At 73.3% G+C, this 57,671-nt stretch carries 43 protein-coding genes and 1 other RNA gene (2 of these 44 only partly in view); 10 read left to right on the plus strand and 34 right to left on the minus strand.

Annotated elements, in window-relative coordinates:
• The 5 genes from AC0B61_RS17135 to AC0B61_RS17155 form a co-directional block, all read right to left on the minus strand.
• A protein-coding gene (locus AC0B61_RS17135; protein WP_471741481.1) for a (2Fe-2S)-binding protein crosses the window boundary here: on the minus strand, positions 1 to 967 show its 5' portion. It extends 257 nt beyond the left edge of the window; 967 of the gene's 1,224 nt are visible here — the first part of the coding sequence; its start codon is at positions 965 to 967; its stop codon lies beyond the left edge, outside the window.
• Positions 964 to 1,830: an FAD binding domain-containing protein gene (locus tag AC0B61_RS17140; RefSeq protein ID WP_471741526.1), complete on the minus strand. Its 867-nt coding sequence runs from the start codon at positions 1,828 to 1,830 to the stop codon at positions 964 to 966. The genes AC0B61_RS17135 and AC0B61_RS17140 overlap by 4 nt, the downstream gene beginning before the upstream one ends.
• A gap of 301 nt (positions 1,831 to 2,131) precedes the next feature.
• Positions 2,132 to 3,742, minus strand: coding sequence for a beta-N-acetylhexosaminidase (locus AC0B61_RS17145; RefSeq protein WP_471741482.1), 1,611 nt, complete (start codon positions 3,740 to 3,742; stop codon positions 2,132 to 2,134).
• 96 nt (positions 3,743 to 3,838) lie between these two features.
• Positions 3,839 to 4,114 carry a DUF3039 domain-containing protein gene (locus AC0B61_RS17150; RefSeq protein ID WP_030242972.1) on the minus strand — a complete coding sequence of 92 codons (276 nt, stop codon included), beginning with the start codon at positions 4,112 to 4,114 and terminating at the stop codon, positions 3,839 to 3,841.
• 62 nt (positions 4,115 to 4,176) lie between these two features.
• Positions 4,177 to 4,761, minus strand: a complete 585-nt coding sequence (locus AC0B61_RS17155; protein WP_471741483.1) for a YqgE/AlgH family protein — start codon at positions 4,759 to 4,761, stop codon at positions 4,177 to 4,179.
• Positions 4,762 to 5,059: 298 nt separating this feature from the next.
• Here AC0B61_RS17155 and murA point away from each other — a divergent pair, with 298 nt between their 5' ends.
• Positions 5,060 to 6,400 carry a UDP-N-acetylglucosamine 1-carboxyvinyltransferase gene (gene murA / locus AC0B61_RS17160; RefSeq protein WP_471741484.1) on the plus strand — a complete coding sequence of 447 codons (1,341 nt, stop codon included), beginning with the start codon at positions 5,060 to 5,062 and terminating at the stop codon, positions 6,398 to 6,400.
• Between the two features lie 74 nt (positions 6,401 to 6,474).
• Here murA and AC0B61_RS17165 read toward each other — a convergent pair whose 3' ends face one another.
• The 8 genes from AC0B61_RS17165 to ftsE form a co-directional block, all read right to left on the minus strand.
• Positions 6,475 to 6,759, minus strand: coding sequence for an HU family DNA-binding protein (locus AC0B61_RS17165; protein ID WP_030242980.1), 285 nt, complete (start codon positions 6,757 to 6,759; stop codon positions 6,475 to 6,477).
• A 508-nt stretch (positions 6,760 to 7,267) separates the two neighbouring features.
• Complete coding sequence (locus tag AC0B61_RS17170; RefSeq protein WP_471741485.1) at positions 7,268 to 8,740, minus strand: NAD-dependent malic enzyme; 1,473 nt, start codon at positions 8,738 to 8,740, stop codon at positions 7,268 to 7,270.
• A 351-nt stretch (positions 8,741 to 9,091) separates the two neighbouring features.
• Positions 9,092 to 11,395: a HelD family protein gene (locus tag AC0B61_RS17175; RefSeq protein WP_471741486.1), complete on the minus strand. Its 2,304-nt coding sequence runs from the start codon at positions 11,393 to 11,395 to the stop codon at positions 9,092 to 9,094.
• Positions 11,396 to 11,547: 152 nt separating this feature from the next.
• Positions 11,548 to 11,929: a transfer-messenger RNA gene (gene ssrA / locus AC0B61_RS17180) on the minus strand.
• 86 nt (positions 11,930 to 12,015) lie between these two features.
• Complete coding sequence (smpB, locus tag AC0B61_RS17185) at positions 12,016 to 12,492, minus strand: SsrA-binding protein SmpB (RefSeq protein ID WP_471741487.1); 477 nt, start codon at positions 12,490 to 12,492, stop codon at positions 12,016 to 12,018.
• Between the two features lie 43 nt (positions 12,493 to 12,535).
• Complete coding sequence (locus AC0B61_RS17190; protein ID WP_471741488.1) at positions 12,536 to 13,675, minus strand: S41 family peptidase; 1,140 nt, start codon at positions 13,673 to 13,675, stop codon at positions 12,536 to 12,538.
• A 111-nt stretch (positions 13,676 to 13,786) separates the two neighbouring features.
• Positions 13,787 to 14,698: a permease-like cell division protein FtsX gene (gene ftsX / locus AC0B61_RS17195; protein WP_471741489.1), complete on the minus strand. Its 912-nt coding sequence runs from the start codon at positions 14,696 to 14,698 to the stop codon at positions 13,787 to 13,789.
• Between the two features lie 79 nt (positions 14,699 to 14,777).
• Complete coding sequence (ftsE, locus tag AC0B61_RS17200; RefSeq protein ID WP_471741490.1) at positions 14,778 to 15,467, minus strand: cell division ATP-binding protein FtsE; 690 nt, start codon at positions 15,465 to 15,467, stop codon at positions 14,778 to 14,780.
• Between the two features lie 348 nt (positions 15,468 to 15,815).
• On the opposite strand from ftsE, the gene AC0B61_RS17205 reads away from it, so the two are divergent.
• Positions 15,816 to 16,010: a hypothetical protein gene (locus AC0B61_RS17205; RefSeq protein WP_471741491.1), complete on the plus strand. Its 195-nt coding sequence runs from the start codon at positions 15,816 to 15,818 to the stop codon at positions 16,008 to 16,010.
• A gap of 87 nt (positions 16,011 to 16,097) precedes the next feature.
• Here AC0B61_RS17205 and prfB read toward each other — a convergent pair whose 3' ends face one another.
• The 3 genes from prfB to AC0B61_RS17220 all read right to left on the minus strand — a co-directional run bounded on the left by prfB (position 16,098) and on the right by AC0B61_RS17220 (position 20,654).
• On the minus strand, positions 16,098 to 17,210 hold the full coding sequence (gene prfB, locus AC0B61_RS17210; RefSeq protein WP_471741492.1) for a peptide chain release factor 2: 1,113 nt from the start codon (positions 17,208 to 17,210) through the stop codon (positions 16,098 to 16,100).
• A gap of 57 nt (positions 17,211 to 17,267) precedes the next feature.
• Positions 17,268 to 18,521 carry a serine/threonine-protein kinase gene (locus tag AC0B61_RS17215; RefSeq protein ID WP_471741493.1) on the minus strand — a complete coding sequence of 418 codons (1,254 nt, stop codon included), beginning with the start codon at positions 18,519 to 18,521 and terminating at the stop codon, positions 17,268 to 17,270.
• Between the two features lie 255 nt (positions 18,522 to 18,776).
• Positions 18,777 to 20,654: a serine/threonine-protein kinase gene (locus AC0B61_RS17220; protein WP_471741494.1), complete on the minus strand. Its 1,878-nt coding sequence runs from the start codon at positions 20,652 to 20,654 to the stop codon at positions 18,777 to 18,779.
• A 452-nt stretch (positions 20,655 to 21,106) separates the two neighbouring features.
• Between AC0B61_RS17220 and AC0B61_RS17225 the strand changes: the two genes are divergently transcribed.
• The gene (locus tag AC0B61_RS17225; protein WP_471741527.1) at positions 21,107 to 23,965 is read left to right on the plus strand and encodes an FtsK/SpoIIIE domain-containing protein; all 2,859 of its coding nucleotides are present in this window, start codon (positions 21,107 to 21,109) and stop codon (positions 23,963 to 23,965) included.
• A gap of 594 nt (positions 23,966 to 24,559) precedes the next feature.
• Here the strand turns inward: AC0B61_RS17225 and AC0B61_RS17230 are convergent.
• The 12 genes from AC0B61_RS17230 to AC0B61_RS17285 form a co-directional block, all read right to left on the minus strand.
• Positions 24,560 to 25,480: an enoyl-CoA hydratase/isomerase family protein gene (locus tag AC0B61_RS17230; RefSeq protein WP_471741495.1), complete on the minus strand. Its 921-nt coding sequence runs from the start codon at positions 25,478 to 25,480 to the stop codon at positions 24,560 to 24,562.
• Positions 25,477 to 26,610: a cytochrome P450 gene (locus AC0B61_RS17235; RefSeq protein ID WP_471741528.1), complete on the minus strand. Its 1,134-nt coding sequence runs from the start codon at positions 26,608 to 26,610 to the stop codon at positions 25,477 to 25,479. Before AC0B61_RS17235 ends, AC0B61_RS17230 begins: the two co-directional genes overlap by 4 nt.
• A 330-nt stretch (positions 26,611 to 26,940) precedes the next feature.
• Positions 26,941 to 28,338, minus strand: coding sequence for a cytochrome P450 (locus tag AC0B61_RS17240; RefSeq protein WP_471741496.1), 1,398 nt, complete (start codon positions 28,336 to 28,338; stop codon positions 26,941 to 26,943).
• A gap of 116 nt (positions 28,339 to 28,454) precedes the next feature.
• Positions 28,455 to 29,045: a GTP-binding protein gene (locus AC0B61_RS17245; RefSeq protein WP_471741497.1), complete on the minus strand. Its 591-nt coding sequence runs from the start codon at positions 29,043 to 29,045 to the stop codon at positions 28,455 to 28,457.
• Positions 29,020 to 29,394, minus strand: a complete 375-nt coding sequence (locus AC0B61_RS17250) for a DUF742 domain-containing protein (protein ID WP_471741498.1) — start codon at positions 29,392 to 29,394, stop codon at positions 29,020 to 29,022. Before AC0B61_RS17250 ends, AC0B61_RS17245 begins: the two co-directional genes overlap by 26 nt.
• Positions 29,391 to 29,792: a roadblock/LC7 domain-containing protein gene (locus AC0B61_RS17255; RefSeq protein ID WP_471741499.1), complete on the minus strand. Its 402-nt coding sequence runs from the start codon at positions 29,790 to 29,792 to the stop codon at positions 29,391 to 29,393. The genes AC0B61_RS17250 and AC0B61_RS17255 overlap by 4 nt, the downstream gene beginning before the upstream one ends.
• On the minus strand, positions 29,789 to 31,132 hold the full coding sequence (locus AC0B61_RS17260; RefSeq protein WP_471741500.1) for an ATP-binding protein: 1,344 nt from the start codon (positions 31,130 to 31,132) through the stop codon (positions 29,789 to 29,791). Before AC0B61_RS17260 ends, AC0B61_RS17255 begins: the two co-directional genes overlap by 4 nt.
• 472 nt (positions 31,133 to 31,604) lie before the next feature.
• A complete protein-coding gene (locus AC0B61_RS17265) occupies positions 31,605 to 36,551 on the minus strand; it encodes an NAD-glutamate dehydrogenase (protein ID WP_471741501.1) in 4,947 nt (1,648 codons plus the stop codon).
• 286 nt (positions 36,552 to 36,837) lie between these two features.
• The gene (gene pruA, locus AC0B61_RS17270; RefSeq protein WP_471741529.1) at positions 36,838 to 38,463 is read right to left on the minus strand and encodes an L-glutamate gamma-semialdehyde dehydrogenase; all 1,626 of its coding nucleotides are present in this window, start codon (positions 38,461 to 38,463) and stop codon (positions 36,838 to 36,840) included.
• A gap of 181 nt (positions 38,464 to 38,644) precedes the next feature.
• Positions 38,645 to 39,301 carry an HAD family hydrolase gene (locus AC0B61_RS17275; RefSeq protein ID WP_471741502.1) on the minus strand — a complete coding sequence of 219 codons (657 nt, stop codon included), beginning with the start codon at positions 39,299 to 39,301 and terminating at the stop codon, positions 38,645 to 38,647.
• 88 nt (positions 39,302 to 39,389) lie between these two features.
• Complete coding sequence (locus AC0B61_RS17280) at positions 39,390 to 39,899, minus strand: DUF6912 family protein (RefSeq protein ID WP_471741503.1); 510 nt, start codon at positions 39,897 to 39,899, stop codon at positions 39,390 to 39,392.
• A 115-nt stretch (positions 39,900 to 40,014) separates the two neighbouring features.
• Complete coding sequence (locus tag AC0B61_RS17285) at positions 40,015 to 41,205, minus strand: patatin-like phospholipase family protein (protein ID WP_471741504.1); 1,191 nt, start codon at positions 41,203 to 41,205, stop codon at positions 40,015 to 40,017.
• 343 nt (positions 41,206 to 41,548) lie between these two features.
• Between AC0B61_RS17285 and AC0B61_RS17290 the strand changes: the two genes are divergently transcribed.
• Positions 41,549 to 42,037: an Rv3235 family protein gene (locus tag AC0B61_RS17290; RefSeq protein ID WP_471741505.1), complete on the plus strand. Its 489-nt coding sequence runs from the start codon at positions 41,549 to 41,551 to the stop codon at positions 42,035 to 42,037.
• Between the two features lie 89 nt (positions 42,038 to 42,126).
• Here AC0B61_RS17290 and secA read toward each other — a convergent pair whose 3' ends face one another.
• The gene (gene secA, locus AC0B61_RS17295) at positions 42,127 to 44,889 is read right to left on the minus strand and encodes a preprotein translocase subunit SecA (RefSeq protein ID WP_471741506.1); all 2,763 of its coding nucleotides are present in this window, start codon (positions 44,887 to 44,889) and stop codon (positions 42,127 to 42,129) included.
• A 242-nt stretch (positions 44,890 to 45,131) separates the two neighbouring features.
• On the opposite strand from secA, the gene AC0B61_RS17300 reads away from it, so the two are divergent.
• Both AC0B61_RS17300 and AC0B61_RS17305 read left to right on the plus strand, forming a co-directional pair.
• A complete protein-coding gene (locus AC0B61_RS17300; RefSeq protein ID WP_471741507.1) occupies positions 45,132 to 45,689 on the plus strand; it encodes a GNAT family N-acetyltransferase in 558 nt (185 codons plus the stop codon).
• A 77-nt stretch (positions 45,690 to 45,766) separates the two neighbouring features.
• A complete protein-coding gene (locus tag AC0B61_RS17305; protein ID WP_471741508.1) occupies positions 45,767 to 46,978 on the plus strand; it encodes a winged helix-turn-helix domain-containing protein in 1,212 nt (403 codons plus the stop codon).
• 11 nt (positions 46,979 to 46,989) lie between these two features.
• Here the strand turns inward: AC0B61_RS17305 and AC0B61_RS17310 are convergent, their stop codons facing one another.
• Both AC0B61_RS17310 and hpf read right to left on the minus strand, forming a co-directional pair.
• The gene (locus AC0B61_RS17310) at positions 46,990 to 47,742 is read right to left on the minus strand and encodes a response regulator (protein ID WP_030247312.1); all 753 of its coding nucleotides are present in this window, start codon (positions 47,740 to 47,742) and stop codon (positions 46,990 to 46,992) included.
• Between the two features lie 205 nt (positions 47,743 to 47,947).
• Positions 47,948 to 48,643, minus strand: coding sequence for a ribosome hibernation-promoting factor, HPF/YfiA family (hpf, locus tag AC0B61_RS17315; protein WP_471741509.1), 696 nt, complete (start codon positions 48,641 to 48,643; stop codon positions 47,948 to 47,950).
• A gap of 368 nt (positions 48,644 to 49,011) precedes the next feature.
• Between hpf and AC0B61_RS17320 the strand changes: the two genes are divergently transcribed.
• Positions 49,012 to 49,752 (plus strand): ComF family protein, encoded by a 741-nt coding sequence (locus AC0B61_RS17320; protein ID WP_471741510.1) that lies wholly within the window; start codon positions 49,012 to 49,014, stop codon positions 49,750 to 49,752.
• Positions 49,753 to 49,816: 64 nt separating this feature from the next.
• Here the strand turns inward: AC0B61_RS17320 and AC0B61_RS17325 are convergent, their stop codons facing one another.
• The 3 genes from AC0B61_RS17325 to mtrA are packed head-to-tail and all read right to left on the minus strand — an operon-like array spanning position 49,817 to position 54,471.
• Positions 49,817 to 51,712 carry an LpqB family beta-propeller domain-containing protein gene (locus AC0B61_RS17325; RefSeq protein WP_471741511.1) on the minus strand — a complete coding sequence of 632 codons (1,896 nt, stop codon included), beginning with the start codon at positions 51,710 to 51,712 and terminating at the stop codon, positions 49,817 to 49,819.
• On the minus strand, positions 51,687 to 53,792 hold the full coding sequence (mtrB, locus tag AC0B61_RS17330; RefSeq protein ID WP_471741512.1) for an MtrAB system histidine kinase MtrB: 2,106 nt from the start codon (positions 53,790 to 53,792) through the stop codon (positions 51,687 to 51,689). Before mtrB ends, AC0B61_RS17325 begins: the two co-directional genes overlap by 26 nt.
• A 1-nt stretch (position 53,793) precedes the next feature.
• Entirely contained in the window at positions 53,794 to 54,471 is a 678-nt protein-coding gene (mtrA, locus tag AC0B61_RS17335; RefSeq protein WP_030247322.1) for an MtrAB system response regulator MtrA, read from the minus strand.
• A gap of 298 nt (positions 54,472 to 54,769) precedes the next feature.
• On the opposite strand from mtrA, the gene AC0B61_RS17340 reads away from it, so the two are divergent.
• The 3 genes in view from AC0B61_RS17340 to AC0B61_RS17350 are tightly spaced (at most 5 nt apart) and all read left to right on the plus strand, a layout consistent with a single transcriptional unit that may run on beyond the window.
• Complete coding sequence (locus AC0B61_RS17340; protein WP_471741513.1) at positions 54,770 to 55,960, plus strand: DUF7847 domain-containing protein; 1,191 nt, start codon at positions 54,770 to 54,772, stop codon at positions 55,958 to 55,960.
• A gap of 5 nt (positions 55,961 to 55,965) precedes the next feature.
• Positions 55,966 to 56,712, plus strand: coding sequence for a DUF4129 domain-containing protein (locus tag AC0B61_RS17345; RefSeq protein WP_471741514.1), 747 nt, complete (start codon positions 55,966 to 55,968; stop codon positions 56,710 to 56,712).
• Positions 56,709 to 57,671 carry the 5' portion of a DUF4350 domain-containing protein gene (locus tag AC0B61_RS17350; RefSeq protein WP_471741515.1) on the plus strand. Its footprint extends 258 nt past the window's final position, so 963 of the gene's 1,221 nt are visible here — the first part of the coding sequence; the start codon lies at positions 56,709 to 56,711; its stop codon lies off the right edge, out of view. The genes AC0B61_RS17345 and AC0B61_RS17350 overlap by 4 nt, the downstream gene beginning before the upstream one ends.

Here is a 57,671-nt window from a genome sequence, read left to right on the forward strand (position 1 = left end):
CCTGCGGCGGGTAGTACACCTGGTCGTCGGTGGCCTGGGCGGGGATCTGGGCGGGGATGCCGCCCTGCACCGGCGCCAGGACGGCGGTGTCGTACACGCCGGTGTCGTAGCCGCCCGACGGGTCGCCGTACGGCGTCCCGGCCGGGGCCTGCGCCTGCTCGACGGGCTGCTGCCCGGCGGGGTGCGAGCCGGCAGGGTGCGGCGCAGCGGGGTGCGGCGCAGCGGGCCGCTGCTGCGGGACGTGCTCGATCCAGGCGTCGGCGTCGGCGTAGACCGGCGGCTCGACGGCGGGTGCGGCTTCGAAGGGCGCCCCGGCGGGCGCCTGGGCCCCCGGCTCGGCGGGCGTGCCGCCCGGCGCCCCGGCGGCCGGCTCGGCGGACTGCGCGGCCTCCGCCGCGGTCTCCTCCGCCTCCTCGGCCTCCACCGCGCGGGCGTCCGCGACGGTCTGGACGGCCGCGAGCACGCCCTTGTAGCCGGTGCAGCGGCAGAGGTTGCCGCAGAGCGCCTGCCGGGCCTCGACCTCGGTGGGCCGGTGGTTGCGCTGCAGCAGGTCGTGCACGGCCATCGCCATGCCGGGGGTGCAGTAGCCGCACTGGACGGCGCCGGAGGCGGCCAGCGCCTGCTGGACGTCGCTCGCGCCGCCGCCGGCCGACAGGCCCTCGACGGTGTTGATCTCGCTGTCGGCGGCCAGCGCGGCGGGCACCAGGCAGCCGGCCACGAGCTGGCCGTCCACCTGCACCGAGCAGGCCCCGCACTCGCCCTGCTCGCAGCCGTCCTTGGCGCCGGCCAGGCCGAGCCGTTCGCGCAGCACGTAGAGCAGGCTCTCGCCGATCCAGGCGTCGGTGACGGGCCGTTCGAAACCGTTGACCCGCAGCGTGTAGGAGGCGCACGGGCGCAGCTCGCGACTGACCTGCGGGGAGAGGCCGAGCGGGTCGGCGTCGAGGGTCTCGTTGGGGTCTGTGGTCACTTCAGCGCCCTTCCCAGTGCCCGTCGGGCCAGCACCGCTACGGTACGCCGCAGCCGAACGGCGGCCGCGGTCGGCCCCTCGGTCACGGCCTCCCAGGCGCCTTCGGCGCCGTAGTTGTCGGGGACGCAGGCGGTGGCCACGTACTCGCCGAAGGCGGCGGTCGCGGCCGGGTCGATCTCCCGGCTGCCGTCCCAGTCGATGCAGCCGGCCACCCAGGCCTCGGCCTCCAGCGGGCGCAGCGGCACCGGGGCGACGGCCCCGACGGCGCAGCGCACCGAGCGCCGGGCCGGGTCGAGGACGAGGGCGACGGAGGCGGTGGCGCGGGCCGGGCCGCTGCGGCCGGTGGCCTTGAGGAAGACCTGTGGCGCGTGCAGCAGCGGGACGCGCACCCAGGTGAGCAGTTCGCCGGGGCGCACCGGGTCGAGGCCGGTGAGCAGGTGACTGACCGGCACCTCGCGGCTGCCGCCGGCCCGGGCGAGGGTGACGCTGGCCTCCAGCGCGGCGAGCACCGGCAGGGTGTCGCCGGCCGGGGCGGCGGTGACGATGTTGCCGCCGAGGGTGCCGACGTTGCGGACCTGCGGCGGGCCGGCGGTGCGGGCGGCGTCGGCGAGGGCGGGGATGAGCGCGGCGAAGTCGGGGCGGTCCATCCGGGCGTGGGTGAGTCCGGCGCCGAGGACGGCGGTGCCGCCGTCCTCGTAGCGCCAGCCGCGCAGTTCGGTGATCCGGCCGAGGCCGACCAGGGCGGCGGGGCGCAGCCGGCCGGCGTTGACGGCTTCCATCAGGTCGGTGGCTCCGGCCACCGGTACCGCGGCCGGGGCGGTGGCCAGCGCGTCGACGGCCTCGTCGAGCGAGGCCGGCAGCATGATCGTCCGGTTCACCTGGGTCCCACCGTGCTCCACTTGCTCATCCGTCGCCTGCCGCCCGCGGCTTTCGGCCGTGTTGTCCTGCGTCAGCAGCCCGGCCTGGCCCGTAGGGTACGGGCGATCGGGCCGGGTTGGGCAACTCTGGCACACAATGCTCGATGATCATTTCGGGGCTGGTGAACGGGACTGCCCGATTGGGACGGATACCGGGCGGTATCTGCCCGGACCCGGTCCGGGCCTGGGCAGATGTTCATCTGTTCTTGACGTCGGATGACCACCCGGAAGTTCCCGACGGGTAGGACTAGCCCACCGGCGGCGGCCCCTCGATCGGCCGGCCGAGCACGCCGGGCCGGCGCTGCCACGGGTGCGGTCCGCCGGCCGGGCGGTACTCGACGCCGAGCGCGTCCAGCACCGCCAGGTGCGCCGTCAGCCGCTGCTCGAACCCGGCGAAGTCACGCGCGGCCGGCTCGGAGGGCAGCTCGGACCAGGCGACCTCGGCGAAGGCGACCAGTCGGGGGAAGGCCCGGTAGTCGATGTCCCGGGCGCTGTCCGCGAACTCGCTCCACAGGTTGGCCTGGGTGCCGATCACGTGCCGCGCGGCGGCCCCGTCCAGTTGCGCGGGCACCGGCTCGAAGCGGTAGACGTCCTCCAGCGTGCGGACGAAGCCGACCGGGATCGGCTCGTCCGGTCCGTCCGCCTGCCGGTGGTCGAAGTAGACGTGCTGCTCGGGGCACATCACCACGTCGTGCCCGGCCTTCGCGGCGGCGATCCCGCCGCCGAAGCCGCGCCAGGAGGAGACGGCGGCGCCCGGGGCGAGCCCGCCCTCCAGGATCTCGTCCCAGCCGATCAGCCGGCGGCCCCGCTCGGCCAGCCAGCGGTCGAAGTGCCGGATGACGTGGCTCTGCAGCTCGTCCTCGTTGGCCAGGCCCAGCTCCCGGATCCGGGCCTGGGCGGCGGCGCTGTCCTTCCACTGCTCCTTGGGGCACTCGTCGCCGCCGAGGTGGATGAACTCGGAGGGGAAGAGCTCCAGGACCTCCTCCAGCACTCCTTCGAAGAAGCGCAGGGTCTCCTCGGAGGCGTTGAGCACGTGGTGGCTCACCCCCCAGTCCGTCCAGACGCCGAGCGCGGCGGTGTCCACCACGTCGGTGTTGCCCAGCTCGGGGTAGGCGGCGACGGCGGCCTGGGTGTGCCCGGGCAGGTCGATCTCCGGGACGACGGTGACCCCGCGCTCGGCCGCGTACGCGACGATCTCGCGCAGGTCGTCCTGGGTGTAGTAGCCGCCGTGCGGGCGGTCGTCGCGGCGCTGCCCGGTCCGGTAGCCGACCATCGAGCGGTCCCGCCAGGCGCCGCGCCCGGTCAGCCTCGGGTAGCGCTTGATCTCCACCCGCCAGCCCTGGTCGTCGGTCAGGTGCAGGTGCAGCACGTTGAGCTTGTGCGCGGCCAGCAGGTCGACGAAGCGCAGCACGTCCGCCTTGGGCAGGAAGTGCCGGGCGACGTCGAGCAGGGCGCCGCGCCAGCCGAAGCGGGGGGCGTCCTCGATGTCGGCGCCCGGCAGCACCCAGCCGTCGCGGCGCAGCGGCGAGCGGCGGTAGGCGTCCGGCCCGAGCAGCTGCCGCAGGGTCTGCGCCCCCCACCGCGCGCCGGCCGGGCCGCCGGCGGCGAGCAGGGCGTGGCCGGGGCGCACCGTGATCCGGTACGCCTCGGCGGCGAGCGCGTCGTCCTGGACCAGTTCGATTCCCGCGCCCGGCCGGCCGGGGCCGAGCGGCAGCCCGGTGGCGGCGGACAGCGTGCCGCGCAGCCAGCGCTCGGCGTCGGCCAGCGCGGGCGGGGCGGTCAGCGTGGTCGCGGCGTCGAGCGGGAAGTCCTCGTCCGGGCGGCGGACGGCACTCGAAGGTGCGGGAATGAGGTCCATTCCGACATCCTGCCCACGCCCGCGATGATTGGCATAGACCACCGTGCGATCGCGGTGCTATGCAAAACGGCGCTGCGGCCGGGAACGGGCGGCGGACTACTTGTCGCCGTCGCCGTCCTGCGGCTTGCCGATGCCGTCGTAGATCTCCTTGCACATCGGGCAGACCGGGTACTTCTTCGGGTCGCGCCCGGGCACCCACACCTTGCCGCAGAGCGCCACCACGGGAGACCCGGAGAGCGCGCTCTCCATGATCTTGTCCTTCTGGACGTAGTGCGCGAAGCGCTCGTGGTCGCCGTCCCCGTGGGACACCTGGGGGACGGGCTCGACCAGGGTGCCGGTGCCGAGGCCGCGCTCGGGCTCAAGAGTGCTCATGGGTGCCAAGTCTATGGGCGCCCCGGGAAACCGGGCCAGTGTCGCGCGTCGGGGCCCGCGGCTCAGTTCATCGTCGGGTCGTCCGGGTAGGTCGTCAGCAGGGCCAGCGGACCGCGCTGGCGGCGCAGCACCGCGCGCCACAGCCGCTCCGGCTCGGGGTTGGAGACGTCCCCGGGCTCGCACTCCACCAGGTACCAGGCGCCGCTCTCCAGCTCCGCCTCCAGCTGGCCCGGCGACCAGCCGGCGTACCCGGCGAAGATCCGCAGGCTGCCCAGCTCGCCGGCCAGTACCTCGGGCGGCGCGCCCAGGTCCACCAGGCCGATCGCGCCGTGCACCCGCCGCCAGCCGAGCGGCCCGCCGGTGCCCGGCTCGCCCGGCGCCACCGCGAGGCCGAGTGCCGAGTCCAGCGCCACCGGGCCGCCCTGGAACACCACGGCCGGCTGCCCGACGAGTCTCCCCCAGCCGTCGAGCACGCTGCCCACCTCGACCGGCGTCGGCCGGTTGAGGACCACGCCGAGCGCCCCCTCGGCGTCGTGGTCGAGGAGGAGCACCACCGCCCGGGCGAAGTTCGGGTCGGTGAGCATGGGCGTCGCGACGAGCAGACGGCCGGTGTGGGACCGGTCTCCGTGCGAATGGGCCGCCGTCATGCCTCACATGATCCCGCAGAACGGCCCCGGTCGGACACCGCAACGCCCGAAACCCGACACGCCGGACGAACACCCGTACGGCGGCACCGGCGGGCGCGAGCGCGCCCGGAGAGAGCACCATCACGGGAGAGGCTCACGGGAACCAACGGCACGCCCACTACCATCTACGTCTGGTGGACGCCCATACGGTGCCGACTCGGATTCACCGGGGGCCCGAACGCGCCCGTATCACCGGTCCACCACCGGCTCTCTCCCGGAGCCCTCCCCGATTCCTCTGGCACCCCGGATTGCGAGAACGATGACCGACGACGTCCTGCTGGTCCACGGCGGAAACCCGCTCGAAGGCGAGATCCGCGTCCGCGGTGCGAAGAACCTGGTCCCCAAGGCCATGGTCGCCGCCCTCCTCGGCCAGGGCCCCAGCAGACTGCGCAACGTCCCGGACATCCGTGACGTCAAGGTGGTCCGCGGACTGCTCCAGCTGCACGGCGTGACCGTGCGCACCGGTGACGAGGACGGCGAGCTGATCCTCGACCCCTCGCACGTCGAGAGCGCCAACGTGGCCGACATCGACGCCCACGCCGGCTCCTCGCGGATCCCGATCCTGTTCTGCGGCCCGCTGCTGCACCGCCTCGGCCACGCCTTCATCCCCGGCCTGGGCGGCTGCGACATCGGCGGCCGCCCGGTCGACTTCCACTTCGAGGTGCTGCGCCAGTTCGGCGCCACCATCGAGAAGCACCCGCAGGGCACCTACCTCGTGGCCCCGCAGCGCCTGCGGGGCACCCGGATCGAGCTGCCCTACCCCTCGGTCGGCGCGACCGAGCAGGTGCTGCTCACCGCGGTCCTGTGCGAGGGCGTCACCGAGCTGCGCAACGCGGCCATCGAGCCGGAGATCGTCGACCTGATCTGCGTCCTGCAGAAGATGGGCGCGATCATCGCCCTGGGCACCGACCGGACCATCCTGATCACCGGTGTGGACGAGCTCGGCGGCTACAACCACCGCGCGCTGCCGGACCGCCTGGAGTCCGCCTCCTGGGCCTGCGCGGCGCTGGCCACCAAGGGCGACATCTACGTCCGCGGCGCCCGCCAGCTGGAGATGATGACCTTCCTGAACACCTTCCGGAAGGTCGGCGGGGCCTTCGAGGTGGACGACGAGGGCATCCGGTTCTGGCACCCCGGCGGCGAGCTCAAGGCGATCGCCCTGGAGACCGACGTGCACCCGGGCTTCCAGACCGACTGGCAGCAGCCGCTGGTGGTCGCGCTGACCCAGGCCACCGGCCTGTCCATCGTGCACGAGACGGTGTACGAGTCGCGGCTCGGCTTCACCGGCGCCCTGAACCAGATGGGCGCGCACATCCAGCTGTACCGCGAGTGCCTGGGCGCGACCCCGTGCCGCTTCGGCGCCCGCAACTTCCTGCACTCCGCGGTCGTCTCCGGCCCGTCCAAGCTGATCGGCTCCGAGCTGGTCATCCCGGACCTGCGCGGCGGCTTCTCGTACCTGATCGCGGCGCTGGCGGCCGAGGGCACCTCGACCGTGCACGGCATCGACCTGATCAACCGCGGCTACGAGAACTTCATGGAGAAGCTGCGGGACCTGGGCGCCCACGTCGAGCTGCCCAGCGAGCAGCTGGTCGACGCCTGACCGTCACCCCGGCCGTACGCCTAGAGGCCGGGCCCCCACACGGGGGCCCGGCCTCTCGGCGTTCAAGGGGTGGCTCAGGCAGCGCCCTTGGCGGCTTCCTTCAGCTTGGAGCCGGCGCTCACCTTGGCGCTGTAGCCCGCGGCGATCTGGATCGGCTCGCCGGTCTGCGGGTTCCGGGCGGTGCGGGCGGCACGGTGGGTGCGCTCGAAGGTCAGGAAACCGGGGATGGTGACCTTCTCGTCGCCCTTGGCGACGACCTCGCCGACGATCTCGGCGAAGGCGGCCAGAACGGCGTCGGCGTCCTTGCGGGTCACCTCGGCGCGCTCGGACAGCGCGGCCACCAGCTCACTGCGGTTCATGTGTACTCCTGTGGTCTGTTCGCTTGCGGTGTGCGGGGGCCCATCGGTGCTCCCACCGGGGGGCACCCGGATAGGCCGCAGGTCCGCACACTGTGCTCATGCAGGCAATGCGTGGTCGCAGGCCGGATCCGTACCCGATGCCGCGCGCCGGAGCCTTCGAAGGCCCACCCGCCTGCCTGGATACGAATCCTGCCCCGACCGGCCCCGAGAAAGCCAATCGGGCCCCGGCCGGGCCACCCGAACACAGCCCGCCCGTTGGAGGTGTGACGCTCCGTCGGCTCCGGCGGACCGGGCGCGGACGGCGGTCGGGAGGACTCGCCGGAAGACCAGGGGGACGTTCCGTACTTGTCGGACACGCCTGCCCCGTGCAGGGCTACCGTACGCCCTAGGACTGACAAGCCCAAACACGCCCCTCGCCCTTGTGTCGCAAGGGTTCGGGGCGGGCCGGGCGGGTATGACCACTATTCGTACATTTGAGCGACCGGCGACACGGCCGCCGATCCGGCCGTCAGAGCTTGACGACGGGGAAGGCGGAGGTGTCCAGGGTGCCGACGATGCCCGGGGTCGGACGGTCCGGCGCGCGGTCCTCCTGGACGCCGGCCAGGGCCGCGTCGCGCACGGCGGCGGCGACGGTCTTGGCGACGTCCTTGTGGAAGACGCTCGGGATGATGTAGTTCGCGTTCAGCTCGTCGTCGGCGACGGTGGTGGCCAGCGCCCGGGCGGCGGCGATCATCATCTCCGTGTTGACCGTACGGCTCTGGGCGTCCAGCAGGCCGCGGAAGACGCCCGGGAAGACCAGCACGTTGTTGATCTGGTTCGGGAAGTCGCTGCGGCCGGTGGCGACGACGGCGGCGGTCTGCCGGGCGATGGCCGGGTCGACCTCCGGGTCCGGGTTGGCCAGCGCGAAGACGACCGCGTTCTCGGCCATGGTGGCCAGGTCGTCGCCGTCCAGGACGTTCGGGGCCGAGACGCCGATGAAGACGTCCGCGCCCGCCACGGCCTCCTTGAGGCTGCCGGTGCGGCCCGAGCGGTTGGTGTGCTCGGCGATCCAGCGGAGGCTGTCGTTGAGGTCCTCGCGGCCCTCGTGGACCACTCCGCGCACGTCCGCCACGGTGGCGTGCTCGACGCCGGCCGCCATCAGCAGCTTGAGGATCGCGGTGCCGGCGGCGCCGGCGCCCGACATCACCAGGCGGATGTCGCCGATCTCCTTGCCGACCACCTTCAGCGCGTTGGTGAGGGCGGCCAGCACCACGATCGCGGTGCCGTGCTGGTCGTCGTGGAAGACCGGGATGTCCAGGGCCTCGCGCAGCCGGGCCTCGATCTCGAAGCAGCGCGGCGCGGAGATGTCCTCCAGGTTGATCCCCGCGAAGCCGGGGGCGATCGCCTTGACGATGGCGACGATCTCGTCGGTGTCCTGGGTGTCCAGGCAGAGCGGCCACGCGTCGATCCCGGCGAAGCGCTTGAAGAGGGCCGCCTTGCCCTCCATGACCGGCAGCGCGGCCGCCGGGCCGATGTTGCCCAGGCCCAGCACCGCGGAGCCGTCGGTGACCACGGCCACGCTGTTGCGCTTGATGGTGAGGCGGCGGGCGTCCTCGGGGTTCTCCGCGATCGCCATGCAGACCCGGGCGACGCCCGGGGTGTAGATCATGCTGAGGTCGTCGCGGTTGCGGATCGGCAGCTTGGACGACATCTCGATCTTGCCGCCGAGGTGCATCAGGAAGGTGCGGTCCGAGACCTTGCCGATCGACACGCCGTCGATCGCGCGCAGCTTCTCGACGATCTCCTCGCCGTGCGCGACCGAGAAGGCCGCCACCGTGACGTCGATTCGCAGCGCCTCCAGGCCGGAGGCGGTGACGTCGAGACCGGTCACCGAACCGCCGGAGGACTCCACGGCCGTGGTGATCGCACTGACGGCGTTGCCCCGCGCCGGGACCTCCAGCCGTACCGTGATCGAGTTGGAGACACTGGGCACCGTCGCCATCGACGCTTCCTTCTTCCGTCTGTCCCGCAGGCTCAACATTTTGTTGAAGGCATCGCCTGCGCATGCTAGACCTCGATCGTCGCACCTTCCAAGGGATAGCCAGAAATAACGTTCATTGAGTGTGCGGATCCGACAATCCGGGCCCGCCACCACCGAGCTCCCGCCGCCCACTCCTTGCCTCTCCGGGCCGATGCGTTACATTGGACGGGACACCGGCTCGATCCAAGCCCCCGGGCCCAACCTTCGTCCCTTCGAGGGACCACTTGCCGCGAGGCGAGCATGGCGGGTCGGTGTCGTCAACGTCTGAGGGCCCCTCACCAAGCGGTGAGGGGCCCTCTTCCGTACGGTCCGTCAGTCGCGCAGCAGCGCGGGCACGCCGGCCGCGTCCGGCAGGTCGTCCGGGCCGGACAGCACGGTCAGCCGCTGGGTCGCCCGGGTCAGCGCGACGTACAGCACCCGCAGGCCGGCCTCCGACTCGCCGGCGATGCCGGTCGGGTCGGCCACCACGGTCGCGTCGTACTCCAGGCCCTTGGCCTCCAGGCTGCCCAGCGCGACCACGCGTTCGCCCAGGCCCTCGGCCCACCCGGCCGCCTCGGCCCGGCGGTCCATCGGCACCACGATCGCCACGGTGCCGTCCACCTCGGCCAGCAGCCGCTCCAGCTCGGCCCGGGCGGCCTTGCCGAAGGCCTCCGGCGCGGGGTCGGCGGTCGCCGCGAAGCGCGGCTCAACACCGACGTGGCGCACCGCGCTCGGCGACGGCGTGCCCGGCGCCGCCAGCGCCAGCACTCTGGCCGCGACCTCGGCGATCTCGGCCGGGTTGCGGTAGTTCACGGTCAGCGTGAAGCGGCGGCGCGGCTTGCCGGCCAGCACCTCGTCCAGCGCGGACTGGGCCTCCTGCGGGAACGGCCAGGAGGACTGCGCCGGGTCTCCGACGATCGTCCAGGTGGCCATCCGGGCCCGGCGGCCGATCAGCCGCCACTGCATCGGGGTGAGGTCCTGCGCCTCGTCCACGATGATGTGCGCGTACTCCTTGCGCTCCACCGGCTGGCGGTCGCGCCGGCGGGAGCTGCGGTCGGCGAAGGTGGTGACCTCCTCCAGCCCGGTCAGCAGGTCCGTCGCGTCCACCTCGCGGACCTTCGGACGGGCCGGCTCGCCGAGCAGCACCTGCAGCTCGTCCACCAGCGCGACGTCGTGCGCGGACAGCGCGCCCTCGCCCGCGGGGGACAGGTGGCGCCAGGAGGCGGCCAGCAGCCTCGCCTCGTCCGGGGTGACGGCGCGGCGGGCGATCCGGTTGGTGTGGCGGTGCTGCTTGAGCGTGCCGAGCACCCGACGCGGGGTCAGGGCCGGCCACCAGGCGTCCAGGAAGTCCAGGAACGACGCCTCGTCGGAGACGTAGTCGTCGAAGGACTCCTTCTCCTCCTGGCGCTGCTCGCGGGTGTAGTGGTCGGTGGGCTTCGGCAGGTCCTTGACGAGCTCGTGCCACAGGGCGTCCAGCAGCAGCCGGCGGGCGCGCGGGCGCAGCAGGTTCAGCGGGGTGCCGCCGGAGCCCACCACGTTGCCGCGCACGGCCCGCAGGCGGCCCGCGTCCAGCTTCAGCACCTCGCCGCGGGCGACCACCTTCAGCACCTGCGGGGCGTTCAGCTCCAGGGCCGCGCGGGCGGCCCGGCGCAGCAGCGGCACCATCCGGGCCGAGCCCTTGACCCGGGCCGCCTCGGGGGTGTCGTAGGTGCCCGCCTCGATGCCGTCCACCAGCGAGCCGACGGCCCGGATGGCGACCTGGCCCTCCTCGCCGAGGGCCGGCAGCACACCCTCCGTGTAGGAGACCAGCAGCGGGGTCGGCGAGACCACCAGGATGCCCCCGGCGTAGCGGCGGCGGTCCTGGTAGAGCAGGTACGCGGCGCGGTGCAGGGCGACGGCGGTCTTGCCGGTGCCCGGGCCGCCGGTGACCAGGGTGGCGCCCGCGGCGGGGGCGCGGATCACCTCGTCCTGCTCCTTCTGGATCGAGGAGACGATGTCGCGCATCGAGTGGCTGCGGGCGCGGCCCAGCGAGGCCATCAGCGCGCCGTCGCCGACCACGGCCAGTTCCTCGCCGTCCAGGGTCGGGGTGAGGTCGGGGCGCAGCAGGTCGTCCTCGACGCCGACCACCCGGCGGCCCTTGGAGCGGATCACCCGGCGGCGGATGACCCGGCCGGGCTCGACCGGGGTGGCGCGGTAGAACGGCGCGGCGGCGGGTGCCCGCCAGTCGATCACCAGCGGGCCGTACTCGGCGTCCAGCACGCCCAGGCGGCCGATGTGGAGGGTCTCGGCCACGACCGGGTCGGCCGGGTCGAGGGGGGTGTTCGAGGGGATGCCGTGCTCCTCCGGGGCGTCCGCCCGCTGGAGGTCGATCCGGCCGAAGAGGAAGTCCTCGAACTCGTTGTTGAGGCGCTGGAGGTGGGCGCCGGCCCGGTACACCTGGGCGTCCCGCTCGGCGAGCGCGCCGGGAGTGCCGACCTGGACCCGTTTGGCGGCGTCCTCCAGGATGTACTCGGCCTCGGCGAGCTTCTCCTCCAGCCGGTGGTAGACGGTGTCGAGGTGCTGCTGCTCACCGGTGATCTCGCGCTCGCGGACGGTCTCGTGGTCGGTGGCGGGGGTGGTATCCGTGTTGCTCTGCATGGCCTCGGTGGTAGCGGCGGAATCCGGCTCCGGAAAACGAGCGGACGGATGATCCTACGCCGCGACCCCGGCGCGGCGCTGCACCGGAACGTACAAAAATCGAAGGCCGCCCTCCGCGCGGAGCGGTGGGCGGCCTTCGATGCAACATGGGGTGGTGGAGATGCCGGGAATCGAACCCGGGTCCAGTGGAGTTAATTCAGGGCTTCTCCGAGCGCAGTCCGCTGTGATTTTCTCGGCCCTGGCGGTCACGCGGACAAGCCGCCAACAGGCCCAGCTGCTGTTTGATTTCCCATCCGCCCTCGCAGCCCGGGCGGACGGTTGAGTTCCCTAGATTATGCCAGGGTCCGGGTCGGGAACTCCCCGGTCTGACACCCAAGCGCTATCGGTGCTTATTAGGCAGCGAGAGCGAACTGCTGGGAATCGCGCTTAGAGTTGGCGATTATTTTTTTGCGACACGTGGTTTACGAGATCATTGCCGCGTTCCTCGGCTCGCTTCCCCTGTTTCAACATCCCCTGTCGAAACCGATCATCCCCATGTTTTTTTGAGAAACAGCTCGGACGTCGACCGTCCGTGGTGCTTGTGCCATAGTACGCGAGGCGACGGGCGAGGGTCCAGCGGATTAACCCTGGCGCCGCCGGGCGGCGGCCACCGCGCGGGCCGTCTCGCGGGTGTCCTGCTTCTCGCGGAGCGTCTGACGCTTGTCGTACAGCTTCTTGCCGACCGCGAGCGCGAGTTCCAGCTTGACCCGGCCGTCCCTGAAGTACAGCGACAGCGGGACCAGGGTGTGGCCCGCGTCGCGGACCTTGGTCTCGATCTTCTGGATCTCCATCCGGTGCAGCAGCAGCTTGCGCTTGCGGCGGGCCGCGTGGTTGGTCCACGTCCCCTGGGTGTACTCGGGGATGAAGACGTTGTCGATCCACGCCTCGCGGTTCTGGATGTAGGCGTAGCCGTCGACCAGGTTGGCCCGCCCCTCACGCAGCGACTTGACCTCGGTGCCGGTGAGTACGAGGCCGCACTCGTAGGTGTCGAGGATGGTGTACTCGTGTCGCGCCTTCTTGTTCTGCGCGATCAGCTTGTGTCCGGTTTCCTTTGCCATAGCGCGGACATTCTCGCACTTCGGCCGCCCGGGGGCAGCCCCTTTAAGCGCGGGTTCCGAGCCCCGCGAGGACCCGCAGGGCGAGCGCGCCGGCGTCCTCGCCGGTGGCCGCCGGGACGTCGGGGGTGAGGCCGGCGCCGTCCAGGGAGCGGCCGGCCGGGGTGAAGTAGCGGCCGACGGTCATCTCCAGCACGGCGCCGTCGGCGAGCCGGCTGGGCTGCTGGACGGTGCCCTTGCCGAAGGTCCGCGCGCCCACCACGACGGCGCGGCTGCGGTCCTGCAGGGCGCCGGCGAGCAGTTCGGCGGCGCTCATCGTGCCGCCGTCCACCAGCACCACCAGCGGGGTGCGCTGGTCGCCGCCGCGCGGGGCGGTCAACTCCCTGGTGTCGCCGCGTTCCTGGTACGAGCCGACCGGGCCGCCGTCCAGGAAGATCCCGGCGGTGCCGGCCGCCTCGTCGACCAACCCTCCGGAGTTGCCGCGCAGATCGAGCACCACGCCGGTGTGCGCGGCGCGCAGCGCGGCGCGGACCTGATCGGCCACGCCGCTGGTGAAGGCCCGGACGGTGATCCGCAGCACGCCCTTGTCGAGGCGCTCGGCGGCGACCTGCTGGCTGTCCAGCAGCCTGCGCCGCAGCCGCAGTTCGCGCGCCTCGCCCCCGCCGCGCCGCACCTCCAGGGTGACCTCGGAGCCGGCCCGGCGCTCGTCGCCCTGGCCGCGCAGCCGCGCCACCACCTCGGTGACCGGCAGGTGGTCGGCCTGGTCCGGGCCGATCCGCACCAGCCGGTCGCCGGGGGCGATCCCGGCGGCCGCGGCCGGGCCGTCGGGCGCGACCTGGGAGACCTCGGTGGCACCGTCCTCACCGCGGCCGACGGACAGGCCCACGCCGAGGTACCGGCCGTCCAGGCCCTGGCTGAACTCGGCGTACTCCTGCGCGCTGTAGTACGCGCCCCAGCGGTCGCCGTTGGCCCCGAGCAGGTGCTCGGCCTGCTGCTCCGACAGCGCGCTGCCCGCCGGGTCCGACGGGAGCCCGCCGCCCGCGGCCCGGGCGGCGTCGGCGGAGGGGCGCGGCGGCACGTCGGCCGGGTCGCCCCAGGCGCCGGCGGCCGCGCCGGTCAGCAGTACGGCGCCGAACACCAGGCTGAGGGCGGCCACCTGACGTGCCCTGCGCGGAGTTTGCAGCATGGACCGGAGTGTAGACACCGCCGCGCGCGCGGCGGTGCGGAACGGGGAGCGTGGAACGGGGACGGCCCCGGACGGCGCAGTGCCGTCCGGGGCCGTCGAGGCGTCCGGGGATCAGACCTTGAGGTACTTGCGCAGCGTGAAGAACGCCGCGATGCCGGCCATGCCCATACCGACCACGACCAGCAGCGGTATCACCGCGAGCACCGAGCCGAGGCCGATGAAGTGGATGAACTGCACCCGGTCGGCCAGCCAGTTCTGGACGAAGAAGTGCCCGCCGACCAGCAGTCCGGAGGCCATCACCGCGCCGAGCAGCGCGGCGAACGCGGCCTCGGCGATGAAGGGCATCTGGACGTAGAAGTTCGAGGCACCGACCAGGCGCATGATGCCGGTTTCGCGCCGCCTGCTGAACGCCGACACCCGGACGGTGTTGACGATCAGCAGCAGGGCGACGAAGAGCATCAGCACCATGATCACGAAGGCCGCCGTCTGCAGGCCGTTGAGCAGGCCGAACAGGTTCTCCAGGATCTTCCGCTGGTCCTCGACCGACTTCACGCCGGGCTTCCCGGCGAACGCGCTCTGGATGACGTCGTACTTGGTCGGGTCGTTGAGCTTGACCCGCCAGGACTGCGGCATCGCGTCCGGGCCCAGGACGGAGATGAGCGGGTTGTCCGGGTTCATGTCCTTCCAGTGCTTGTACGCGTCGGCGGAGCTCTCGTACGTGGACGTCTGGACCACCGAGGACATCTTGTCCAGCTGGTCCTTGATGTCCTGGACCTGCTGGTCGGTGGCGGCGCCCTTGTCGCACTGGGGCGAGTTCCGGGCATCCGCCTTCGTGCAGAAGTAGATGCTCACCTCGACCTTGTCGTACCAGTACCCCTTCATGGAGTTCACCTGGTCGCGGACCAGGAGCGAGGAACCGGCGAGGGCGAGGGAGAGCGCGACGCTGACGACGACCGCGATGGTCATCGTCAGGTTGCGTCGGAGACCCACACCGATCTCCGACAGGACGAACTGGGCACGCATGCGGGAAACAACTCCAGGGTCGGTACTGCTGGGGTCGGGCGATCCGGGCGGGCGGCCCTACGGGGTCAGCGCTGGTCGGTCAGTGCTGGTAGCCGTAGACGCCGCGGGCCTGGTCGCGGACGAGCAGCCCCTTGTCGAGCTCGATGACGCGCTTGCGCATCTGGTCGACGATGGCCTGGTCGTGGGTCGCCATCAGCACCGTCGTGCCGGTGCGGTTGATGCGGTCGAGCAGCTTCATGATGCCGACCGAGTTCTGCGGGTCGAGGTTGCCGGTGGGCTCGTCCGCGATCAGCAGCATCGGACGGTTCACGAAGGCGCGCGCGATCGCCACGCGCTGCTGCTCACCACCGGACAGCTCGCCCGGCATGCGGTCCTCCTTGCCGCCGAGGCCGACCAGCTCCAGCACCTCGGGCACCACCTTGTTGATGGCGCTCTTGGGCTTGCCGATCACCTCCAGCGCGAAGGCGACGTTCTGCGCGACCGTCTTGTTCGGCAGCAGGCGGAAGTCCTGGAAGACGGTGCCCAGCTGGCGGCGCATGTGCGGCACCTTCCAGTTGGACAGCTTGCCGAGGTCCTTGCCCAGCACGTGGACGTCGCCCGTGGTGGGGCGCTCCTCGCGCAGGCACAGGCGCAGGAAGGTGGACTTCCCCGAGCCGGACGAGCCGACCAGGAAGACGAACTCACCCTTCTCGATCTCCAGCGAGACGTTGTCCAGGGCGGGACGGTTCTGCTTGGGATAGGTCTTGGAGACGTTGTCGAATCTGATCACGGCTGCATCACGGAGGCCATCCTAGGCGGCGCCAATCCTCGGTCGGTCCGCCCCGGAGGCCCGGTCCGTGGGCGGGCGAAGGGAGTGCGGAGGGCCGCTCCCGGTCTGGGACCATACGCGAATCGGCGCCCGGCCCGCAGGGTCGGCCCGGAGCAGCACCCGGAACCGGGGGATAATGTCCGGTTATGCCCCGAATATTGCGAGGCATCTCACAGCCCGGGAGCCGGAACCGCCCGAACCTGGCAGAGTGGAGGGGGCGACCGGCTCCGGCCGCTCCCCCGTACCGGGCAGGAACGGGAACCAAAGCCCCGTCCGGAGCGTTGGCTGTAGCAGCGAGGAGGAGATCGCATGACCTGCGACCATCTGGTGTGCGCCAACTGCAACGGCCGCGTCAGCGACGGGCGTTGCCCGGTGTGCCGCGCCAACCGGGCCCGACTTCAGGAGCAGCAGGGGCCGTTCGCCGCGCTCTCCCCCGCGGTGCTGCTGGCCCTGCTGGCCGGGCTGCTCGCGGTGGCGCTGATCGCCCGGCAGGCCTTCGCCTGACCCCGAACCCGTCGACAGACGGCGAAGGGCCCCGACCTCAGCGGTCGGGGCCCTTCGCCGTTTGTCGCTACGACGCGGTGCGCGCTGCTACTCGGCGCTGGTCTCGCGCTGCTTGCGCCACCGGATGCCGGCCTCGATGAAGCCGTCGATGTCGCCGTCCAGCACGGACTGCGGGTTGCCGGCCTCGTACGCCGTGCGCACGTCCTTGACCATCTGGTACGGGTGCAGGACGTAGGAGCGCATCTGGTTGCCCCAGGAGCTGCCGCTGTCCTTGAGCGCGTCCATCGCCGCCTTCTCCTCCTGGCGGCGCCGCTCCAGCAGCTTGGCCTGGAGGACGTTCATCGCGGACGCCTTGTTCTGGATCTGCGAGCGCTCGTTCTGGCAGGAGACCACGATGCCGGTCGGGAGGTGGGTGATGCGCACCGCGGAGTCGGTGGTGTTGACGCCCTGGCCGCCCGGGCCGGAGGCGCGGTAGACGTCCACGCGCAGCTCGCCCTCGTCGATGTCGACGTGGTCGGACTGCTCGACGACCGGAAGGACCTCGACGCCGGCGAAGGAGGTCTGCCGGCGGCCCTGGTTGTCGAACGGCGAGATGCGGACCAGGCGGTGGGTGCCCTGCTCGACCGAGAGGGTGCCGTAGGCGTACGGCGCCTTCACGGTGAAGGTCGCGGACTTGATGCCGGCCTCTTCGGCGTACGAGGTGTCGTACACCTCGGTGGGGTACCCGTGCCGCTCGGCCCAGCGCAGGTACATGCGCATCAGCTGCTCGGCGAAGTCGGCGGCGTCCACGCCGCCGGCCTCGGCGCGGATGTTGATCAGCGCCTCGCGGGAGTCGTACTCGCCGGACAGGAGGGTCCGGACCTCCAGTTCCTCGACGGCCTTCTGGAGGGAGCCGAGTTCGGCCTCGGCCTCGACGCGGGTGTCCGCGTCGTCCTCCGCCTCGGCGAGCTCGAACAGCACGCCCAGGTCGTCGATGCGGTTGCGCAGGCTCTCGGCCCGGCGCAGTTCGCCCTGGAGGAAGGAGAGCCGGCTGGTCACCTTCTGCGCGTTCGCGACGTCGTCCCACAGGGTGGGGGCGGCTGCCTCCTCCTCCAGGACCGCGATGTCGGCCCGGATCTTGTCCAGGTTGAGGACGGCCTCGATCGACCCCATGGTCGTATCGAGGTTCTTGAGCTCTTCGGAAGGATCGACGGCTGCCACGCCCCCAGCGTAATGGTTCCGGAGGCGGTCCTGGCGACACCCCCGTTCCGGATCGGGCTACGGGGCCCGCGGGGCGGTGCCGTGCACGGCCGGGCGGGCCGGGTGGCCGCGGTCCGGGGCGGTGTCCGCGAAGGCCGTCCAGGCGGCGGCCGCGCCCGCCAGCAGCAGGACGGTGGCCAGCAGGACGGCCAGCAGCCGGCGGCGGCGCAGCAGCGCCTGGCGGTCCCGGCGGTGGCCGGGGTTGGTGCGCTGGGCGCGGGACTCGGCGGCGTACGCGGCCAGCTCGTCGGCGGACGGGCGGCGCAGGCTGGTGTGGGTGTCCCGGGTGGAGTCCGGGACGACGCCGGGCACCAGCGGGACGGCCGGGCCGCGGCGGCGCTTGTGGGTGCCCGGTCCGGCGTCGATCTCGGCGTAGACGGCCTCGCCCGGGGTCAGCTGCTCCTCGGCCGGGGCGCGGCCCTGGGTGGGCACCACCAGCACCGGCAGGCCGGCCAGGGACGGCAGCTGCTCGCGCAGCCGGGCGGCCAGCTCGGCGGCGCGCAGCCGGGCGGCGGGGGCCTTGGCGAGGCACTCGGAGATGATCCGCCACAGCCCGTCCGGCAGGCCGGGGATCGGCGGGACCTGCTCGGTGACGTGCCGGCGCAGCACCGCGCCGGTGTGGCCGCCGCCGAAGGGGGTGAAGCCGGCCAGCAGCTCGTACAGGACGGTGGCGAGGGCGTAGATGTCGACGGCGGCGCGCGGCTCCAGGCCCTCGATGATCTCGGGAGCCAGGTAGTCGGGGGTGCCGATGATCCGGGTGGCCCGGGTGCGGCGCGGGGCGTCGACCAGGCGGGCCACGCCGAAGTCGGTGAGCTTGGCGCGCGGGGCGCCGCCGGGGCCGGGGGCGGCGGCGAGGTCGAGCAGGACGTTCTCCGGCTTGACGTCGCGGTGGACGATCCCGGCCGCGTGCGCGGCGGCCAGGCCGTCGGCGACGTCGGCGATGATCGAGGCGGCGGTCTGCGGCGGCAGCGCGCCGTCCCGCTCCAGCCGGGAGCGCAGGTCGCTGCCCTGGACCAGCTCCATCACCAGGGCGAGGTCGCTGCCGTCCACGACCATGTCGCGCACGCCGACCACCCGGGGGTGGTCGAGGCTGGTCAGCGCGGTGCGCTCCTGGACGAAGCGGCCGACCAGCACCTGGTCGGCGGCGAGGTCCTCGCGCAGCAGCTTGACCGCCACCGGGCCGTCGGGCCCCTCACCGAGCCAGACCGTCCCGGCCGAACCCCGGCCGATCACCTGGTGGACGGTGTACCGGCTGCCGATCTTGCGTGCCAATGCTGCTCCGTGGGCGGCGCGGGAGCGCTCCGGGGGGTTCCGGTGCGCTCGGTGGGGCGGGACAACAGCGACCAACCTACGCGCCCGGCGGCCCCGCGGGGCCGCCTGAGGGGCCCGGAGCGGGACTCTCGGGCAGGAAATCTCGTGAATTGTCGACAAAGCGTCAATCCTGCCGCCCGGCAGCGGGATCGGACCGGCCCGACCCGGACCGGCGTCGGCCGGGCCGGGCGCGGAGGGCGGGCCGCGGCGGCGCTACTAGCCGACGACGCGGTGCACCCAGTCCCGCGCCGAGTCGAACCAGCCCACGACGTTGTCCCAGTAGTGCGGCAGCGGCGTGAAGTTCCACAGCGCCACCGCGGCCACCGCGAGCACCAGCAGCACCACCAGACAGCCCTTGAGGCAGCCGAGCCCCGGGATGTACATCCGGTTGCGGCTGCGCCGACGCGGCTCGCGGGCCGGCGCGGGCTCGCGACGGGCCGCCTCGCGCGGCTCCTCACGGCGCGGCGGGGCCTCCCGGTACTGCGGCGCGGGCGGCTCGGCCCGGCGCGGCACCGGGGCGGGCGGCGGCGGGTAGCCGCCCTGCGCGCCGCCGTAGCCGTCCGGGGCCTGCCGGTAGCCGCCCGGCGGCTGCGGACGGCCGCCGGGCTGGCTGCCCCGGCCCGGCCGGCCGCCCTGGCCGCCCTGCCCCGGCTGACCGCCGGGCCCCGCCTGGTAGGGCGGCGGGGCCTGGCGGTAGCCGGCCGACGGCTGCGGCTGGTGGCCCTGCGGCGGGTAGCCGGGTCGGCCGCCCGCGCCCTGGCCGGCCGGTCCGCCCGGGCCCCCCGGTCCGGCCTGGTAGGGCGGCGGGGCGACCTGCGGCTCGCCGTACTCCTCGTAGTCCTCCGGGCCGAAGTAGCCGACCTGGGTCTGCTGGTTGCGGTCCCGCGCCGCGCGCAGCTGGGTCTGCCACGGGTGCGGGGCCTCCTCCTGCGGCGCCGGGGGCACCAGGGGCGGGGGCGGCGGCACGGCGGCGGGCGGCAGCACCTGGGTGCGGTCCTGGGTACGGTCCTGGGCGCCGAACGGCGGCGCGGGCGGCGGCTGGGTGCCCATCACGCGGGTCGCGGCGGCCGGGTCGTACTGCCCGGCGCCCGGGCCGCTCGGCGGCAGCACCCGGGTGCTGTCCTCGACGCCCGCAGGCGCGCCCGGGACGGCCGGGACGGCGCCGGGGACCGCGGTGGGCCGCGGGTCCGGGTGCAGCAGGGCGGCGACCGCCAGCGCCTCGTCCACCGCCGCCGGGGAGGCGTGCACGCCGACCCCGGCCGCGACCACCCGCAGTGCGCGGGCCAGCGTGGTGGCGCTCGGCCGCTGGGCCGGGTCCTTGCGCAGGCAGCGCTCGATCACCGTCCACAGCGGCTCGGGCATGGTGCTGGGGCGCTGCGGCTCCTGGGCCAGGTGGGCCTGGAGGACGGCGAGCGCGCCGTCGCCCTGGAACGGCTGGCGGCCGGTGACCAGCTCGTACAGCATGATCCCGGCGCCGTACACGTCCACCGCGGAGGTCTGCGGGCGGCCCTCGGCGGACTCCGGCGCGACGTACGCGGGGGTGCCGACGAACTCGTGGGTGCGGGTGACGCCCGGGGAGTCGGCGAGGCGGGCGATGCCGAAGTCGGTGAGCAGCGGGTGCATCTGCTCGGTGCCGTCCACGACCGTGGAGGCGAGCAGGACGTTGGCCGGCTTGAGGTCGCGGTGGACGATCCCGTCCGCGTGGCTGGCCGCCAGCGCGTCCGCGACCTGGGCCATCAGCAGGGCGCCCGCGATCGGGCTGAACGGGCCGTTGGCGCGCAGGTAGCGGGCCAGGTCGGGGCCGTCCACCAGGTCCATCACCAGGGCCAGCAGCTCGCCCTCGACGACCAGGTCGCGGACCCGGACGATGTTGGGGTGGGTCAGCCGCAGCAGCAGCGAGCGCTCGCGCAGGAAGCGCATCACGACGTCCGGGTCGGCCGCCAGCTCCTCGCGCAGCACCTTGATCGCCACCCGCTGCCCGGGCTCGCTGCCCGGCACCCGGACGTCCTCACGCACCACGCCGCGCCAGACGGTGCCGGTCGCACCCCGCCCGAGGGTCTCATCCAGCAGATACTTGCTGCCGACTGGCCGCACCTGTCGCACTCCTCGCCGTGCCGCCCGCGCGGGGCGCTCCTCCGCCGGTGCGGTGAGCCTGCCGGGCCCGTGTCTGCGGCCACTCTAACGGTGTCCGTTCGGGTTTCTGAGGTGACCGGCAGGCCATCCGAGCAGGGTTGGGGGACGGCTCCCGGGGCAGTCCTCGAGGGAGTCCCCGACGGGGTCTCCCGGGGAGGCCCCGGAGCAGGTCGCCGGGCCTGCTCGGGGGTCGTCGGGGCGGCGATTGACCTGACCCTTCGTCGCCTCCACCATGGCGATGATCGCAAGATCGTCAAATCCGGTACCGTGCGCGGACCGTCCGTGCCTGATGGCAGGATGGACACTCGCCACTCGTGTGGCCCAACGGGGCCGCCGCGGCCGCCCGGTGCGTCCACGACGGCGCCGGGCAGCGGTACCAGGCTCCACATCAGCAGAAGGGACCCGCGGGCGAGATGCAGATCCGGCTGACCGTCCTCCGACCGCGCAGCGGCCCGACCGCCGCCGGCTCCGCCATCCCCTACGTCGACGTGCTGGTCACCGCGCCCGTCGGCACCGCGCTCGGCGCCATCGCGGGCGCCCTCGCGGGCGCCGTGGGCGTGCGCGGGCCGCGAGCCGCCACCCATGTGCACCTGTACGCCGGAGCGCACCGGGTCGACGAACACACCCTGCTCGGCCACCCCCCGCTGCTCGACGGAGCCGTCCTCAGCCTCAACGAGCCCGACCCGACCGCCGACGACTCCGACGACGCCCCCGCCGCCGAACTGCGCGTCATCGGCGGCCCGGACGCCGGCGGCGTGCACCGGCTGCACGGCCGGGAGATCCGGATCGGCCGCTCCGGCGAAGCCGACGTCCCGCTCGACGACCCGGACGTCTCCCGGCTCCACCTCGCCCTGCACCTCGCCGACGACGGCCGGATCTCCGCCCGCGACCTCGGCTCCACCAACGGCACCGCCCTGGACGGCCGGCTCGTCCCGCCCGGCCCGCCCGGGGCCGCCGTCCCCCTGGAACCCGGCGCCCTGCTGCGGATCGGCGAGTCCACCCTGCAGGTGACCGCCCCCGACCCGACCGCCGCCACCGGCCCCGCCCGCGCCGCCCTGCCCGACGGCCACGGCCACCTCCAGCTCGCCGCCCCCGGCCCCGTCCGGCCCGCGCCACCGCCGACCGAACCCCCCGCCGCCGCCGAACCCGCGCCCGGCCGGGGCCGCGGCCTGTTCTCCCTGCTGCCCGGCCGCGCCGCCGAACCACCCGGCCAGGAGAGCGCCGAGCGCCACCACGCCGCGGTACGGCTGCGACAGGCCGCCGCCCAGCGCGAACGCTGGCCCGACCTCGCCACCCTGCTGCTCAACGCCGTCGGCCCCGGCCCCCGCCTGTGGGAGCGCGGCCCCGGCCACCCCGACGCGCTCACCCTGCGCCTCGGCACCGCCGACCGCCCCGGCGGCCCCGGCACCACGCCCGGCGCGACCCTGCCCGCCGTCCCCGTCACCCTCGACCTGCAGACCGCCGGCAGCCTCGGCCTCAGCGGCCCGCGCGAACGCCTGGACTCCCTCACCCGCGCCGTCGTCGCCCAACTCGCCGCACTGCACCCGCCCACCGGGCTCAGCCTCGTCGTGGTCGACGCCGACCCGGCCCGCAGCCCCGAGGAGCGCGTCGACACCTGGGCCTGGTCCCTGTGGCTGCCCCACCTGCGCCCCGTCGACGGCCAGGACTGCCGCCTGCTGGTCGGCCTGGACGACGAACAGGCCACCGCCCGGCTCACCGAACTCACCGCCCGGCTCAGCGGCCCCAGCGGCCTCGGCGGCCACCCCGCCACCGTGGTCGTCGTCGACGGCCGCCCGGCCACCGAGACCGCCCGGCAGGCCCTCGACCTTCTGCTGCGCCAGGGCCCGGCGGTCGGCATCTTCCCGATCTGCCTCGCCGAACAGCCCGAACTGCTCCCCCGGGGCCTCGGCGCCACCGCCCTGATCACCGGCGAGGTCGGCACCCAGCTGTCCCTCGACCGCCCGGTCGCCCGCGGCCGCGAGACCCTGCACGAAGTCTCCCTGGACGCCGTCTCCGACGCCTGGGCCGAACGGCTGGCCCGCCTCCTCGCCCCGCTGCACGAGGCCGCCCCCGCCGCCCGCGGCCCCCTGCCCGACGCGCTGCGCCTGCTCGACCTCCTGCAGCTCGACACCGTCACCCCGGCCAAGCTGTCCGCCCGCTGGGCCGCCCACGCGGGCGGCATCGGGGCCGCCACCGCACTGCTCGGCACCACCCGGGACGAACTGTGCACGCTCGACCTGGCCGACCCCGAACTGTCCCTCCCCTCCCCCGATCCGGGCGGCCCGCACCTGCTGATCGGCGGCGCCCGCGGCTCCGGCAAGACCGAACTGCTGCGCACCCTGGTCGCCTCACTCGCCGTCTCCGAACGCCCCGAGCTGCTGGCCGTCACCCTCATCGAGGGCCGGCCCACCGAAGACGGCCTGGACGGCTGCACCGAACTGCCGCACGTCACCGGCCTGGTCAACGCCGCCGCCGACCCCCGCGCCGCCCTGCTCGCGGCCGAGGCACTGGATGACGAACTCGCCCTGCGGGAGCGGCTGTTCGACGGCCTCGACTTCGCCTCCTGGCACGCCACGCGCATACTGGACGACCAGCACGGCCTCGGCGCGCAGCGCAGCCTCCACCGCGAGGGCGCGGACGCCGTACCGGTACCCGCCACCGTGGGAGCCCCGTCCACCCCGAGCGCGCCGCCCGCCCGCATCATCGCGCCACGCAACGGCGAGGGCCCCCGGCCCGCCCCGACGCCCGCCGCCCCCGCCACGCCCGTCCCGGCCCGGCTGGTCGTCGTCGTCGACGACTACGACGCCCTGCTCTCCCCCACCTCCCCCGCCGGCCGCCCACTCGCCCGCGCCCTGGCCGCCATCGCCCGCCGCGGCGGGCCGCTCGGCATCCACCTTGCCGTCGCCACCGGCCGCCCGGAGGACAGCGCCGGCACCGAGGTCGACGAGGCCGCCCTGCTCCGGATCGCCCTGCGCACCGACGACCCCGCCGACTCCGACCTGCTGATCCACCTCGGCGACGCGGCCGCCCTCCCCGAGGACACCCCCGGCCGCGGCTACCTGCGGCTGCCGGACGGCGGCGTCACCGCCTTCCAGACCGCCCGGATCAGCGGCCGGATCCCGCGCACCGCCACCCTGCGCCCGACCGTGGTCGCGATAGACCCCCTCCAGCTCGGCGCCCCGCCCGCCCGCCGCCCGGTCCGCGAACTCGGCAACGGCCCCACCGACCTCGCCCTCCTCGCCAGCGCCCTCCAACGCGCCGCCGCCCGCTGACACCGGCCACGAGGCCCCCGGTCAGGGTCGGCCGGGGCCACCGGAACCACGGCCGAGCAGCATGCACGCCGCTGCCGGCCCGACGCCCCGCGCAGGAAGCCGGCCAGGCGCTACGGGCGCGGGTCGGTTTTCCGGTGGAGAGGTGAAGCGGCGCCCCGTCGCCGATTCCGACCTTTCGCAAACGGTTCACACTCTGCGTAGCCGACGTGCCACTTTCCGCATCATCAACAGAACATAGGAGACCCCGGCGGTGGTGACGCCGAATGCGGCCGCGGCCACGACCCGGTGCCCCGGCCGGGCATCTGCCGCGCCTGCGCGGGCCTCGGCACGAGAGCCGTCTCCGTCGGCACCGCGGCATCCGTCACTTCCGCCGGCGCTGCCCGTGCCCGCGCAGCCCTGCGCGGGCGGCTCGGGCCACCCGCGGTGGCACTCGGCGGCTGATCACCGCGTGCGGCCCCGGCGGAACGCCCGGACGGTCAGGCGCACTTGATGTCGCGGTTCACCACGGCCATCCCGGCGACCGTCCGCCGCTCCCCGGAACGGCGGACGGAAAGCGGCGGACGGAAAGCGGCGTGCGGCTGCGGCACGGGCCGGTCAGTGGGCCTGGGGCCGGTCGGCGAGGCCGCGGGTGTAGTGGGCGGCGGCGAGGACCGAGGCCATCAGCTCGGAGTCGAGCACGGAGGCGTCGGCCAGCCGGGTCGCCGCCGCGTGGGAGGCGAGCAGCGTCTTGGTGACCCGCAGCGCGGCCTCGGGTCGCCGGACGACCGGCCTGACCCACTCGGCGACCGCCCCGTCCAGGTCCTGCTCGGCGACGACGCGCTGCAGGATGGCGAGCTCCCGCGCCTCCACCGCGCCGACCGGACGGCCGGTGAGGATGATCTCGCGGACCCGGGCGGCGCCGACCTCGTGGATCAGGCGGGGCAGCAGGCCGCCCCAGGCGACGGGCACGCCCAGGGCCAGCTCGGGCAGCCGGAAGACGGCGTTGTCGGCGCCGACCCGCAGGTCGCAGGCCAGCGCGAGGGCGAAGCCGGCACCGGTCGCCCGGCCCTGGACCCGGGCGACGGTCACGGCGGGGCCGGCGGCGAGGGCCTCGCAGACCCGCCGGGCCTTGTCCCCGTAGCTGCGTATGCCGCCGCCGGTCGGGTCCTCGTCGAGCCCCGTGGTGAGCGCCTCGCGGTCGCCGCCGAGGCAGAAGTCCCGGCCGGCCCCGGACAGCACGATCACCCGCACGGCCGGGTCGGGCACGGCCAGGACGGCGAGGAGTTCGTCCAGCATGGCCACGGTGACGGCGTTCCCGGTCGCCGGGCTGTCCAGCTCCACGTGCAGCACCGGGCCCCGGCGCTCGGCACGCACCGTACGGGCCGCCACCGGAGCGGGCTCGACAGCGGGACCGGCAGCGGGCTCGGTGTACGGGTGCGGGAGGTACGTCGGCTGCGTCACGTGCGGCGGGTACTGCGGCACTTGCGGGATCTGCGGCGCCTGCTGGATCTGCTGTGCCTGCGGTGAAACGTTCATGCGGCCACTCTCAGGGACGTCACCCGGTGGAAGACCATCCGGGGTGCGTACTCGGGCGGGCTCGCCGCCCGCAGCGTCGGGAAGCGCCGCAGCAGTTGGCCGAGCAGGGCGCGGGCCTCCAGCCTGGCCAGGCCGGCGCCGAGGCAGTAGTGGGCGCCGCCCCCGAAGGTGAGGTGGCTGCCCCGGCGGAGCACGTCGAAGGTGTGCGGGTCCGGGTTGCGGCGCGGATCGCGGTTGGCCGCGCCGTACATCACGTGGACCACGGTGTCCTTGGGGAGGAACACCCCGGCCAGCTCGGTGTCCTCGCCCGCGACGCGGCTGTTGACCCGGATCGGCGGGTCGTGGCGCAGCGACTCGTCGATCGCCGCGTCGATGTGCTCCGGCCGCTCCCTCAGCCACTCCCACCGGCCGGGCGAGCGCAGCAGCGACCACACCAGCGAGGAGAGCATCGTCGCGGTGGTCTCCAGTGAGGCGATGGTGACGAACATGGTGAGCTGGTAGACCATCCGGTCGGTGGCCTCGCGGTCGGACTCCAGCGCGTCCCAGGTGCGGATCCAGCCGGCGATCACGTCGTCGCCGTCGCGGTCGCGGCGCTCCCTGACGAGGCGGGTGAAGTACCGGCGCAGGTCCTTGGTGGCCTGCTCCGATATCGCCAACTGGCTCTTGGTGGGCAGCAGTTCCTGGGCGTGCACCTGGTTGTGGGTCATCGTCAGGATGTGCGGGTAGTCCTCCGGCGCGAGGCCCAGCCAGCGCCCGACGGTGCCGATCGGCAGCTGCTCGCTGACCGTGGCCGCGAGGTCGGCCTCGCCGTCCGTCCGTATTCGCTCGGCCAGGCGGTCGAGCAGCCCGGTGACGTCGTCCTCGATGTGCGGCGTCAGGTCCCGAAGGGTGTTGCGGTCGAAGAGGTTGCCGAGGCTGCGCCGCTGCCTGGTGTGCTCGGGCGCGTTGAGCCGGGAGAGGGTCCGGCTCATCTCCTGGGTGGCGACGGCCTCCCAGCGCTCCGTCCCGGTCTGCCGCGCCTGCCAGGCGAGGTCGGGGACGAGCCAGGTCCTGCCGCGCAGGACCTGGTCGCACGCGTCGTAGCCGGTGACCAGGTAGCCGCCCCAGGGCGCCGGGACGAGGTCGCCCAGGGCCCTCAGCTCGTCGTAGACCGGGCTCGGGTCGGCGAGTCCTTCGGCCGACCGCAGCCTCCGCAGGAGCGGTACGGCCGCGCGGCGGTCGACCTCTCCGCCTGGGCTCTCCGAATCCGCGGGGCGGGCTTCCAACATGGCGGTCACACGGGGCTCCTCAACGCGCGGGCGGGCAGTACGGCGGCGACCTACCCAACACCAGCGCGCTCAAGCGTCGATCCGTGTTTCCCCCGTCACGTACCGCACGGCCGTCGCGCGCCGTTCACCTCGCGGTGACCGAGCGGCTTCCGACGGCCTGTCGGCCCGTCGGCCCGGGAGCCCCGGGCCCGCTCAGAGCCGGAACACGTCCAGGAACGAGCTCCACCACCCCTTCTTCTGCGGGGCCCGGCCGGACGCTGGGGCGGTGGCCTGCGGGTACGCCTGCGCGGTCTCGGAGCCGGCCGGCGACCGGTCGGACGCCCCGGCCGGCGCGGTGTCCGCGCTCGCGGCCGGCGCGGTGGTGCGGGCGGCCACCGGGCTGAACCGCACCGGCAGCGAGACCAGGCCGCGCTGGAACGGGCCCGGCCGCCACTCCACGCTCTCCGCGGGCACCGCGAGCGTGACGTCGGGGAGCGCGTTGAGCAGGCACTCGATCGCGCTCAGGGCGATCAGCTGGGCCGGGGACTTGGCCGGGCAGGCGTGCGGTCCCGCGCCCCAGGCCAGGTGGGCCCCCTTGCTGAGGGTCAGCCGGGCGTCGGTCAGCGCGGGGTCGCTGTTGGCGGCGGCGAAGCTGATCACCACGGGGCTGCCCGCGTCCATCGGGACGCCGCCCAGATTGAGGTCCTGCATGGGGTAGTGCGTCGCGTAGTTGGCGATCGGCGGGTTGTTCCACAGCACGTCGTCGAGGGCTTCCTCGATGCGCAGCCCGGGGCCGCCCTCGCCGGACAGCATCAGGAGCAGGGCGTTGCCTATCAGGTTGCGTTCGGGCTCGACTCCGGCGCCCATCAGCATGACCAGCTGGTCCTTGAGCTCCTCGTCCCGCAGGCCGGCCGGGTGCTGGATGAGCCAGGAGGTGATGTCGTCGCCGGGCTGGCGGCGCTTCAGCGCGACCAGGTCCATCAGGCAGGAGGTCAGGTCCTCGTTGGCCTGGATGACGTCGAGGCCGTCGAAGAGCGAGGACATGCTGCGGGTCAGCCGGTCGCCGATGTCGGCGGGGCAGCCGAAGAGCTGGTTGAACAGCAGCAGCGGCAGCAGCTTGGCGTAGTCGTTGAGCAGGTCGGCCCGGCCCAGCGGGCTGAACTGGTCGATCAGGTAGCCGGCGATCCGCTCGACGTGCCGGTTGAGCCGGTTGTCGTTGAGCCGCTCCAGGCTCTCGGTGACGGCCTTGCGCAGCCGCAGGTGTTCGGCGCCGTCCGTGAAGAGGCAGTTGGGCCGGTAGAACATCATCGGCAGGACGGGGCTGTCCATCGGCACCCGGCCCTCGTTCAGCGCCGCCCAGCGCCGCGAGTCCCGGGCGAACATCCCGGGGTTCTGGAGCACCCGCCGCGCGGCCTCGTGCGAGGTGACCAGGGTGGCGTCCACGCCCGGGGCCAGCTCCACCGGCGCGGCGGGACCGTGGGCGCGCAGCTTGTCGTAGACCGCGCCGGGGTCGGCCGAGAACATCTCCCCGTAGAGCGGTGTGCTCACGCCGACGTGCATCGGGCAGCCCGGCGGGGCCGGCTGCGGGGCGGGGCGCTGCGGAGAATCCATGGGTCGTTCCTTGGAGGTGGCCCCGGGCGGGTGCGGACCCGGGAGGGTTCGGGGAAGGGGGGCGTGGGGGAGGCGCGGGGGGCGCGGGAGATCAGGAGGCGCGGGAGTTCAGGAGCTCAGGAGGCGCGGGCGAGCAGGTGCCGGACGAGCGTCAGCAGGGCGTTCGCCGAGGAGCGCTGGTCCCGCGCGTCGCAGAACACCACCGGGGTGTGCGGCAGCAGGTCGAGGGCCTCGCGCAGCTGGTCCTCGGTGTAGTCGCTCTGCCGGTCGAAGCTGTTGACCGCCACGGCGTACTCCAGGCCGTACTGCTCGATCAGGTCGATGACCGGGAAGGTGTCGGCGAGGCGGGTCGGGTCGGCCAGCAGCAGCGCGCCCAGTGCCCCCCTCGCCATGTCCTCCCAGAGCTGCATGAACCGCTGCTGCCCCGGCGTGCCGAACAGGTACAGCACCAGGTCGTCGCCGAGCGTCAGCCGGCCGAAGTCCAGGGCGACGGTCGTGGTCTTCTTGTCCGGTACGCCGCGGAGGTCGTCGACGCGGATGGACGCCTGCGTCATGCTCTCCTCGGTGCTCAGCGGGGCGATCTCCGACAGCGCCCCGATGAGCGTGGTCTTGCCGACCGCGAAGTGCCCCACGACCAGGATCTTGACGGCGGTCGTCACCGCGCCCGGGACGTAGATGTCCTCAGGCGAACCGGCGTTGAAGTCCATGCAGCACCTTCTCTAGAAGTCTCGGATCCGGAGCCTGGGCCGGGGCCGGGGCCGACCGGCGCAGCAGCCGTCCGTCCCGGATCAGGTCCGTCAGCAGCAGCCTCACGACCCCCACCGGAAGCTCCAGCCGCGCCGCGACCTCGGCCACCGAGAGGTAGCCGCCGGAGCACAGCTCCCAGATCGCCCGGGTCTCCGGGCTCGGCAGGGCGGGGAGCTCCTGCTCGGGCGCGACGGTGACCAAGGTGATCAGAGACAGGTCGTCCGCACTCGGTAAGTCGCGCCCGCCGGTGATGACGTAGGAGCGGATGAAGCCCCCGCTGACCTGCTGTTCCTCGCCGCCCGCGGTCATGAGCCGCTGAGCGTGCTCTGGCGAGGCGCCGCCGACATCGCCCGCCCGAGTGCGCCGACCTGCTGCTGCATCCGGAAGGACATCGCCTCCATGTCGACGTCGGGGGCGGTGGAGGCCGCCAGGTACGCACCGCTGCCGGCCGCGATCAGGAAGATCCAGCCGTGGTCGTACTCCAGGAGGGTCTGTCGCCAGGCCCCGACGCCCCCGCCGACGAACGGGGCGACGGCTCGGCTCAGCGACTGCATCGAGCTCATCGCGGCGGCGTTGGTCTCCGCGTCGTCACGGCCTATCTCGCTGGACCGTTCGAGCAGGAGGCCGTCGGCGGAGACGAGGATGGCGTGCCGGGCGCCGGGTACCTGGAGTACGTCGTTGAGCACCCAGGAAAGATCACGGCTCACTGGATCTCGGTTCCTTCCGTGGTCATGGTGGTGCGCCCGGACAGCGTGCCGCGCTGGAACGCACCGAGGCGGGACGGCGTCTGCCGGCCGCTGCCGCGCGCCGGGGGCTCCTCGGCCCGGTCGGGCTCCTCGGCCCAGCCGGAGTCCTCGGGCCAGCCGGGCTCCTGAGCCTGGTCGGGCCGCGGCGCGGGGACGACCGACACGGGGCGCTGGCGGCGGCGTCGGGGCAGCTGCCCGTCGGCGGTCATCTCGGCCGACGCCGTCGCGGCCGGCGGCGCCGGCACCGGGGCCAGGGGCGCCGCCGGTTCGGCCAGCGACACCAGCCGCTGGCCGGGGGCTTGCGGCCAGGCCTGTGCGGGCTGCTCGGCCGGCTCCGGGCGGTAGTCGGACCGGTAGTCGGCCTGCCCGGTGACGGCCGGGGCAGGGGCTGCGACCTCGCTGCTGAGCAGTTCGGCGGGCAGCAGCACCACGGCGCGCACGCCCCCGTACGGGGAGACCGAGTCGACGGAGACCCGGAAGCCGTAGCGGGCGGCCAGCAGGCCGGAGACCGCGAAGCCGAACTTGGGGGGGTTGCCCAGGCTGGTCAGGCTGATCGGCGCGCCCGGGTTCAGGAGCGCCGCCGCGCGGTCCTTCTCCTCCTGGCCCATGCCGAGGCCGGCGTCGTCGACGATCAGGCAGACGCCGGTGGGGACGGCCTGGACGCTGACCTCCACCGGGGTGTCGGGGGCGGAGTAGTTGGTCGCGTTGGCGAGCAGCTCGGACAGCACGACGGCGACCGGCTCGACGACCTTGCTGACGAGCGAGACGCTGACCCGGGAGTGGATCCGCACCCGGTCGAAGTGCCGGATCCGGCCCTGGGCGCTGCGGGCCACGTCGAAGACGGAGGCGACGCTCTCCCGGCGCCCCAGCCAGCCGCCGCAGAGCACCGCGATGCCCTGGGCGCGTCGGCCGAACTGGCTGTTGGTGTGGTCGACGGTCATCAGGTCGGCCAGGATCTGCGGGCTGTCGCCGTACTTGCGCTGTACCTTCTCGATGACGACCTGCTGCTCGTCGGCCAGGCCCTGCAGCGTGCGCATCGCCGCCTTGAGGACGGCCTTGGTGTCCTCCTCGGCGTCCCGACGGACGTCCGTCAGCTCGGCGGCGTGCCGACCCCGCAGGCGGTCGTGCTGGGCGGCGACCTCGTCGCGCTGCCGCTGCGCCAGGGCGGCCGCCTCCTCGAGGGAGGCATTGCGCCGCCGCAGGGCGAGGTTCGTCCTACGGGCTTGGACGGCCGCTCCGACGGCTGCGAGCATCACCACGATGAAGACCCAGAAAAAGGGTTCCTGCACAAATGTCGTCATGAAACTCTCTTCAGGTGGCATCGCGCGGAGCCGGTCCGGGCTCCCGTGCGCGAACGGGACTGGCAGCCCGAGCCTCTCCGAAAGGGCCCCTGATGCTCATCGCATCGCGGTGCTCTCCGGCGCGAGACCTGGGGCAACGCCTATCGCGGGGTCAGCCTACTGCAACTCCTGCCCCGTCAGAACAGCCACCAAAAAGGGCAGTTGGGGCGAAATTCCACGACCCGTCAGGAACTCTGTCGGGAATTGGCGGAGTTCGTGACGGGTCGTTAACCCCAGCGACGCCTACCGGCCCCGCCGGAGTCCGCGCGCAATGTGACCAATTCGTCACCCTCCGAATTCAATCCCTTTCCCGCCCGGCCTGCAGAGGGCACCGACGCAGGCAAAGTCGCCGACGTACGCAAAGTCGCCGACGCACGCAAAAGCGGCGGGCCCGCGTCCGAGGACACGGGCCCGCCGCCGAAGGAGCCGTCGGTCAGCGCATCGAACCGCTGCGCAGCAGGGTGCGGATGACGCGCATCGCGACCGAGAGGCTGGACAGCTCGTAGTTGTCCGAGCCCCTTATGTCGTCGAGGGTGCTCTTGGCGCGGTTCAGCAGGGTGCCGTTGAGCTCCGCCCAGGCGGTGTAGCGCTCCTCCGGGGTGGCGCCCTCGGGGCCGCAGGCCAGGATGTCGGCGGTCAGTGCCGCGTGCGCCGCGAAGAGGTCCTCGCGGATCGCGGCCCGGGCCATCGACGACCAGCGGTCGGTGCGGGGCAGCTCGATGATGCGGTCGAGCAGGTGCGAGATCTGCAGCCGGTCGCCCAGGTCGTAGTAGAGCTCCGCGACCTCGGCGACGTCCTTGCCGGAGCGGTCGGTGACCTCGGTGATGTCCAGGGTCGGGAAGACCGAGGAGAGGCCGGCGATCCGGGTGGCCAGCCCTTCCGGCACGCCGGCCGCGGCCAGCTCGCCGTAGACCGAGTCGAACCAGACCTGGTCCTCGCCGCGCAGCGGCTTGGGCAGCGAGCCCCAGACCTGGTTGACCCGGTCGTGGAAGAACGCGATGGTGCCGGCGATGTCGAGCGGCTGGCGGCGGTTGTTGAGCATCCATCGGGTGGCGCGCTCGACCAGGCGGCGCGAGTGCAGGCGCATCTTGGTCTGCACCCGGGCCGGGACCTCGTTGTCCAGGCCCGCGATCTCGCCCCAGATCTCCTCCAGGCCGAAGACGGCCCGCGCGGCGGTGTGCGTCCGGGTGATCTCCTCGTACGTCGCGCCGGTCTCCTCCTTCAGCCGGAAGGCGAAGGTGCAGCCGCCGCGGTTGATCGAGTCGTTGACGATCAGCGTGGTGATGATCTCGCGGCGCAGCGCGTGGTTGTCGATCGCGTCGGCGAACCGGGTCCGCAGTGCGCTCGGGAAGTACTCGTGGAGCGTGGTGCGGAAGTACGGGTCGTCGGGCAGGTCGGTGGCGAGCAGCTCGTCGGCCAGGATGATCTTGGTGTAGGCGAGCAGGACCGACATCTCGGGCTGGGAGAGCCCGCGGCCGTTCTGCTGGCGCTCGCGGATCTGCCGATCGGTGGGCAGGAACTCCAGGCCCCGGTCGAGCCGGCCGGCGGCCTCGAAGCGGTTGATCATCCGGGCGTGGACGTTGACCATGCTGTGCGCCTGGGCGACGGCGTTGGCCAGCACCACGTTCTGCGCGTAGTTGTTGCGCAGCACCAGGTGGCCGACCTCGTCGGTCATCTCGGCCAGCAGGGCGTTGCGCTGCTTGACCGTCATGTCGCCCTCGGTGACGACCCGGTTGAGCAGGATCTTGATGTTGACCTCGTGGTCCGAGGTGTCCACACCGGCGGAGTTGTCGATCGCGTCGGTGTTGATCCAGCCGCCGGTGCCCTCCGGGCCGCCGGTGGCCGCGTACTCGATGCGGCCCAGCTGGGTGCAGCCGAGGTTGCCGCCCTCGCCGATGACCCGGGCCCGGACCTGCTCGCCGTTGACGCGGATGGCGTCGTTGGACTTGTCGCCGACCTCGGCGTTGGTCTCGGCGGAGGACTTGACGTAGGTGCCGATGCCGCCGTTCCAGAACAGGTCGACCGGCGCCTGCAGGACCGCCTTCATCAGGTCGGCCGGGGTCAGCTTGCTCGCCTGGACGCCGAGGGCGGCCCGGACCTGCGGGGTCAGCTGGATCGCCTTCGCCGAGCGCGGGTACACCCCGCCGCCGGCCGAGATCAGCGACTTGTCGTAGTCGTCCCAGGAGCTGCGCGGCAGGTCGAAGAGGCGGCGGCGCTCGGCGTACGAGGTGGCGGCGTCCGGGTTCGGGTCGAGGAAGATGTGGCGGTGGTCGAAGGCGGCGACCAGGCGGATGTGCTCGCTGAGCAGCATGCCGTTGCCGAAGACGTCGCCGGACATGTCGCCGATGCCGATGACGGTGAAGTCCTCGGTCTGGGTGTCGACGCCGAGCTCGCGGAAGTTGCGCTTGACCGACTCCCAGGCGCCGCGGGCGGTGATGCCCATGCCCTTGTGGTCGTAGCCGGCCGAGCCGCCGGAGGCGAACGCGTCGCCCAGCCAGAAGCCGTACGACTCCGCGACGCCGTTGGCGATGTCGGAGAAGGTCGCGGTGCCCTTGTCGGCGGCGACGACCAGGTAGGTGTCGTCCTCGTCGTGGCGGACCACGTCGGCCGGGTGCACGACCTCGCCGCCGACCAGGTTGTCGGTGATGTCCAGCAGCGCCGAGATGAAGGTCTTGTACGAGGAGATGCCCTCGGTCAGCCAGGCGTCGCGGTCCACCGACGGGTCCGGCAGCTGCTTGGCGACGAAGCCGCCCTTGGCGCCGACCGGCACGATGACGGTGTTCTTGACCATCTGCGCCTTGACCAGGCCCAGGATCTCGGTGCGGAAGTCCTCGCGCCGGTCGGACCAGCGCAGGCCGCCGCGGGCGACCTTGCCGAAGCGCAGGTGCACGCCCTCGACCTGCGGCGAGTAGACCCAGATCTCGAACGCCGGGCGCGGGGCCGGCAGGTCCGGGACGGCCTTCGGGTCGAACTTCATCGACACGTAGGAGTGCCACTCGCCGTCGCCGGCGCGCTGGAAGAAGTTGGTCCGCAGGGTGGCCTTGATGAGGTTCAGGAAGGAGCGCAGGATGCGGTCCTCGTCCAGCGAGACGACCTCGTCGAGCGCCCCGGCCAGCTCCTCCAGGATGCCCTCGGTCAGCTCCAGGGCGCCCGAACGGTGGCTCGGGCTCAGCCGGGCCTCGAACAGGTTGACCAGCAGGCGGGTGGTGTGGGTGTTGTTGCGGAGCGCGTCCTCCATGTAGTCCTGGGAGAACGTGGAGCCCGCCTGGCGCAGGTACTTTGCGTACGCGCGGAGCATCATCGCCTGGCGCCAGGTCAGCCCGGCGGTCAGCACCAGCTCGTTGAAGCCGTCGTTCTCGGCCTTGCCGGTCCAGGTGGCCGCGAAGGTGTTCTGGAAGCGCTCGCGGGCCTCGTCGGTGAGCTCGGTGGCCTCGCGCAGCTTCAGGCCGAAGTCGTACACCCACGCGGTGGTGCCGTCGGAGCGGCGCAGCGCGTACGGGTGCTCGTCCAGCACCTCGACGCCCAGGCGCTGGAGCACCGGCAGGACCTCGGTCAGCGAGATCGGGCCGCCGACCCGGTAGATCTTGAAGCGGCGGTCGTCGTCGCCGGCGCCGACGGGCTGGTACAGGTTGAGGCGGAAGTCGCCCTCGCCGTGCAGCTCCTCGATCTGCTTGATGTCGGCGACGGCGGTGCGCGGCGGGAAGTCGGCGCGGTAGCCGTCGGGGAAGGCGTTGGCGTACTTGTGGCCGAGCTCGGCGGCCTTCTCCTCGCCCAGCTCCAGGTGCAGCTGGTCGTGGAAGCCGTCCATCCAGAACCGGGCGGCCTCGGCCAGGCGGTTCTCGATCCGCTCGATGTCGGTGTCGGTGAGCTTCGGCAGCGGGGTGCCCGGGGCGACCCGGACCACGAAGTGCAGGCGGGTCAGCACCGACTCGGTGGCGTACACCGTGTAGTCGATGGTCGCGCCGTTCAGCTCTTCCTTGAGGATGTCGGTGAGCAGCAGCCGGATCCGGGTGGTGTAGCGGTCGCGCGGCAGGTAGATGAACGCCGAGAAGTAGCGCCCGTACTCGTCCTGGCGCAGGAAGAGGCGCAGCTTACGGCGCTCCTGCAGGTAGAGCACGCTGGTGGCGATGGAGAGCAGCTCGGAGGCCGCGGTCTGGAAGATCTCGTCCCGGGGGAAGGTCTCCATGATCTGCAGCAGGTCGCGGCCGTCGTGGCTCTCGCTGGAGAAGCCGGACTCGTCCAGCACCGCCCGGACCTTGCGGCGCACGACCGGGATGCGGGTGACCGACTCGGTGTAGGCGGCCGAGGAGAACAGGCCGAGGAAGCGGCGCTCGCCGATCGGCTCGCCGGCGGCGTTGAACTTCTTGACGCCGACGTAGTCCAGGTAGGCCGTTCGGTGCACGGTGGAGCGGCTGTTGGCCTTGGTCAGGACGAGCAGCTTCTTCTCGTGGGCCTTGGCGCGCACCGGCGCGGAGAGCCGGCCGAAGGCCTCGCTGACCGAGTGGTGGCGGTCGTCGTGGCTGTGCGGGTCGGCGCGCAGGATGCCCAGGCCGGTCCCGGCGACGGCCTTGAGGACCTCTTCGCCCTCGTGCTCGACGAGGTCGTACTCGCGGTAGCCGAGGAAGGTGAAGTGGTCGTCGGCGAGCCAGCGCATCAGCTCCCAGGCCTCGCCGACCTCCTGCTCGGGCAGGCCGGTCGGGGGCTGCTCGGCGAGTTCGTCGGCCAGGCGCAGCGCGCTCTCGCGCATCTTGCCCCAGTCCTCGACGACCTCGCGGACGTCGCCGAGCACGCGGCGCAGGTTGGTCTCGATGCTGCGCAGGTCGTCGCGGTCGGTCTCGCGGTCGATCTCGATGTGCATCCACGACTCGACGGTCGCGTCGGCCGGCCACTCGGTGCCGGCGGCCTGGCTGCGGGAGCAGGCGTCGACGTCCAGGATCTCCAGCAGTTTGCCGGTGATGTCACGGCGGACGAGCAGCTGGGGGTGGATCACGAGGTGGATCGCGCGGTCCTGGCGGGACAGCTCGTTGGTGACGGAGTCGACCAGGAACGGCATGTCGTCGGTGACGACCTCGACCACGGTGTGGCCGCAGGACCAGCCGTTCTCCTCGACCGAGGGGGTGTGGACCCGCACCTCGGCAGTGCCCTGGGGGCGCTTGAGGCCCAGGCGGTAGTGGGAGGCGGCCGCGCCGTAGACGTCGACCGGGTCGAGGTCGACCAGGTCCTCGGGCGCGGCGTGGAGGTAGTAGTGGTGCAGGTACGCGGTCAGAGCACCGTTGCTCAGACCTTCCCCCGGCGCCGCTCCCCCCACCTGGCTGTTCTCAGCGGCTGCGGCTGCCTTCCTGAGCAGTTCGGCCTTGGCTGCGTCCAGCTTGGTCTGCATGACTTCTTGGCTCCTGTCGCGCGCCGTTGCGTGACTCGGTGGTGTGTGGATGTACACCGACGGGTCAGCCGCAATCCTGCCGCACCATCCGACTGAAAGGGGCTCATGGCACGCATGAAACGTCCTCCCAGTGGGTAGGACGACTCGTTCGTCCTGCAAGCCACCCGACGACGCCTGCCAGCGTAACCGGATCAATCGAAGGTGGACAGCGACAGGTAGGCGCAAACCTGCAGGATGTCGGGTCCGTCCTGGACAGCATGTCCAAACCGGAGCCTCATCTTCACCCTCAGCCCATGTGCGGGTACCGGTGGTGGGTCGAGGGGACGAAGGACTCCTTGATCGACCGGGCCGAGGTCCAGCGCAGGAGGTTCTGCGCCGCGCCGGCCTTGTCGTTGGTGCCGGACGCCCGGCCGCCGCCGAAGGGCTGCTGGCCGACGACGGCGCCGGTCGGCTTGTCGTTGATGTAGAAGTTCCCGGCGGCGAAGCGCAGCTCCTCGACGGCCTGGGCGATGGCGTAACGATCCTGCGCGATCACCGAGCCGGTCAGGCCGTACGGGGCGCCGCGGTCGACCCGGTCGAGCACGTCGTCCCAGCGCGAGTCCTCGTACACGTGGACGGCGAGGATCGGGCCGAAGTACTCGGTGTGGAAGATCTCGCCCCGGTGGTCGGAGGAGACCAGGACGGTCGGTCGGACGAACCAGCCGATCGCGTCGTCGTACTGGCCGCCGGCCGCCAGCTCCACCGTCGGGTCGGCCTTGGCGCGCTCGATGGCGTCCCGGTTCTTCTCGAACGCCCGCCGGTCGATCAGGGCGCCCATGAAGTTGGACAGGTCGGTCACGTCCCCCACCGCGAGCGCGTCCACCTCGGCCAGGAAGTCGTCCTTGATCCGCTGCCAGAGGCTGCGCGGCAGGTAGGCGCGGGAGAGCGCGGAACACTTCTGGCCCTGGTACTCGAAGGCGCCGCGGATCAGCGCGGTCCGGAGGATCTCCGGGTCGGCGGAGCGGTGGGCCAGCAGGAAGTCCTTGCCACCGGTCTCGCCGACGATCCTCGGGTAGCTCCGGTAGCCGCCGATGTTGGCGCCGATGGTCTGCCACAGCGACTGGAAGGTGGCGGTGGAGCCGGTGAAGTGCAGCCCGGCGAGCGCCGGGTCGGCCAGCGCCACCGGGGAGACCTGCAGTCCGTCGCCGGTCACCAGGTTGATCACACCGGGCGGCAGGCCGGCCGCCTCCAGCAGCCGCATCAGGTGGTGGGCGGCCAGGGTCTGGGTCGGCGCGGGCTTCCAGACCACGGTGTTGCCCATCAGTGCGGGCGCGGTGGGCAGGTTGCCGGCGATCGCGGTGAAGTTGAACGGGGTGACCGCGTAGACGAAGCCCTCCAGCGGACGGTGGTCCGTACGGTTCCACACGCCCGGCGAGGACAGCGGCTGGTCGGCCAGGATCCGCCGGGCGAAGTGGACGTTGAACCGCCAGAAGTCGATCAGCTCGCAGGCGGAGTCGATCTCGGCCTGCTGCGCGGTCTTCGACTGGCCGAGCATGGTCGCCGCGTTGAGCGTCTCCCGCCAGGGTCCGGCCAGCAGGTCGGCGGCGCGCAGGAACACCGCCGCGCGGTCGTCGAATGACAGCGAGCGCCACTGCCGGCCGGCGTCCAGCGCCGCGTCCACCGCCGCGCGGGCGTCCTCCCGGGTGGCGTTGCCCAGCACGCCCAGCTTGGCTGCGTGGTGGTGCGGCTGGACGACGTCGGTCCGCTCGCCGCCGCCGAAGCGCTGCTCGCCGCCGATGGTCATCGGCAGCGGGACCGGCTCCGCCGCCAACTCGTCCAGCCGCCGGACCAGCCGGTCCCGCTCCGGGCTGCCGGGCGCGTACGCGTGCACCGGCTCGTTGACCGGGGTCGGCACCTCGGTGACTGCGTCGATGGGCATGGCGGCTCCGTCCTGCTGGCTGCTGGGCTGTCCCCACAGCTGACCAGCGCTGCTGGCTGCTGGGCTGTCGCTCCAGCCTGACCAGCCCCGGCCCGATCCGCCCGCTCAGACACGCGGACGGCGGACGTGGCGCCCGCCACTGCCGCCGCCCCGGGCCCCGCCCGGCCCGAAGCGCTCAGCCGGTGATGCGGCCCGCCAGCTCGACCGCCTCGGCCAGGGTGTCCACCACCGGCACGCCGACCGGCTCCAGCTTCTCCCGGGTGTGCGAGCCGCCGGTGTACAGCACCGCGTGCGCGCCCACGCTCAGCGCCGCCAGGGCGTCGTCCGCGGCGTCCCCGATGAGCACCGTACGGGCCGGGTCGACCTGCTCGCCGAGCGCGGCCAGGTGCCGGACCAAGTGCTCCGCCTTCTGCCCGCCCGCCGGGCCGCGGCGGCCGTCCACCCGGAGGAAGTCGCCGGCCAGGCCGAAGGTGTCGAACAGTGGCACCAGCTGCTCGTGCGCGTACAGGGACAGCAGCGACTGGCTGTGCCCGGCCGCCCGCCAGCCCGCGACCAGCTCGCGGGCGCCGTCGGTCAGCCCGCAGGACGGGCTGAGCTCGCGGTAGCGGTCGTGGAAGGCGTCGTCCAGCTTCAGCCACTCCTCCGGGGAGGGCTCGCGGCCGAGCAGCCGCTGGTAGAACCGCGGGATCGGAATCTCGTACTGCTCCCGGTACTCCCGCAGGCTCATCGGCCCGACGCCGATGGTCGCGAAGGCGGCGTTGCTCGCCCCGAGCACCGCGTCCATGTCGTGGAAGAGAGTGCCGTTCCAATCCCAAACGATGTGAGTGCGCACGAGGCACAACGGTAACGCCGGGCACCGACACGCCGGTAGGGCGGAGCTCACGCGCCCGCCGCCCGGGCGGCCCGCCCGCCGCAGCCGCTCAGGCCAGCAGGGAGGGGATCTCCTGGGTCGCGAACCAGAGCAGGTCGTGGTCCTCGGCGCCGTCCACGGTGAACTGGGCGTCCTGGTCGCCGGTGTCGGCCGCGGCCACCGCCGCCACCGCCGCCGCGACGTCGGTGACCACCTCGTCGTCGGCCACGTCCGCGTGCACGGCGGCCGCCTTGGCCAGCCGCACCGGGCCGGCCAGCACCACCCGGCCGAGCGAGGCCTGGTCCTGGTACTCGTCGCCGGGGAAGGGCCGTACACCGGCGTCGGCCACGTCCAGCGCCACCACGACCCGGCGGCGTGGGGCGTCCGGGTCGGCGGCCAGCAGCCGCAGGGAGGACTGCGCGGCCCGGTTCAGCGCCGCGTACTCCAGTTCCTCGATGTCGTCGCTGAGGTACCACTCGCGCAGCGCGGGCGTCACGGCGTACGCCGCGGACTCCTCCAGGGTGCCGCCCTCGTGGGCCGCCGCCAGACCGGTCAGGGTGGTGGGCACGTACACGCGCATCGGTGGCACTCTCCGGTTCGGTCCAGCGGGGTTCCAGCGGCACAGATTTTCCAGCGCCCCAAGAATAAGCTCCGCCGGGCTGCCTCGATCACCGCCGGTCCGGCTTCCCGGCCGTTCACCGGGCGGCCCGCAGCGCCTCCCGGCCGGTCTGCAGGGCGCTCTCCAGGACGGCGCCGCGGCGGGCCGGGTCCATCATGTTCGGGCCCATCACCGCGAGGTCCGCCAGGGTGGGCGCGAGCAGCCGCACCCGGACGCCCTCGGCCCGCAGCAGCGCGGCCTCGCGCAGCAGCTGGCGGGTGACGGCGCGGCGGTAGCGGCTGACCAGCTGCGCCAGCACGCCGCGCGGGCGGTCCCGATCGCGCCACTCGCGCAGGGCGGCCAGGGTGTCGCGCCCGCGCCCGGCCGGGCCGGACCCCTCGGGGCGGTCGGATCCCTCGGGGCGGTCTGCGCGGTCGGCCCGGTCGGCTCGCGGCCCCAGCCGCAGGGCCATCGGGGCGAGCACGTACACCTCGTCCAGGCCGCGGCCGAGCATCAGGTCGGCGTTGGTGGCCGACCAGCAGCCGCCGTCCACGTACGCCGAGCCGTCCAGGCGCACGGGCGCGAACCAGCCGGGGATCGCGCAGGAGGCCATCACGGCGTCCGCGACCGCGACCGCCGGGGCGTCCGGATCGCCGAAGACCACCCGCCGGCCGCTGCGGTAGTCCACGGCGGCCACCCTCAGCGGCGAGCCCGCCGCCGAGGCCCTCGCCGGGTCGCCGCCCGCGCCCGCGTCCGCGTCCGCGTCCGGGTCCGGCCAGCCGCCCTCCCCGAGCAGGCCGCGCACCAGCTCGCCGACCGGCGCCAGCGAGCCCCGGCCGTGCGGCGCCATCGCCGAGACCATGGTCAGCAGCGGGTAGTCGCGCGGGTGCCGGACGGCGTCGCGCAGCAGGGCGGGCGAGCCGATGCCGGCCCGCGGCCGGAGCGGCAGCCCGCCGCCGACCGCGGTGTCGTAGTCGAAGGCCACCCCCGCCAGCGGGCCGTCGGTGATCGGCAGGCCGCGCTGGTGGTCGCGCAACTCCTCCGGGCGGACGCCGCCGGCCAGCATCGCGGCGAGGATCGCGCCCGCCGAGGTGCCGAGCAGGACGTCGGCGCCGCCCGGCCGCTGCCCGGTGGCCTCCTCGACGGCGCACAGCGCGCCGACCGTCCAGGCCGCGCCGAGCATCCCGCCGCCGCCCAGCACCAGGCCGCGCCGGGGTGCGCCCCCGGCGGGCGGGGCGGTGCCCTCGGCCGCGGGGACCGGAACCGCTGCTGCTACCCGTGTCGTCATGCCGACCGCCCGTCGTCGTGGGGGCGGCTGTTCCGCTCCCCGCGGTTCCCGGTCAGGCTCCGATGGTGCGCGCGGATCCGGTACGGCGCAATGCGGGTGGCCGGGCACCGACCACCCGGTCCGCCCAGCCGGAGCGTCCCCTTTCGGACCGTACGGCCCGCCCCCGCACGTCAACCGGGCGCCCTACGACCGCCGCGCGGATCCGCCGCCACACTGGCCGCCTCACCCGGATAGGTGAAATCGCGGTCCGGCCCCGACCGCGCCGTAAAGACCTTGCCGCCGCCCGCCGGGCGCCACCAGCCTGGACCCGTCCGTACCCGCACCACCCAGCCGAGGAGCCACCGTGACCGCCCGCCGCACCGTCCATCCCACCGCCCGCCCGCACTGCCGCCCGCCCACCCCGGGCGCCGGCGCCTGCGACCCGGCCGGGCGCCGGCCGCGCCACCCCCGCGCCGCCTGCGCCGGAGCCCCCGGCCCCGACCCCCGCGGTCACGACCCCCGCGCCCACGACCCCCGGGCGCTGGCCTCCCGGTTCGCCCACCAGCTGGTCGAGGTGCTCACCGGCGCGCGGCCCTCCGGCCAGCTGATGCGGCACACCAGCCTGGACGGCTACGGGCAGCTGGCGTCGCTGGTCCGGGCCGGCGCGCTGCGCCGCGGCGGCGTCGCCGACCGGCCCCGGCTCGGCCCGGTGCACGACCGCTCGCCCTCGCCCGACGCGGTGGAGGCCTGCGTACGGGTCGACCTCGGCCGGCGGCACCACATGGTGGCCTTCCGGCTGGAGCAGCGCGGCCCGGCCGGGCAGTGGCAGTGCACCGCCGTGGAGGCCCGGTGAACGCGGGGGCCCGCGCGGGGGCCCGGGGAACGGCGCAGGGCGCCGCCCCGGTCCGGGTACGGCGCCCTGCGCGGCGTCCTGCGGCGTGCTCAGGCCTTGCGGCGGCGGCCCTTGGCCGACTTGGCGGCCTTGCGGCGCTCGGCCCGGGTCATCCCGTCGCCCTCGTCCTCCGGCGCGAGGTCCTCGAAGTCGCCCTCGATGACACCGCCGCCGATCTCGTCCGAGGGGGCCGTGTAGTGCAGCCGCTGCGGCTTCGGGGCCTCCAGGCCCTTGGCCTTGATCTCCGGGCGGGCGGCGTCCTTCTCCAGCTTGTCGAGCACCACCTGGGCGTCCTCGACCGGGACCTCCTCGACCTGCTGCTCGACCTGGACCTCCAGGTTGAACAGGTAGCCGACGGACTCCTCCTTGATGCCCTCCATCATCGCGGTGAACATGTCGAAGCCCTCGCGCTGGTACTCGATCAGCGGGTCGCGCTGCGCCATGGCCCGCAGGCCGATGCCCTCCTGGAGGTAGTCCATCTCGTAGAGGTGCTCGCGCCAGCGGCGGTCCAGCACCGACAGCACGACCCGGCGCTCCAGCTCGCGCATGATCTCCGCGCCGAGCTGGTCCTCGCGGGCGCCGTACTGCGCCTGGACGTCCTCCTGGAGGACCTTGATCAGGAACTCGGGGGTCAGCGCGGCCCGGCCGCCGGCCTCCTCCTCCAGCTCCTCCAGGTCCAGGGTGAGCGGGTAGAGCTGCTTGAGCGCGGTCCAGAGCTTGTCCAGGTCCCAGTCGTCCTCGAAGCCCTCGCCGGTGGCCGCCCTGACGTAGGCCTCGACGGTGTCGTCCATGAAGTGGCCGACCTGCTCCTGCAGGTCCTCGCCCTCCAGCACGCGGCGGCGCTCGCCGTAGATGACCTCGCGCTGGCGGTTGAGCACCTCGTCGTACTTCAGGACGTTCTTGCGGATCTCGAAGTTCTGCTGCTCGACCTGGGTCTGCGCGGAGGCGATCGCGCGGGTGACCATCTTGGACTCGATCGGCACGTCCTCGGGCACGTTGGCCATCGAGAGCACGCGCTCGACCATGCCGGCCTTGAACAGGCGCATCAGGTCGTCGCCCAGCGACAGGTAGAAGCGGGACTCGCCCGGGTCGCCCTGACGGCCGGAGCGGCCGCGCAGCTGGTTGTCGATCCGGCGGGACTCGTGCCGCTCGGTGCCGAGGACGTAGAGGCCGCCGGCCTCCTTGACCTCGTCCTGCTCGGCCTTGACGGACGCCTTGGCCTTCTCCAGCGCGGCCGGGAAGGCGGCCTCGTACTCCTCCGGGGTGTCCGTCGGGGTCAGCCCGCGCTGCGCCAGCTCGGCGGCGGCCAGGTGGTCGGCGTTGCCGCCCAGCATGATGTCGGTGCCGCGGCCGGCCATGTTGGTGGCGACGGTGACGGCGCCCTTGCGGCCGGCCTGCGCGACGATCTGCGCCTCGCGCTCGTGGTGCTTGGCGTTCAGCACCTCGTGCGGGATGCCGCGCTTGCGGAGCTCCTGGGAGAGGTACTCGGACTTCTCGACCGACACGGTGCCGACCAGCACCGGCTGGCCCAGCTCGTGCTTCTTGGCGATGTCCTCGACCACGGCGGCGAACTTGGCCGGCTCCGACTTGTAGATCAGGTCGGGCTGGTCGATGCGCAGCGGGTCCTTGTTGGTCGGGATCGGGACGACGCCGAGCTTGTAGATCTGGTGGAACTCGGCGGCCTCGGTGGTGCCGGTACCCGTCATGCCCGCGAGCTTGCCGTACAGGCGGAAGAAGTTCTGCAGGGTGATGGTGGCCAGCGTCTGGTTCTCGTTCTGGACCTCCACCCCCTCCTTCGCCTCGATCGCCTGGTGCATGCCCTCGTTGTAGCGGCGGCCGGCCAGGATGCGGCCGGTGTGCTCGTCGACGATCATGACCTCGCCGTTCATGACGACGTAGTCCTTGTCCGCCTTGTACAGCTCCTTCGCCTTGATGGCGTTGTTCAGGAAGCCGACGAGCGGGGTGTTCACCGACTCGTAGAGGTTGTCGATGCCGAGGTAGTCCTCGACCCGGGCGACGCCCTCCTCCAGGATGCCGACGGTGCGCTTCTTCTCGTCGACCTCGTAGTCGCGGTCGATCTTCAGGCGCTGCACCAGCTTGGCGAAGTCGGCGTACCACTTGGTCGCCTGGTCGGCCGGGCCGGAGATGATCAGCGGCGTGCGGGCCTCGTCGATGAGGATCGAGTCGACCTCGTCGACGACCGCGAAGTTGTGGCCGCGCTGGACGAGTTCGTCCTTCGACCAGGCCATGTTGTCGCGCAGGTAGTCGAAGCCGAACTCGTTGTTGGTGCCGTACGTGATGTCCATCGCGTACTGGCGCTTGCGCTCGGCGGGCGTCATGCTGCCGAGGATCACGCCGACTTCGAGGCCGAGGAAGCGGTGCACCCGGCCCATCCACTCCGAGTCGCGCTCGGCGAGGTAGTCGTTGACGGTGATCAGGTGGACGCCCTTGCCGGTCAGCGCGTTCAGGTACGTCGGCAGGGTGCCGACGAGGGTCTTGCCCTCACCGGTGCGCATCTCGGCGACGTACCCGAGGTGCAGGGCCGCGCCGCCCATGATCTGGACGTCGTAGTGCCGCTGGCCGAGCACGCGCTTGGCCGCCTCGCGGACGGTGGCGAACGCCTCGGGGAGGATGTCGTCCAGGGTCTCGCCGTCCGAGAGCCGCTGCTTGTACTCGTCGGTCAGTGCGCGCAGCTCGGCGTCGGTGAGGTTGACGAAGTCCTCTTCGATGGAGTTGACCTGGGCAGCAATCCGCTGCAGCTTGCGAAGGATCTTGCCCTCGCCTGCGCGCAGGATCTTGTCGAAGACGGACACTTGAGCGGGCTCCTTGCCTGTATTGGCACTGGACGACTGCACGACGGGTTCACCCCACCGCACGGGCCATCGTATGCGAGGAGTCCAATGCCCCGGGAGGTGCGTCAGCACCGTATTCCCGTGTCACCCGCGCGAGCACATGGCCCGATAGCGCCGTCCACCGGGACAAAACGGTCGACGGGTCGAGGAGTTGGCCCCTTATTCGGATGCCCGTCTTCCGCGTCCCGCGGAATAATCCGCGCATGGCAGAGTCTCGCACCGAATCCGTCGCGCTCACCACCGACCGCCTGGTCCTGCGCGCCCCGCGGGAGTCCGACATCGACGCCGTGTTCGCCGCCTGCCAGGACGCGGAGATCCAGCGCTGGACGGTCGTGCCCTCGCCGTACCGGCGGGAGGACGCGGAGTTCTTCGTCCGGGACTTCGCCACCGACGGCTGGCGCACCGGCGCGAACCGGATCTGGTGCGTGTTCGAGCGCCGGTCCGGCGCCCTGGTCGGCTCCCAGGCGCTCGTCCGGCGTCCGCACGACCCCGGCTGCGCCGCGGTCGGCTGGTGGGCGGCGAAGGAGTTCCGCGGCCGCGGCTACACCGTGGAGGCCGCCCGTGCCGTCGCCCGCTACGGCCTGCGCGAACTCGGCCTGCGCCGCCTGGAGTGGCACGCCTACGTCGGCAACGACGGCTCCCGGGCCGTCGCCGAGAAGGTCGGCTACCGCTTCGAGGGCACCCTGCGCTCGTTCACCGAGCAGCGCGGCGTCTTCCACGACGTCTGGGTCGCCTCGCTGCTGGCCTCCGACCCGGCCTGAGCACCGCCGGGCCCGGCCTCACCGCCGCCGGGCCCGGCCCGGGGCCGCTGTCGGTGCCCCGGGCTACGCTCGCCGGCATGACCGCCGCAGCCGCCCACCACACCCCCGCCACCGTCCTGAGCGCCGACGACGCCCGCCGGATGGCCCTGCGGGCCCAGGGCCTGCTGGGCGCCCCCGACCGCCGGGCCGGGGTGCGCGGGGTGCTGCGGCACCTGGGCGCCGTCCAGTTGGACACCATCTCGGTGCTGGCCCGCTCGCACGAGCTGGTGCCGTACGCCCGCCTCGGCGCGGTCGGCCGCCCGGCCGTCGAGGCGGCGTACTGGGGCGGGGGCACCAGCTTCGAGTACTGGTCGCACGCGGCCTGCGTCCTGCCGGTCGAGGAGTGGCCGCTGTTCGCCTTCCGGCGCCGCCGCTACCGCGACCGCGGCCACCTCTGGGGCCACCAGGTCACGCCCGAGACCTACCGGCTGGTGCTGGACAAGCTGCGCGCCGAGGGGCCGTTGACCTCCACCGAGTTGGGAGGCGCCAAGAAGACCGCCGAGTGGTGGGACTGGTCCGACGCCAAGATCGCGGTCGAGCGGGCGCTGGCCTTCGGCGACGTGGTCTGCACCGAGCGCCGCGGTTGGAAGCGCGTCTACGCCCTGGCCGAACACGCCATCCCCGACGCCCTGTTCGGCCAGGAGCGGTCGGACGAGGAGTGCGTGCGCACCCTGGTCGCCCAGGCCGGCGCCGCGCTCGGCGTCGCCACCCGGGCCGACCTGCTGGACTACCACCGGCTGCGCGCCGAGGAGTTGGACCCGGTGCTCGCGGACTGCGGGCTCGTCCCGGTCGAGGTGGCCGGCTGGGGCCCGGCCGGCACCCCGGCCCCGGCCTGGGCCGATCCGGCCGCCCTCGCCACCACCCCGCGCGGGCGCCACCGCACCACGCTGCTCTCGCCGTTCGACTCGCTGGTCTGGGACCGCGCCCGCACCGAGCGGATCTTCGACATGGCGCACCGGCTGGAGGCCTACACCCCCAAGCACAAGCGGGTGCACGGATACTTCGCGATGCCGCTACTGGCCGGCGGCCGGCTGGTGGGCCGGGTCGACCCGGCCCGCGAGGGGCGCACCCTGGTCGCCCGGCAGGTCTCGCTGACCGGCGACCGAGAGCGGGGCGCCCGGCACGTCGAAGCGCTGGCGACGGCCCTGCGCGAGGCGGCCGCCTGGGTCGGCTGCGACACCGTGCGGGTCGGGGCGCTGCACGACGAGCGGCTGCGCCCCGCCCTGGAGAAGCTGCTGGCGAACGGCTGAGCCGCGCCCGCTCACCCTATTTCGAGGATCTTCTCCCGCATCGCGTACACCACGGCCTCCATCCTGGAGTGCAGTTGCAGCTTCTCCAGGATGTTGCGCACGTGGTTCTTCACGGTGTTCTCGCTGATGAACAGCTCCTTGGCGATCTCCCGGTTGTTCATCCCGGTCGCCACCAGCTTGAGCACCTCCAACTCCCGGTCGGTGAGCCGGGGTGCGGGTACCAGGTCCCGGTCGTCGGAGCGGCGCTGGATCATCGACTTGAACTCGGTGAGCAGCTTGGAGGCCATCGACGGGCTGATCTGCGACTGCCCGTCGGCGACCGCACGGATCGCGGTGGCGACCTCGTCGGTGGAGATCTCCTTGAGCAGGTAGCCGGTGGCCCCGGCCTTGATCGCCTCGTAGAGGTCGGCCTCCTCGTCGCTTATCGTCAACATGATGATCTTGGTGCTCGGCGCCACGTCCTTGATCGCCGTGCAGGCCTCGATCCCGCTGCGCCGCGGCATCCGGACGTCCATGAGGATGATGTCGGGCAGCAGGTCGGCGGCCTTCAGCACGGCCTCCGCGCCGTCCCCCGCCTCGCCGACGACCTTGATGTCCGGCTCCTCCGCGAGGACGATCTCCAGCCCCCGGCGGAACAGCGCGTGGTCATCCACCACCAGCACCCGGATCGGCTCACCCCGGTGCGGCGCGTACGCAGGCTCGTCCTCCGGCCCCAACGGCAGCCCGGGCCCAGCCGCGGGCCCCAGCCCGAAGTGATCCCCCATCCGCTCCTCCCCCTTCGAGAGTCGTCGTACGCCAATCATTCCACGCCCCGGAGCCCGTCCCGGTCACCGTCCGGCACCGGTTCCCCCTCCTCGGGTGACCCCTCCCTCCCGGACCGTGCCGCCGCGTGAACCGCCCGGCCCCAGAACGCCGGTGACCCCGGCGGCCGCGGCCGCCGGGGTCACCCCTCCATCGCTGCTCGGACGGTCAGTCCTCGTCGTCGGACCCACCGATCGCGCCGCCCGCACCACTGCCCGACCCGGCCGAGGAGTCGGTCTGCAGGTGGATGACGCCGTAGTTGTAGCCGTGCCGGCGGTAGACGACGCTGGGCAGGCCGCTGTCCTTCTCGACGAAGAGGTAGAAGTCGTGGCCGACCAGCTCCATCTCGTAGAGCGCCTGGTCCAGCGCCATGGGGGCGGCCGGGTGCGTCTTCTCCCGGACCACCAGCGGGCCTTCGCCCTCCACTTCCAGGGATCCCATCATGGTCTTGCGGACGGCGCCGTTCGTCCCGGACTCCTGCACCGTCGTGTCCGGCAGCGCGGCGAGGGCCGCGGTCGCCTCGGCGACGCTGATCGGGGTACGGCCGTTCGCGCCGCCCTTGTGCACCCGGCGCCGGTCCGCGGACTTGCGCAGCTGCGCGTCGAGCTTCGCCGAAGCCAGGTCGAGCGCCGCGTACGGGTCACCGGCGGCGGCTTCGGCCCGGATCACCGGCCCGCGGGTACGGAGAGTGATCTCCACCCGCTCGGACCGGTCGGCCTGCCGCGGGTTGTGCTCCTTGGACACCTCGACGTCGAGGCTGATCACCTTGCCGTCGAACTTCTGGACCTTCTCCAGCTTCTCGGCCACGTGCTCGCGGAACCTCTTGGGCACCTCGGTCTTGCGGCCCTTGACGACGATGTCCACGCAGAACTCCGATCCCTCGTGCTGACGCCGATCCGGGTGCTACCGGACCGGGCTGAGACCCAGCCGGACCAGCCCGTCCACTGCCGGCCCACCGCCCCCCGCCGCCGGCGGGAAACGACTGGCCCTCATCTCACTTCCTCCCCACCAGGGACGGTTGAAACCCCCTGGAGCCTCATCGAACACCTCGCGCGGGTTTTTCGCCTCCCCGGGCGGGAAGACGGGTATGACCCGATACTGCGGGCAGGCGGTCAAGCTGGTCCACCCTGTCTGCCCTCCCGTGGGTGAAGTAAGGGCAAATACCTGGACAACGCCCCCCATACGGCGCATCCTGTGCTCACTCCCCGTGCCTGCCGCCGCCAGGAGAAGCCGTGCCGCCGAGCCCCTCCCCCACCCGTCCGCCGTCCGCCCAAGGGCCGTTCGGCCACGCACTGGCCGGGCTGCTGGACGTCCTGCTCCCGGCGAACTGCGCGGGCTGCGGCACCGAGCGCACCCAGCTCTGCCCGGCCTGTCGGCACGTCCTGGCCACCGCTCGGCCCGCCCCCACTCTGCTGCCCTGGGCGCACGCCGCCGCCCCCTACACCGACCCGGTACGGCAGTTGCTGCTCGCACACAAGGAACGCGGCGTGCTGCGGCTGGCCGGCCCGCTCGGCGAGGCGCTGGGCCGGGCGGTGCGCTCCGCCCTGGGCGCACGAGCCGCGGCGGCGCCGCTGCTGCTGGTGCCGATGCCCTCGGCCCGCTCGGCCGTCCGCGCCCGGGGGCACGACCCGACGCGGCGACTGGCCGGGGCCGCCGCGCGCTCGCTGCGCCGCTCCGGGTTGGACGTCCGGACGGCGTCGCTGCTGCGGCACGCCCGTCCGGTCGCCGACCAGGCGGGGCTGAACGCGGCGGAGCGGCGCCGCAACCTGCACGGCGCGCTCACCGTGCTGCCGCGCGCCCGGACGGGCCTGGCGGGCTTTGCGGGCCTGGCGGGCCGTCAACCCGTCCTGGTGGACGACCTGGTGACCACCGGGGCCAGCCTCGCCGAGGCCGCCCGGGCACTGGCCGCCGCCGGCCTGCCGGTCCGGGCCGCCGCCACGGTCGCGGCCACCCTGGCGCACCCGGCCGGCTGACCGGCCCGCCCGGCTGACCGGACGGCGCGTCAGCCCGCAGCGATGCCGACGGCCTGGGGCGGCGTCAGCCCGCGTAGAAGTACGAGCGGGGCTTGTCGATCAACGGGACCTCCCGCCACTGGTTGTTGACCAGGCGGTAGGCCTTGAGCTCGCTCGGTTTCCCGTCCGCCTGCTTGACCTCCGCCATCGCGAGCACCGGCGGCGCCTGGGTCAGGCTGTCCCCCCGGGACTCCGAGGCGGCGACGGTCATCATGCTCTCGGCGCTCTGCAGCTGGGTGTCCGTGCTCTGCGAGCCGTCGGTGCTGATGAAGTACAGCTGCTGGGTCCGGTCGGCCTCCTTGCCGAGCACCAGCAGTTGGTCGGTCTCCGCCCAGGAGACGGAGGCGACATCGCTGAGCGTGGGGGCCGCCCGGCGCAGCCCGGTGATCTTCACCGTCGGCGCCTGCGGGGTGCCGCCGTGCACCACCAGGCCGAACATCAGCGAGCGGATGGCCACGCCCGGGGTCTTGACCACGAGGGCGACCCGGGCGCCGTCCGAGGAGATCTTCAGCGCCTGCACGGTCTGCCCGGTGAGCCCCTCGACCGGCACGGTGTACGGCTTGTTGCCGCGCACCATCACCACCCGCTGCCCCTGCTGGTTGCGGTCCACCACCCAGAGGTCGCCGCGGCCGTCCCAGCTGGGCGAGGCGAAGCCGTCCTCCTTGTCACCGGGCTTCGCCGGCGAGCTGAGCACCGGGTCGCCGAGGGCCACCGCGCTGTCCGACAGCGGCACCGAGAAGACCTGGTGGCCGTCCTCGCTGATCGCGGCGGCCTGGGTGCCGCTCCGGCTGACCGCGACGGCGCCGAGCGGCGGCTTGGAGTTCGACTGCGGCTTGCCGAGGACGCCGCGGACCGGGTCGCCGGGGCGCCCCTCGTCGGTCGCCACCAGGGCGCCGTCGGCGCGCTGGTAGTACTGCGTCGCGGGCGTCGACCCGGCCAGGGCGCCGGGCCCGGTGGCCGGCACGTCGGTGCGGCTGGCGGTGCAGGCGCCGCGCGGCCCCTTCAGCTCCAGCCGCTCGACCTGGCCCTTGCCCTGGTCGGCGAGGGTGTAGAAGAGCTGGGTCGCCATCCGGCGGCAGGCCATCGGCTCGCTGATGTCGGCCGCGCCGAGCTGCACGTGGGCGACCCGGCTGTCGTCGATGGTCACCTTGTCGACCTTGGCCCCGTCGGGGAAGGCCGTCCGGACGACCGGCGAGAGCCAGGTCGACGGCCCGTCGACCAGCGCGCGGGCGGCCGAGGTCAGCGGGTCTATCCGGCGCCGCAGGTAGATCGGGTCGGCGACCAGCACCTCCTGGCCGACGTTGCCGGAGGCCACCGCGGACGGGTCCGGAGCGGTGTAGAAGAACCGTTCGACCTGCCGGAAGCTGTTCCGGAAGTTGGTCTCGTTCATGATCACGCCGGGCGGCAGCTTGTCGATCCGCCACTCGCCGTCCTTCTCCCGGACGAAGGAGAAGTCGGACGAGACGTTGTTGTCCTGCCCGGCCACCAGCTGGTACGAGTGCTTCTCGTCGATGCTGGCGACCAACTGCCCGCGCACCGTCGCCGAGACCACGCTGTCCGTGTCGGTGACGTCCTGGCCGACCGGGATCGTCGTGGACGACAGCACCCGGATCCCGGCCTCCGGCTTCCAGGCCGCGGCGGCGCCCTCGGTGAGGTACTTGCGCGCGGTCTCGTACCCCTCGTCGGCGGTCACCGCGTCCAGGAAGCCGGTCAGCAGCTCGCGCGGCTTGGCGCCCTTGCCGGGCGCCACCGGGTAGACCCTGGCCTGCAGGTTCTTGTCCGCCGCGCCCTGGGACAGCTCCACCTTGGTGATGCCGCCGGAGTCCGGCATGGCCGCGCAGCCGCTCGCCACCAGGGCGCCGAGCAGCGTGCCGGCCACCGCGAGCAGCCGCGGCTCAGTCCTGTTGCTGGTCCTTCGCACGCTGCGACCCCTCCAGGTCCGTCCCACCCGTCACGTCCGGCTCCGCCGTCCGCTGTGCCACCGACGGCCGTCCGCGCGTCGGGTCCACCATGACCTGGGCGCCGGTCGCGCCGTAACCGGCCCCCGCCGCCCGCACGTCCGAGGGGTTGGCGCGCGGCCCCTCGGGCAGTCGGTTCCGGCCGAGGCCGGGGCCGATGTTCAGCACTCCGCCGAGTCCGCTGCCGAGGCCGCTGGCCGCGGCCTCCGGCGTCTCGGCCTGGTCCTCGGCGACGGCCATCGCCGTCGAGCCGGCCGGGGTGATCGCCCGCCGGTACGGCGTGCCGTACGCGCCCAGGCCCCGGTTGTTGCGGGAGTCCTCCGGCTCCAGCCGGAACGGCGCCCGGGAGATCTCGCCGCCGCGGGTGCGCGGCAGGGTCAGCCGGAAGTGTGAGCCGCCGCCGGGCTCGCCCCAGGCCTGCAACCAGCCGCCGTGCAGGTGGGCGTCCTCGACGGCGATGGACAGGCCCAGACCGGTGCCGCCGGTGGTCCGCACCCGGGACGGGTCGGCGCGCCAGAAGCGGTGGAACACCCGGGACGCCTCGCCCGGCTTGAGGCCGATGCCGTAGTCGCGCACGCCGACCGCGACCGCGCCGTCCGCCGAGCCCAGCCGGACCACCACGTCGCGGCCCTCGCCGTGCTCCAGCGCGTTGACCACCAGGTTGCGCAGGATGCGCTCGATCCGGCGGGAGTCCACCTCGGCCAGCACCGGCTCGCCGTCGCCGCGGATCGCGATCGCGCTGCCCTTGGCCTCGGCCAGCGGCTCGGCGGCCTCCACCACGCGGCCGACGATCTCCCGCAGGTCGACCGGCTCGGCGTCCAGGATGGCGGCGCCGGCGTCGAAGCGGCTGATCTCCAGCAGGTCGGCGAGCAGCGACTCGAAGCGGTCCAGCTGGCCCTGCAGCAGCTCCGCCGAGCGGGCCGCCATCGGGTCCAGGTCCTCGCGGCTGTCGTAGATGAGGTCGGCGGCCATCCGGACCGTGGTCAGCGGGGTGCGCAGCTCGTGCGAGACGTCCGAGACGAAGCGCCGCTGCACCCGGGACAGCTCCTCCAACTGGCGGATCTGCGCCTGCAGGGCGTTGGCCATCCGGTTGAACGATTCGCCGAGGCGGGCGATGTCGTCCGTCCCGGTCACCTTCATCCGCTCTTCCAGGTGCCCGCCGGCGAGCCGCTCGGAGATGCCGGCGGCCATCCGTACCGGGGTGACCACCTGGCGCACCACGACCCAGGCGATGCCGCCCATGAGGATCACCACGAACACGCCGGCGGTCGCCAGGGTGCCGGTGACCAGGTTGAGGGTGTCGGTCTCCTGGCCGAAGGAGAACACGTAGAACATCTGGTAGCTGTTCCCGGCCGGGCCGACGAACTGCATGCCGAGGGCCAGCCCGGGCTCGGACTTCCCGCCGCTCTCGGGCGAGCGGTGGATCCGGGTGGGCTGGTCGAACATCTGGCCCGGCTCGGTGGTGAGCTTGGCCCGCAGGGTGTCCGGAATGCTGCTGGGCTGGATGTCGCCCGAGTAGCGCGGCGCGAAGCCGGCGGTGTCCGGGACGACGGCGCCGGTGCCGGGGGCCATCGCGATCACCGAGTAGACGGTCTGCCCGCTCCCGGCGAGGTCGTTGACCTGCCGCAGCAGCCAGGTGCCGGTCTCGTCGGCGGTCGGGTCGGAGGCGCCCCGCAGTCGCTGGTCCCTGGCCTCGTCGATCTTCTTCTGCTCGACCTGGAAGCCGATCCTGGCCTGCGCGCGGGCGGCATCCATCTTGGTGTCGAGCAGGCCGGTGCGCACCTGCGCCACCACGACCACGCCCAGCACCAGGACCACCGCGACGGACGCCAGCAGCGACACCGCGACCACCCGCAGCTGGATCGACCGGCGGTACAGCGTGGTCACCCGGTGCGTGGGACGGCGCAGCTGACGCTTGACCAGCCCGACCAGTCCGGAGCGGCCGCGCCGAGGGCGGGTGCTCGAGGTCAGCACGTCCCCGCGCACGGCTCCGGCCCCGTCGGTCGAGGAACCCGACGGGGTGTCGTCAGCCCGCTCCGTCACGTCAGCTGGGTCCGGCCTTGTAGCCGACGCCGCGGACGGTCACCACGATCTCGGGGCGCTCCGGGTCCTTCTCGATCTTGGAGCGGAGGCGCTGCACATGGACGTTGACCAGGCGGGTGTCCGCCGCGTGGCGGTAACCCCAGACCTGCTCCAGCAGCACCTCGCGGGTGAACACCTGCCAGGGCTTGCGGGCCAGCGCGACCAGCAGGTCGAACTCCAGCGGGGTCAGCGGAATGCCCCGGCCGTCCCGCTTCACCGAGTGGCCGGCGACGTCGATCACCAGGTCGCCGATGGTCAGCTGCTCAGGCGTCGGCTCCTCGGCGCGGCGCAGTCGGGCGCGGACCCGGGCCACCAGCTCCTTCGGCTTGAACGGCTTGGTGACGTAGTCGTCGGCACCCGACTCCAGGCCCACCACGACGTCGACCGTGTCGGTCTTCGCGGTCAGCATGACGATCGGGATCCCGGACTCCGCCCGGATCTGCCGGCACACGTCGATGCCGTCCCGGCCGGGCAGCATCAGGTCGAGCAGGACGAGGTCCGGCTTGGTCTCCCGGAAGGCGGCTAGTGCCCTGTCCCCATCCGCGACGAAAAACGGCTCAAAACCCTCACCCCGCAGCACGATGCCGAGCATCTCGGCCAGTGCGGAGTCGTCATCAACGACGAGGACGCGTCCCTTCATGGGTCCATCTTCTCATTACCGGATTGTGACCTGCCGCACAGCAGTGCCAATGCTCCAGAACGGCCAACTCCCGAGCCGCCGAATTCCGGCCATATCGGGCGAATGCCCCCGCCGTAGCCGCTCCGAACCGTCCATGACCCACCCTCCGGCGCACCGCCCGAGCCACCGCGGCCCCCCGTTGCCGATCAGCAACCGGATCGCCATCGGGCCGCCTTCCACCCCATGGCACGATGGGCGCTGCGCGCGGGCGGAAGATCCGCCCGGAGCCGCGCCCATGACGCCCCTCCGAGGAGCAGTGATGACCGACACTCCGGGCTGGGCCTCGCCCGGCTCGTCCGAGCCGCCCCGCGACGGCGTCCGGCCCCCGGCCGACGCGCCCGCCGCCGCGCCCGGGCCGTCGGCACCACCGCAGGCCGCCCCCGGCCGGAGCGGCCCGCACGGTCAGCCCCAGTGGGGACAGCAGCCGCACGGCCGGCCCCAGTGGGGGCAGCAGCCCGGCGGCCACCGCCCGTACGGCTGGGGCGCGCCGCAGAGCCCCACGCCCGGGGTCATCCCGCTGCGCCCGCTCGGCATCGGCGAACTGCTCGACGGCGCCGTCACCACCGTCCGCCGGCACTGGCGGACGGTACTCGCCCTCTCCCTCGGCATCGCCGTGGTCGCCCAGGCCGGGGCCGTCCTGGTGGAGCTGCTGATCAAGGGCAGGACCGGCGCCGCCACCCAGACCCTGCGGCTGGTGGCCACCCTCCCACTGCAACTGCTGCTCGACGTGCTCGCCGCCGCGCTGCTCACCATCGTGGTCAGCCGCGCCGTCCTCGGCCGCTCCGCGAACGCCGGCGACGCCTGGCGCGACGCCCGGCCGCGGCTCCTGCAGCTGCTCGGGCTCACCCTGCTCACCGTCCTGATCGGCCCCGGCGTCGCACTGCTCGGCTTCGCGCCGCTCATCGGCTACAGCGCCGGCGGCGCCAACGAGCCAGCGACCACGGCCCTGCTGTTCCTCGTCGGCCTCCTGGCCCTGCCGGTCGCCGCCTGGCTGTGGATCCGCTACAGCCTCGCCGCCCCCGCCCTGATGCTGGAGAAGCAGGGCGTGCTGACGGCGCTGTCGCGCTCGCGGCGCCTGGTCCGCGGCTCCTGGTGGCGGGTGTTCGGCATCACCCTGCTGAGCAAACTGCTGTCGCTGGTCGTCGCGGTGGTCATCGCGGTGCCGTTCCGCTTCGTCGGCCTGCTGCTGGGCTTCGACAGCCTCGACCGCCAGGGCCTGACCGACTCCACCCAGCAGGTCGCCGCGATGGTCGTCGTGATGGCGATCGCCGGGATCATCTCCGGCACCCTGACCACCCCCTTCATGGCCGCCGTCGGCGTGCTGGTCTACGTCGACCAGCGGATCCGCCGCGAAGCCCTGGACATCGAGCTCGCCCGCGCCGCCGGCCTGCCCGAGTACGGCGACGCCGGCTGGGGCGAGCAGGCCGACCCGGCCCCCGCGAGGCGCTGAGCCGGATGCCTACCTGGGGGGACAGGCTCCTCGCCGCGGGCGGCGCCCCGGTCACCGTCCCGCGCGATCCGGCGCGCGACGCCGCCCGCGACGAGCTGCTCAACGCCGAGTACCACAAGCACGACCCGTCCATCCTGCAGCGGGTCATGGACTGGTTCTACGACCGCATCTCCAGCGCCCTCGACAGCATCTCCGGCGAGGGCGCCGACGGCACCACCGGCCTCGTGCTCTTCCTGGTCGTCGCGGTGCTGATCGGCGTCGCGCTCTGGTGGCGCCTCGGCGCACCCCGACGCGCGGCCCGCACCGCCCTGGGCGGCGTGTACGGGGCCGACGGCGCGCGCAGTGCCGCGCAGTACCGGGCGGACGCCGCCGCGCACGCCGCCGCCGGGCGCTGGGCCGAGGCCGTCCGCGAGCAGATGCGCGCCCTGGTCCGGGGCCTGGAGGAGCGCACCCTGCTCGACGCCCGGCCCGGCCGCACCGCCGACGAGGCCGCCGCCGAGGCCGGCCGGGCGCTGCCCGAGCACGCCGCCGCGCTGGCCGCGGCCGCCCGCACCTTCGACGACATCGCGTTCGGCGAGCGCACCGCCGACCAGGCCGCGTACGGGCTGCTGCACGAGCTCGACCGGACGTTGGAGCGAGCCCGCCCGGTCCTCACGCCGGCCGCGGCGGCTCCGGCGTCGGCCGGCACGGCTCCGCCTTCGGCTCCGGCTTCGGCTCCGGCTTCGGCTCCGCCTTCGGGAGGAACGGCATGACCAGCACCGTCCCCGCCCCGCCGCCCGTGGCCGAGGCACCCGTCGGCGCTGCCCCGACCAGCCTCGCCGCCACCCCCCGCCGGCTGTGGCGCCGGGCCCGCTGGTACCTGGCCTTCCTCGCCGCCGTCCTGATCGGCGCCACCGCCGTGGCCACCCTCGGCCAGGACCGCCGCTACCCGCCGCTCGACCCCCGCTCGTACGACAGCGACGGCGCCCACGCCGTCGTCGCCCTGCTCCAACACCAGGGCCTCAAGGCCGAGTTCGCCACCGACCCGACCGGCAGCCCCGGCGGCCCCGACACCCTCGTACTGCCCGAGCCCGACCTGCTCGACCCCGCCCAGCTGCGCGCCGTCGCGGCCGCCCGGCACCGGCGCCTGGTCCTGATCGCCCCGGGCCCGGCCGCCCTCACCGCGCTCGCCCCCGGCATCCGCACGTCCGAGGAGGACGGCGGCCTCCCCTACGCCTCCGTCCGCAGCACCACCGCTGACTGCTCGCTCGTCGAGGCCACCCGCGCCGGCAGCGCCCACCTGGGCGGCCTGCTCTACACCAGCGGCAGCCGCGGCGAGGGCTGCTACCCGCGCGGCCACGGCTACCCGCTGGTCAGCACCCCGGTCGGAGACGGCGACGTCATCGTGCTCGGCAGCGGCACGTTCCTGCAGAACGAGCAGCTCGCCAATGACGGCGACGCCTCCCTCGCGCTCGGCCTGCTCGGCTCGCAGCCCCGCCTCACCTGGCACCTGCCGGACTACGCCGCCCCGCTCGCCGAGGGCGCCCGCACCAAGACCTTCAACGACTACATCCCGAACGGCTGGCACTGGGCCTACTACCAGCTCGTGGTCGCCGCCGTGCTCGCCGCGCTCTGGCGCGGCCGCCGGCTCGGCCCGGTGGTCAGCGAGGACCTGCCCGTGGTGGTCCGGGCCTCCGAGACGACCGAGGGCCGTGCCCGGCTCTACCGGCGG

The sequence above is a fragment of the Kitasatospora sp. NPDC023385 genome (genome assembly GCF_055664045.1).

What these genes read in the sequence shown, in the direction of transcription:
- AC0B61_RS17140 (WP_471741526.1), bottom strand. Translation starts at nt 1,830, where the DNA reads ATGCTGCCGGCCTCGCTCGACGAGGCCGTCGACGCGCTGGCCACCGCC.
- AC0B61_RS17145 (WP_471741482.1), bottom strand. Translation starts at nt 3,742, where the DNA reads ATGGACCTCATTCCCGCACCTTCGAGTGCCGTCCGCCGCCCGGACGAG.
- AC0B61_RS17150 (WP_030242972.1), bottom strand. Translation starts at nt 4,114, where the DNA reads ATGAGCACTCTTGAGCCCGAGCGCGGCCTCGGCACCGGCACCCTGGTC.
- AC0B61_RS17155 (WP_471741483.1), bottom strand. Translation starts at nt 4,761, where the DNA reads ATGACGGCGGCCCATTCGCACGGAGACCGGTCCCACACCGGCCGTCTG.
- murA (WP_471741484.1), top strand. Translation starts at nt 5,060, where the DNA reads ATGACCGACGACGTCCTGCTGGTCCACGGCGGAAACCCGCTCGAAGGC.
- AC0B61_RS17165 (WP_030242980.1), bottom strand. Translation starts at nt 6,759, where the DNA reads ATGAACCGCAGTGAGCTGGTGGCCGCGCTGTCCGAGCGCGCCGAGGTG.
- AC0B61_RS17170 (WP_471741485.1), bottom strand. Translation starts at nt 8,740, where the DNA reads ATGGCGACGGTGCCCAGTGTCTCCAACTCGATCACGGTACGGCTGGAG.
- AC0B61_RS17175 (WP_471741486.1), bottom strand. Translation starts at nt 11,395, where the DNA reads ATGCAGAGCAACACGGATACCACCCCCGCCACCGACCACGAGACCGTC.
- smpB (WP_471741487.1), bottom strand. Translation starts at nt 12,492, where the DNA reads ATGGCAAAGGAAACCGGACACAAGCTGATCGCGCAGAACAAGAAGGCG.
- AC0B61_RS17190 (WP_471741488.1), bottom strand. Translation starts at nt 13,675, where the DNA reads ATGCTGCAAACTCCGCGCAGGGCACGTCAGGTGGCCGCCCTCAGCCTG.
- ftsX (WP_471741489.1), bottom strand. Translation starts at nt 14,698, where the DNA reads ATGCGTGCCCAGTTCGTCCTGTCGGAGATCGGTGTGGGTCTCCGACGC.
- AC0B61_RS17205 (WP_471741491.1), top strand. Translation starts at nt 15,816, where the DNA reads ATGACCTGCGACCATCTGGTGTGCGCCAACTGCAACGGCCGCGTCAGC.
- AC0B61_RS17225 (WP_471741527.1), top strand. Translation starts at nt 21,107, where the DNA reads ATGCAGATCCGGCTGACCGTCCTCCGACCGCGCAGCGGCCCGACCGCC.
- AC0B61_RS17230 (WP_471741495.1), bottom strand. Translation starts at nt 25,480, where the DNA reads ATGAACGTTTCACCGCAGGCACAGCAGATCCAGCAGGCGCCGCAGATC.
- AC0B61_RS17240 (WP_471741496.1), bottom strand. Translation starts at nt 28,338, where the DNA reads ATGGATTCTCCGCAGCGCCCCGCCCCGCAGCCGGCCCCGCCGGGCTGC.
- AC0B61_RS17245 (WP_471741497.1), bottom strand. Translation starts at nt 29,045, where the DNA reads ATGGACTTCAACGCCGGTTCGCCTGAGGACATCTACGTCCCGGGCGCG.
- AC0B61_RS17250 (WP_471741498.1), bottom strand. Translation starts at nt 29,394, where the DNA reads ATGACCGCGGGCGGCGAGGAACAGCAGGTCAGCGGGGGCTTCATCCGC.
- AC0B61_RS17260 (WP_471741500.1), bottom strand. Translation starts at nt 31,132, where the DNA reads ATGACGACATTTGTGCAGGAACCCTTTTTCTGGGTCTTCATCGTGGTG.
- AC0B61_RS17265 (WP_471741501.1), bottom strand. Translation starts at nt 36,551, where the DNA reads ATGCAGACCAAGCTGGACGCAGCCAAGGCCGAACTGCTCAGGAAGGCA.
- AC0B61_RS17280 (WP_471741503.1), bottom strand. Translation starts at nt 39,899, where the DNA reads ATGCGCGTGTACGTGCCCACCACCCTGACCGGTCTGGCGGCGGCCCAC.
- AC0B61_RS17285 (WP_471741504.1), bottom strand. Translation starts at nt 41,205, where the DNA reads ATGACGACACGGGTAGCAGCAGCGGTTCCGGTCCCCGCGGCCGAGGGC.
- AC0B61_RS17300 (WP_471741507.1), top strand. Translation starts at nt 45,132, where the DNA reads ATGGCAGAGTCTCGCACCGAATCCGTCGCGCTCACCACCGACCGCCTG.
- AC0B61_RS17305 (WP_471741508.1), top strand. Translation starts at nt 45,767, where the DNA reads ATGACCGCCGCAGCCGCCCACCACACCCCCGCCACCGTCCTGAGCGCC.
- AC0B61_RS17310 (WP_030247312.1), bottom strand. Translation starts at nt 47,742, where the DNA reads ATGGGGGATCACTTCGGGCTGGGGCCCGCGGCTGGGCCCGGGCTGCCG.
- mtrA (WP_030247322.1), bottom strand. Translation starts at nt 54,471, where the DNA reads ATGAAGGGACGCGTCCTCGTCGTTGATGACGACTCCGCACTGGCCGAG.
- AC0B61_RS17340 (WP_471741513.1), top strand. Translation starts at nt 54,770, where the DNA reads ATGACCGACACTCCGGGCTGGGCCTCGCCCGGCTCGTCCGAGCCGCCC.
- AC0B61_RS17345 (WP_471741514.1), top strand. Translation starts at nt 55,966, where the DNA reads ATGCCTACCTGGGGGGACAGGCTCCTCGCCGCGGGCGGCGCCCCGGTC.